Here is a 54,367-nt window from a genome sequence, read left to right as displayed (position 1 = left end):
TCTTTATCAGTCTGGAGCAGGGCGAGTTCGTTCTGACCCTGGTCGAGCGCGGCCCGGTGCAGGAGATGCCGTTCTTCATCGACCTGCTCGACGTGCTGCACGAGGCCGATCTGCCGGTGCCTTACGCACTGCGCACCACCGACGGCGTGGCGCTGCGTGAGCTGAAGGGCAAACCGGCGCTGCTGCAGCCGCGTCTGTCGGGCAAACACATTAAGGTCGCCAACGCCCAGCATTGCGCGCAGGTTGGCGAGTTGCAGGCGCATCTGCACCTGGCGACTCAGGGCGAGCGCATGATCAAGCGCAAGACCGATCGCGGCCTGGACTGGATGCAGGAGGAGGGCACCGAGTTTCTCTCGCACCTGAGCGACGAGCCGCGTGCCTTGTTGCAAAAGGCCCTCGATGAAATCACCGAGCGCAAAGAGAAGATTCTCGCGCTGCCTCGGGCGAACATTCATGCCGACCTGTTTCGCGATAACGCGATGTTCGAAGGCACTCACCTGACCGGGCTGATCGACTTCTACAACGCCTGTTCGGGGCCGATGCTGTACGACGTGGCGATTGCCTTGAATGACTGGTGTTCGGACGATGATGGCCTGATCGACGGCCCACGAGCGCGGGCGTTCCTTGGCGCTTATGCGGCGCTGCGACCATTCACGGCGGCGGAAGCTGAGTTGTGGCCGACGATGCTGCGCGTGGCGTGTGTGCGGTTCTGGCTGTCGCGGTTGATCGCGGCGGAGCAGTTTGCCGGGCAGGACGTGTTGATTCACGATCCGAAGGAATTCGAGCAGCGGCTGGCGCAGCGGCAGCAGGTGCATACACCTCTACCGTTCGCCCTCTAAATTTGTGGCGAGGGGGCTTGCCACCGTTGGAGTGCGGAGCGCTCCCCCAAGGATTCAGGATTGAAAATCTTTGGGGGCTGCTGCGCAGCCCAACGGGGGCAAGCCCCCTCGCCACAGGATTTTGCGGGTTACAGAGATTCCAGGCATCCCGCCAGATCATTGCCGAGCTTTTCCAGCACCTGCTCATAGCCCTGAGCCGTCGCCGGGGTGTACCCGCCCAACGCATCCAGTTCCGCCAGCTTCACCGGTAGCCCAGCCACCAGCGTCTCCGCCAGGCGCGGGCGCAACGGCGGTTCGCTGAACACACAGGTCTTGCCCACTTCCTGCAGGCGTTTGCGCATTGCCGCGACATGCTGCGCGCCCGGCTGCACTTCGGCGGCCACGCTGAACACACCAGCGTGCTTCAGGCCGTAAGCCTCCTCGAAGTAATCGAAGGCCTCGTGGAACACGAAGTACGGCTTGCCTTCAATACCGGCCAGACGCTTCTTCAAACGTGCATCCAGTGCATCGAGGCGTCCATCGAACGCCTTGGCGTTGCTCTGATAGCGCTCGGCGTTGGCCGGATCAGCAGCGCTGAGGTCCGCGGCCATTTTGTCGGCAATTACCCGCGCGTTGACCGGCGATAGCCACAAATGCGCATCCAGGGTACCCGGGCGGTGATCGTGATCATGCTCGTCGGCCTCTTCGGCGTGGGAGTGGCTGTCTTCGGCAAAGCGGCGCAGCTTCATGCCTGGTAGATCCTGCACGGCGACGCTCGGCAGGGTCCGACCGTTCAGCACGCGAGGCAGGAAACCTTCCATGTCCGGGCCGATCCAGTACAGCAGGTCCACCGATTGCACTTTGCGCACGTCGGACGGGCGCAACGCGTAGTTATGCGGCGAAGCGCCCGGCGGCAATAGCACTTCGGGAATGGCCACGCCGTCCTGCACTGCGGTGGCGATCAACTGCAACGGTTTGATGCTGGTGAGGACCTTGACCTCGGCCTGAGCCGAACCGATCAGCAGAAAACTGGCGACAAACGCCACAAAAACAGAAAAAAGTCGGGACACGATGACCACTCAAGGAGGCGAGAACGGGTAACATAATAACGTCTCTATCAAAACTCGTCGCCGCCCATGCCTATTACACCGATTGCCAGCCGTCCCCACGACCACTCTCATTGCGTGCACAGCGCACTGACCGAGGCCGATGCCTTGTGCTCCCAGAAAGGCCTGCGCCTGACTGCGTTGCGCCGGCGGGTGCTGGAACTGGTGTGGCAGAGCCACAAGCCGCTGGGCGCCTACGACATTCTCGCGGTACTCAGCGAGCAGGACGGCCGCCGCGCTGCGCCGCCGACCGTGTACCGCGCACTGGATTTTCTCCTGGAAAACGGCCTGGTACACCGCATCTCTTCGCTCAACGCCTTTGTCGGATGCGTGCATCCCGAGCATGCGCATCAGGGCCAGTTCCTGATCTGCCGCGACTGCCACGCCGCCATCGAGCTGGAACAGAAAGCCATCAGCGACGCGATTATCCAAAGCGCCAAAGACGTTGGTTTCATCGTCGAAGCGCAGACCGTCGAAGTGGTCGGCCTGTGCGCCGGTTGCCAGGGGGCTTGATGAGCAACCCGTTGATCCGTCTCCAGCACGTCGCTGTCACCTTTGCCGGGCAGGCCGTGCTGGACAACATCGAGCTGAGTGTCGAGCCGGGGCAGATCGTCACCCTGATCGGCCCCAACGGCGCCGGCAAGACCACTCTGGTGCGCGCCGTGCTCGGGCTGTTGAAGCCGGACAGCGGCAGCGTCTGGCGCAAGCCGAAGCTGCGCGTCGGCTACATGCCGCAAAAACTGCATGTCGATCCGACCTTGCCGCTGTCGGTGCTGCGCTTCCTGCGTCTGGTGCCCGGTGTAGACCGCCCGCGTGCATTGGCGGCGCTCAAGGAAGTCGGTGCCGAACACGTCATCGACAGCCCGGTGCAAAGCGTTTCCGGGGGTGAGATGCAGCGTGTGCTGCTGGCCCGGGCGCTGCTGCGCGAGCCGGAGCTGTTGGTGCTGGATGAGCCGGTGCAAGGCGTCGATGTCGCCGGGCAAGCCGAGCTGTACAGCCTGATCACCCGCCTGCGCGACCGTCACGGCTGCGGCGTGTTGATGGTGTCCCACGATTTGCACTTGGTGATGAGCACCACCGATCAGGTGGTGTGCCTGAACCGTCACGTCTGTTGCTCCGGGCATCCCGAGCAGGTCAGCGGCGACCCGGCGTTCGTCGAGCTGTTCGGCAAGAACGCGCCGAGCCTGGCGATCTATCACCACCATCACGACCACGCCCACGATCTGCACGGTTCGGTGGTCAAGGCGCCCGGTGCGGGCCACACCCACGTTCACGGAGACCACTGCAAGCATGGCTGATTTTCTGTTGTATGCCCTGCTTGCAGGTCTGGCCCTGGCGGTGGTCGCCGGGCCTTTGGGCTCATTTGTGGTCTGGCGGCGCATGGCCTATTTCGGTGACACCCTGTCCCACGCCGCGCTGCTTGGCGTGGCGCTGGGCTTTCTGCTGGATGTCAGCCCGACCGTTGCGGTGACGGTCGGCTGCTTGCTGCTGGCAGTACTGCTGGTGACGTTGCAACAGCGTCAACCGCTGGCGTCCGATACGTTGTTGGGAATTCTCGCACCGAGCACGCTCTCTCTCGGGCTGGTGGTACTAAGCTTCATGCATGAAGTGCGGATTGACCTGATGGCCTATCTGTTCGGCGACCTGCTGGCGATCAGCCCGACCGATCTGGCGTGGATCCTCGGCGGCAGCGCGGCGGTGCTGGTGTTGCTGGTGACGCTGTGGCGACCGCTGCTGGCGATCACCGTGCATGAAGAGCTGGCCAGGGTCGAAGGCCTGCCAGTGGCGGGTCTGCGCATGGCGCTGATGCTGTTGATCGCGGTGGTGATCGCGGTGGCGATGAAAATCGTCGGTGTGTTGCTGATTACCTCGCTGTTGATCATCCCGGCGGCTGCGGCACAGCGTCACGCCCGCTCGCCGGAGCAGATGGCCCTGGGCGCGAGCCTGCTGGGCATGCTCGCCGTGTGTGGCGGGTTGGCGCTGTCATGGTTCAAGGACACCCCGGCGGGGCCGTCTATCGTTGTGACGGCGGCCGCACTGTTTCTGCTGAGTTTTGTTCTGCCCCGTCGAGGGGTGTAGACTTGCTCGCTTTTTGCGCAATTAGAGAGTCGCAGGAATGAAGCCGTTCGCCTCCCGTTATCTGCTCCTTGTCGCATTTTCCGTGCTGCTGGGCGCCTGCCAAAGCACGCCGCCGGTGGCCGAAGTCCCCGACGCGCGGGCCACGGCCATCGCACAGCTGGAGCAAAGCCTGGCCAGTAGCGAACTGGCCACCGCTGAAGACCAATTGGCCGCCTTGCAGGCACAGAACCCCAACGATCATTCCCTTGAGCAATACCAGCGCCAGTTGGCCGAAGCCTATCTGCGCCGCAGTCAGATCGTGTTGCAAAAAGGTGATGTGAACGCCGCAGCCACCGCGCTGAGCCGTGCCCGCGCCCTGATGCCCAAAGCCCCGGCGCTGACCGGTGGGGTCAACGGCGCCATCACTGAAGCCCGTAAAGCCGAGCTGGAAAAAGCCGAAGCGGCGCTGCTGGCGGCCGAAGCCAGACCGAAAGCCAAGGTGATCGATCCGACCGCCGAGAGCACCACTATTGCGCTGAACATCAACGATAGCCGCAAACTTCGCCGGCAACTGGATGCGATCGCCGCCGATGTAGTGAATTACGAGTGTGCCGTCAGCATTCAGGCACCGCGCACCCACGATTATCCTTGGCTGGCGACGTTGCTGACCAAGCGGGTGAAGAAACTCAATCCGGATTTCGACCTGCAGATCGAAAAGCAGATCCTGCGCACGGTGCCGGCGCAGATGGTCTTGAGCCCTCGTAAACCGTAAAAAAGATCGCAGCCTGCGGCAGCTTTTACATGGGATTGAGGTACACCCTGCAGGAGCTGCCGAAGGCTGCGATCTTTTGCTTTTAGGCCGGAATGGCTTTCGCCTTAGGCTCCCGCGCCCAGACCCGATGCTGTCCGATCGCCGCAAAGAACGGTTTGCTCAACGCCGGCACCTCCTTGCCCTGCAGCAACCCCGCATCCGCCTCCAGCTTCAGCAGATCCTGCAACTGCTTGGCCTCGCCGTGCAGCGCAATCGCCTTCAGGTGCTTGTACGCCTCCAGCAAGTAATGCAACGCGACGCCATCGCCGCTCAACGCCTTGATCGACGCAGCGCCACCCGGCACGAACACCGCATCGAAGATCACCGAAGGCATGCCTTCCATCGACGCATCCACCGCCAGGCTTTTGCCGTCGGACGTCTTTACGGGCGCTGATGTCGGGCCCAGCAATTTGGCGTGCGCACCTTCAGCGGCGAGAGCCTTCTTCATCGCATCAATCGCCGCACCATCAACGCCGTTGGCGGCAAGAATCGCCACTTTGCGGGTTTTGATGCTTTCCGGCAGCAGATTGGCCTGACTCAGCGCCGGCGAATGATCGAACGAGGTTTTGCGCACTTGGACCGTGCCTTTGCTCGGCGCCGGCAGGCCCAGATTGGCCGCGACACGCTTGGCCAGTTCCAGGTCGATGTTGGCGAGAATCTCGTTCACTTCCCGCGCGCGAATGAACTCACGTTCAACCTTGCCCAGCTCGAAGCTGTAGGCAGCGATGATGTGCTCCTTCTCGTGCGGGCTCATGCTGTTGAAGAACAGTCGCGCCTGGGAGAAGTGGTCGCTGAACGATTCGCTGCGCTGGCGGATCTTGTTCGCATCGATGCGTTCCGGGTAACTCTCGAAGCCGCCGTCCTGCGCCGCTGGCGGGGTTTCCTTCGGCCAGCCGCCATCGATCGAATTCGGCTCGTAGGACGCGCGACCCTTGTCGATCACCGTGCGGTGCTGCGCGTCGCGCTGACCGTTGTGGAACGGCGCCACCGGGCGGTTGATCGGCAGTTCATGAAAATTCGGCCCGCCGAGTCGGCTGATTTGCGTGTCGGTGTAGGAAAACAGCCGACCTTGCAGCAGCGGATCGTTGGAGAAGTCGATGCCGGGCACGATATGGCCGGGGCAAAACGCGACCTGCTCGGTCTCGGCGAAGAAGTTGTCCGGGTTACGGTTGAGGGTCATCTTGCCCAGCGGGGTGATCGGCACGATTTCTTCGGGGATCAGTTTGGTCGGGTCGAGGATGTCGAAATCGAAGTCGTGTTCGTTTTCTTCCTCGATGATCTGCACACCCAGCTCCCATTCCGGATAGTCGCCCATCTCGATGGCTTCCCAGAGGTCGCGACGGTGATAGTCGGTGTCTTTACCGGCGAGCTTCTGCGCCTCGTCCCACACCAGCGAGCAGGTGCCGGCGGTCGGGCGCCAGTGGAATTTGACGAAGCGTGATTTGCCCTCGGCGTTGATCAGGCGGAAGGTGTGCACACCAAAGCCCTGCATGCTGCGCAGGCTTTTCGGGATCGCCCGGTCGGACATTGCCCAGATCACCATGTGCGCCGATTCCGGCACCAGCGAAACAAAATCCCAGAACGTGTCGTGGGCCGAGCCGCCGGTCGGGATTTCGTTGTGCGGCTCGGGCTTCACCGCGTGGACGAAGTCGGGAAACTTGATCGCGTCCTGAATGAAGAACACCGGCATGTTGTTGCCGACCAGATCGAAGTTGCCTTCGTCGGTGAAGAACTTCACGGCAAAACCCCGCACGTCACGCACGGTATCGCCGGATCCGCGTGGCCCCTGCACCGTGGAAAAACGCACGAACACCGGGGTCTTTTTTCCCGGATCCTGCAGGAAACCGGCCTTGGTCAGCGTCGAATGGTTCTCGTAGGCCTGGAAGAAACCATGGGCGCCGGTGCCGCGTGCGTGGACGATGCGCTCGGGAATGCGCTCGTGGTCAAAGTGCGTGATCTTTTCACGCATGATGAAGTCTTCCAGCAGCGATGGTCCACGCGGGCCAGCCTTGAGGGTGTTCTGGTTGTCGGCGACCTTCACCCCCTGATTGGTGCGCAGGGCCTGGCCGGTGGCGTCGGAGCGAAATTTCTCCAGGCTGTCGAGTTTGGCGTTGGTGTTGGCGCGATCCTGGGTATCGGTGCCGGCCAGTTGGCTTTTATCGGACGTAGGCTTCTTGCTCATCAGTCGTAAACTCCTCGGTTGACCCCGATACGGGCGGGGACTCTTGAGTGGTTCCCGGGCACGGCACCCGGGGTTTCAAGTCGCTTACTTAATGACTGACGAGGGTTTTGGGCGTTCCTTTTTTATGACCTTTGATCTTGTTATTGCCAAATCGAAGGTTAATTGCGAAATAAATGCTAAGAACCTCTATACGGACAGGCTAAAATGCGCGCCCGGCTAACCGCTGATCCTTTTCTAACGCGCCCCACAAGGTTCGCTACGTGATCGAGTTTCAAAACGTCCACAAAACTTACCGCGTCGCCGGTAAGGACATTCCCGCCCTGCACCCGACCAGTCTTTCGATTGAAAACGGTCAGGTATTCGGCCTGATCGGCCATTCCGGTGCGGGAAAAAGTACCCTGCTGCGTCTGATCAATCGCCTGGAAGATTCCAGCGGCGGCAAGATCATCGTCGACGGCGAAGAAGTCACCGCGCTGGACGCCAACGGCCTGCGCCGTTTCCGCCAGCAAGTCGGGATGATCTTCCAGCACTTCAACCTGCTCGCTTCCAAGACCGTGGCCGACAACGTCGCGCTGCCGCTGACCCTGGCCGGCGAGCTGTCGACCAACGAGATCAATCAGCGCGTCGCCGAGTTGCTGGCGCGGGTCGGTCTGTCCGATCACGCCAAAAAGTACCCGGCACAATTGTCCGGTGGCCAGAAGCAGCGCGTCGGTATTGCCCGCGCCCTGGCGACCAAGCCGAAGATTCTGCTGTGCGACGAGGCCACCAGCGCCCTCGACCCGCAGACCACCGCATCGGTTCTGCAACTGCTGGCCGAGATCAACCGCGAACTGAAACTGACCATTGTCCTGATCACTCACGAGATGGATGTGATCCGTCGCGTCTGCGATCAGGTGGCGGTAATGGACGCTGGCGTGATCGTCGAGCAAGGTTCGGTGGCCGATGTGTTCCTGCATCCGAAGCACCCGACCACCAAGCGTTTCGTCCAGGAAAGCGAGCAGATCGACGAAAGCGAACAGCGTGATGACTTCGCTCACGTGCCGGGCCGCATCGTGCGCCTGACCTTCCAGGGTGAAGCGACCTACGCGCCGTTGCTCGGTACCGTCGCCCGGGAAACCGGGGTCGACTACAGCATCCTCGCCGGTCGCATTGACCGCATCAAAGACATTCCTTACGGGCAACTGACCCTCGCCGTCACCGGTGGCGACATGGAAGCGGCCTTCGCCCGCTTCACCGCCGCTGACGTTCACATGGAGGTGCTGCGTTAATGGAAGCCCTGATGAATTTCTTCACCAATATCGACTGGTACGAAATCTGGCTGGCCACCGGCGACACGATGCTGATGCTCGGCGGTTCGCTGTTGTTCACCGTGCTGCTCGGCCTGCCGCTGGGTGTGCTGCTGTTTCTCTGCAGCCCGCGTCAGCTCCTGGAAAACCGTGGCCTCTACGCATTCATGTCGCTGGCGGTGAACATCCTGCGTTCGCTGCCGTTCATTATTCTGTTGATCGTGATGATCCCGTTCACCGTGCTGATCACCGGCACCTCGCTGGGCGTGGCCGGGGCGATTCCGCCGTTGGTAGTGGGGGCGACCCCGTTCTTCGCGCGTCTGGTGGAAACCGCACTGCGTGAAGTCGATCGCGGCATCATCGAAGCGACCCAGTCGATGGGCGCGACCACCCGGCAGATCATCATGAACGCCTTGCTGCCGGAAGCCCGTCCGGGCATTTTCGCGGCGATTACGGTGACGGCGATTACACTGGTGTCCTACACGGCGATGGCCGGTGTGGTCGGCGCGGGTGGTCTGGGTGACCTGGCGATCCGTTTCGGCTACCAGCGCTTCCAGACTGACGTGATGATCGTCACCGTGGTGTTGTTGCTGATTCTGGTGCAAGTGCTGCAAATGGTGGGCGACCGACTGGTCGTGCATTTCTCGCGCAAATAACCGGTTTTGTATTCAAGAATGAGCCGGCCATTCGCTGGCAGGCGCCAGACGGGCGCCTCAAAAGGAGTTAGCTGAATGAAAAAACTGATCGCTGCTTTCGCTGCCGTAGCCGCTTTTTCGGCCCAGGCTGAAACCCTGACCGTTGCCGCCTCCCCGGTGCCGCACGCGGAAATCCTCGAATTCGTGAAGCCGGCACTGGCCAAGGAAGGCGTGGATCTGAAGGTCAAGGTGTTCACCGACTACGTTCAGCCAAACGTACAGGTTGCCGAAAAGCGTCTGGACGCCAACTTCTTCCAGCACCAGCCGTACCTTGATGAGTTCAACAAGGCCAAAAGCACCAATCTGGTGGCCGTGACCGGTGTGCACCTGGAGCCGCTGGGCGCCTACTCGAGCAAGCTCAAGGATCTGAAGGACCTGCCAAGCGGCGCCAACGTGGTGATTCCGAACGACGCCACCAACGGCGGCCGTGCGCTGTTGCTGCTGGACAAGGCGGGCGTGATCAAGCTGAAGGATTCGAAGAACATTCTGTCGACCGTCAAAGACATCGCCGAGAACCCGAAAGACCTGAAGATCCGTGAACTGGAAGCCGCGACCATCCCGCGCGTGCTGACCCAGGTCGATCTGGCGCTGATCAACACCAACTACGCGCTGGAAGCCAAGCTCGATCCGTCCAAGGATGCGCTGGTGATCGAAGGCAACGACTCGCCGTACGTGAACATCCTGGTGTCCCGTGCGGACAACAAGGACAGCGACGCGATGAAGAAACTGGCTGCTGCCCTGCACAGCCCGGAAGTGAAGCAGTTCATCACTGACAAGTACAAAGGCGCGGTACTGCCGGCGTTCTGATACCGGACGGGACAGGCGCAATAAAAAAGGCGATCCCTCGGGATCGCCTTTTTTTGTGCGGCAAATTCCCCTGTAGGAGCTGTCGAGTGAAACGAGGCTGCGATCTTTTGATCTTGCTTTTGAAGATCACGAGCAAAAGATCGCAGCCTTCGGCAGCTCCTACAGAGGAATGCATACCCCCCTGTAGGAGCTGACTTATTTGCGGTTAAGCATCACCGGCAGTTGTGCGACCAGTTTGGCATTGTTCAACGGCGCACGGATAAAGCCACGCTGCGTCCCGTCCGGCCCGATCACCGCCAGATTGCCGCTATGGTCGACGGTGTAATTCGGTTTGCTGGTGTCGGCCGGAATGAACGGGATGCTCACCGCATTAGCGACCTTCTGCAGCTCTTCGATCGACTTCGGCGTCAGGCCGATGAACTGCGGATCGAAGTAGCCCAGGTACTGCTTCAACTGCTGCGGGTTATCGCGGTTGGGGTCGACGCTGACCAGTACGATCTGCAACTTGTCCACAGCGTCTTTGGGCAACTCGCTCTTGATCTGGCGCAGTTGGGCGAGGGTGGTCGGGCAGATGTCCGGGCAGAAGGTGTAGCCGAAGAACAGCAGGCTCCACTTGCCTTTCAACTCGTCGATGGCCACCGGTTGACCATCCTGATTGGTCATCGTCACGCCCGGCAGGGTGCGGCTCTGCGGCAGCAGGATGATGCCGGCGTCGATCAGCGCGGTGGGGTCGCCCTGGCCCTTGCCACTCAGCACTTTATTGACGGTAAGTCCCAGGATCAGCGCGATCACGGCGACGAGGATGAAGACGGTTTTCTGGGTTCGAGTCATAGGTTCAACAGTAAGTAGTGGTCTACGAGCAGGGCGATGAACAACAGGAACAAGTAATAAATAGAGTACTTGAAGGTGTTGATCGCCGCGTGCGGCCGAGTGCCACGGTACAGCACCACGGCCCATTGCAGAAACCTTGCGCCCAGCGCGAGGGCGCAGAGCAGATACAGCACGCCGCTCATGTGGATCACGTACGGCAGCAGACTGACCGCCAGCAGGGCGAAGGTGTACAGCAGAATGTGCACCTTGGTGTAGTGCTCACCGTGGGTGACCGGCAGCATCGGGATGTCGGCCTTGGCGTATTCCTCCTTGCGATGGATCGCCAGCGCCCAGAAGTGCGGCGGGGTCCAGGCGAAGATGATCAGCACCAGCAGCAATGGCTCGGCGCTGACATGGCCGGTGGCGGCGGTCCAGCCGAGCAGTGGGGGTGCCGCGCCGGCGAGACCGCCGATGACGATGTTCTGTGGCGTCGCACGCTTGAGGAAACCGGTATAGATCACCGCGTAGCCGAGCAGGGAGGCGAGGGTCAGCCAGGCGGTCAGCGGATTGGTAAAAGTCAGCAGCAAGGCCTGGCCGAGCAGCGCCAATACCAGCGCAAAGGTCAGAGCCGCGGCAGGCGACACCCGACCTTCAGCCAATGGCCGTTTGTGAGTGCGCGCCATCACCGCATCGATGCGGCGGTCGACCACATGGTTGACCGCCGCCGCACCGCCGGCACACAGCGCAATACCCAAATTACCGAACACCAGCACTGTCCACGGCACCCCGGCGCGGGTCGCGAGGAACATGCCGACCAGCGAGGTGATGAGCATCAGCACCACCACTTTCGGCTTGGTCAGCTCCAGATAGTCACGCCACAGCGCTTGCGCGGGACGTTCGCCGATCAGAAGCGCCATGGCGTTTCTCCTTTTATTGTTATGGGCGCGGCCACGGGTTTACGCGGACTCAGGCGCCAGCGTGCGAGCACCGGCTGTTTGACCCGAACCAGACTGGTCCGCGCGTGGTAATTGACCAGCACCATGGTCAGCAGCAGCGCGGCGCCGCCGGCGTTGTGCGCTACCGCCACCGGCAACGGCAGATGCAACAGCACGTTGCTGATGCCGAGGGTGATTTGTGCGCCGAGGGCGACCAGCACCAGCCCGGCGAGCCGGGTCATGCCGACAGCCCTGAGTTGCCAGGCCAGCCCCAGCAGCACCAACGTCACCAGCAGCGCGCCGATGCGGTGAGTCAGGTGAATCGCTGTGCGCGCATCGCTGTCGAGCTGGCCGCCGAGGTAATTCGGGCCGATGTGCTGGGTCAGGTGAAAGCCGTTGGCAAAATCAGCGGGCGGCAGCCATTGGCCGTGGCAGGTCGGGAAGTCGATGCAGGCCACCGCCGCGTAGTTGGAACTGACCCAGCCACCCAGGGCGATCTGGCCGATCACCAGCAACAGTCCGGCAGTCGCCCAATACTGCAAGCGCTTGGGCACCATGAGCGCCGGTAGCACGCCGGACAATCTCAAGGTCAGCAGGAACAGCAGGCTCAATGTCGCAAAGCCGCCGAGCAAATGCCCGGTGACCACTTGCGGCCAGAGCTTGAGCGTCACCGTCCACATGCCGAACGCCGCTTGCGCAAACACCACCGCCAGGAGAAACAGTGGCAGCTTCAACGGTTGCCCCGGATGACGCCGGTTGACCCACGCACGCCCGGCCAGAATCGAAATCAGCAGGCCGAGGGTCCCGGCGAAGTAGCGGTGAATCATCTCGTTCCAGCCCTTGTGCGCCACCACCGGCGAGTCGGGGTAATGCAGTTCGGCATGGGCCAGTTGGGCTTCGCTGTTCGGCACGCTGATAAAGCCGTAGCAGCCCGGCCAGTCCGGACAGCCGAGGCCGGCGTGAGTCAGGCGGGTGTAGGCGCCGAGCAGCACGACGATCAGTGCCAGCAGGGTGGCAAACAGCGCGAGGCGAAATCCAGGTTTGGCCATGACGATGCCCTTATCCGATGTTCGACAGTTTCAGCAGATGGCGCAGGTCGTTGAGCAAGTCCTTGCCCTTCACGCTCGGGTCGTAGCGCAGCACGAGGTTGCCGTGCGGGTCGATGATCCACAGCTGCGGCGTGGCCTTGTCGCCCGTGGCCTTGCTGAAGGTTGCGGCGTCCAGCGGGTAGCGTTGCAGCTGCGGGTATTCGCGGTTCAGCTTGGCTTCGTAGTCGGCGCTCAGCGGTTGCGCGGCGGCGAGGGCGTGGCTGGCGCGTCCGGCATCGCGGCCCAGGCCGATCTGGATCTGCCGGGCGAGGTACACCAGTTGCTGGCAATCGACGGCGCAGTCCTTGGGCGCGGTCACCAGCATCTGCCAGCGCTGTTCGTCGGCCTGTACACCAAGGTCGACGCGGGACTGGCCGTTGCCGATCAGTTCGCCGTGGTAGCTGCGGCCTTCCGGCACCCAGAACTGCAATTTGTACATGCCGGTGGCGAGGATCATCGGGCCGACCACGCCGAGCAGAATCAGCAGCAGCTGGATCCGTCCGCGACGACGGCTGGCCGGGGTTTTTGCCTCAGACATGCTGGGTGGATTCATGGCCGTTCCCATGGTGGTTCTCCTTTGCGTTGTGCAATCCAAGGTAGAGGTAGAGGCCGAGCAGGGCGGTAGCCATGGCGAACCACTGCACGGCGTAACCAAGGTGTTTTTCCGGGCCCATGGCAACGACCGGCCAGTCGGCCTCATAGCTGGCGGGGCCGGGTTCGGCGCGCAGTTCGTAAGCGAAACCGTCGCGGTCGAGGGTTTTCCACAGCCTGGCCGGCTCAACGGCGGTGATGGTTTGCGGCCACATGCTGCTGGCCGGGTCGGCGTGCAGCTGGAAGGTGGCGCCGGGGGCGACGTAGACCCAGGCGTCGATACTCAGCGCATCGGTCGGGGTGGTGAATTGCGGTGTAACGCGGCGGTCCGGCCACGGCAGCCAGCCGCGATTGACCAGCAGCCACAGGCCGGTGGCTCGATCCTGAAACGGTTGTAGCAGCTCGATGCCGACCTTGCCGTTGCGCTGACGGTTATCGAGCAGCAGGCTGTGGGCGCCATCGAACCGGCCGTAGAGATGCACCCGGCGATAGGCCGGGTCGGTACTGTGCAGCAATTCGCTGCTGGCCATCGGTTCGGCGGCGCGACGTTCGGCGTAACTGGCGAGCAGGGCGGTTTTTTCCGCGCCCCGGCCCAGTTGCCAGAAGCCCAGCGACACCAGCAGCGGCAATAACAGCGCCACCACCACGGTCGGTATCACGCCCGGGCGAAAGCGCTTCATGGCCGCACCACAAAGTCAGTCGTCGCGATCGCTATACTCAACTGCATCGCCTGTCCCCCGGAGTCTTCCCATGCTCAAAGCAGCCATTGTCGTGCTGCTGATTGCCACGGTGATCAGCCTGTTCAGCGGCCTGTTTTTCCTGGTCAAGGACGACAGCAGCTCCAATCGCCTGGTCATCGCCTTGAGTGTTCGGGTGGCGCTGGCCGCTGCCACCGTCGGCTTGATCGCCTGGGGCTTCTACAGCGGCCAACTGGTGTCCCACGTGACGTGGTAGCTGCAAGCTTCTAGCTTTGAGCTGCAAGCTTGGAGCTCGCGGCTTGCCGCGGTTGTTAAAGCACATAAACGAAGATGAACAAGCCGATCCACACCACATCGACGAAGTGCCAATACCAGCTCGCCGCCTCGAAACCGAACTGATGCTCGGCATCGAAGTGGCCCTTCATGATCCGCATCAGCATCACGAACAGAATGATCGTGCCGATGGTCACGTGGGCGCCGTGGAAACCGGTGAGCATGAAGAACGTCGCGCCGTAGATACCCGAACCGAGGGTCAGGCCCAGTTCGTGGTAGGCGTGCATGTATTCCTCAGCCTGGAAGCCGAGGAACGCGCAGCCCAGCAGCACGGTGATCGCCAGCCAGATTTTCAGCGCGCCGCGATGGCCCTTCTTCAAGGCATGGTGGGCGATGGTGATGGTCACACTGGAGCTGACCAGCAGGATCGTGTTGATCAGCGGCAGGCCCCACGGGCTGATGACTTCCTTGGGCGGCGGGAACAGTGTCGGGTCAGGCGTTTGCAGCAGCGGCCAGGTGAACTGGAAGTTCGGCCAGAGCATGTGCGCGATGCCTTTCGGGCCTTCGCCACCCAGCGCCGGGCCGGAGATGTGCCGCACGTAGAACAGCGCGCCGAAGAAGGCGATGAAGAACATCACCTCGGAGAAGATGAACCAACTCATGCCCCAGCGAAACGAGCGATCCAGCTGCGGGCTGTACAGCCCCGCGCGACTTTCCTTGATCACTGCGCCGAACCAGCCGAACAGCATGTACGCCAGCAACAATCCACCGACGAAAAAGATGTACGGGCCGTGGGATTCCGGGCGCGCGGCCTTCAGATCGTTGAACCAGGTCGCCAGGCCGTACACGGTGATGACCATGCCGAACGTGGCGATGATCGGCCATTTGCTCTGGGCCGGGACGTAATAGTGCTCATGAGTTGCCATTTATTGTTCTCCTTATCGGGCACGCTTAACCGCCAGTGTTTGCAGCCACCGGAGGATGTCGGGCGGTGATATCGAACAGCGTGTAGGACAGCGTCAGGTGCTTCACGTCCTTGGGCATGTCGCGGTCAACGATGAAACGCACCGGCATCTCGATCTGCTGACCGGGCTGCAGCACCTGCTGGGTAAAGCAAAAGCATTCGGTCTTGTGGAAATACGCCGCCGCGTTGCTGGGCGCGATACTCGGCACGGCTTGGGCGCTCATCGGTTTGTCGGTGGGGTTGCGCGCGATGAAAATCATCTCGTTGACCGCGCCGGGGTTGGCGGTCAACTCGTCGTGCTTGGGATAGAACTCCCACGGCATGTCGATGTTGTTGGTCGACAGAAACTGCACGCGCACCTGGCGCGAGCTGTCCACCACCTGCTCGCCCTCGTATTGCCCGGCGGTCTTGCCGTTGATGCCGAAGGCCTTGCACATCACGTCGTAGATCGGCACCAGGGCAAAGCCGAAGACAAACATTGCCACGACGACTCCGAGCAGGCGGGTGACCAGTTTCTTCAGCGAGATCGAGTCAGCCATGGTGCATGCCCTCTACACGACGAGCCCCTGTAGGAATGAGTACCTGTGGCGAGGGAGCTTGCTCCCGCTCGGCTGCGTAGCAGACGCGAAGCTCTTGGGGCCGCTTCGCGCCCCAGCGGGAGCAAGCTCCCTCGCCACAATGGCTCGCACCCACAGGGAGATCGGTGTTCATTTCACTTCCGGCGGCGTAGTAAAGGTGTGATACGGCGCCGGTGACGGCACGCTCCACTCCAGGCCTTCGGCGCCATCCCACGGTTTGGCCGGGGCCGGGGCGCCACCGCGAATGGTCTTGATCACGATGAACAGGAAGAAGATCTGCGTGGCACCGAACATGAATGCGCCGATTGACGAGACCATGTTGAAGTCGGCGAACTGCAGGTTGTAGTCCGGGATCCGCCGTGGCATCCCCGCCAGCCCCACGAAGTGCATCGGGAAGAAGGTCAGGTTCATGCCGACGAACGACAGCCAGAAGTGCAGCTTGCCGAGGGTTTCGTCGTACATGTGCCCGGTCCACTTCGGCAGCCAGTAATAGGCTGAGGCGAAGATCCCGAAGATCGCCCCCGGCACCAGCACGTAGTGGAAGTGCGCGACCACGAAGTAGGTGTCCTGGTACTGGAAGTCCGCCGGCGCGATGGCCAGCATCAGCCCGGAGAAACCGCCGATCGAGAACAGGATCACGAAGGCCACGGCAAACAGCATCGGTGTCTCGAAGGTGATCGAGCCTTGCCACATGGTGCTGGCCCAGTTGAACACCTTCACCCCGGTCGGCACGGCGATGAGCATCGTTGCGTACATGAAGAACAGCTCGCCCACCAGCGGGATGCCGACCACGAACATGTGGTGCGCCCAGACGATGAACGACAGGAACGCGATGCTCGCCGTCGCGTAAACCATCGAGGTGTAGCCGAACAGCGGCTTGCGCGAGAAGGTCGGGATGATCTGGCTGACGGCACCGAAGGCCGGCAGGATCATGATGTACACCTCGGGGTGGCCGAAGAACCAGAACACATGCTGGAACAGCACCGGATCACCACCACCGGCGGCACTGAAGAAACTGGTGCCGAAGTGGATGTCCATCAGCATCATCGTCACGCACCCGGCCAGCACCGGCATCACCGCGATGAGCAGAAACGCGGTGATCAGCCAGGTCCAGACGAACAGCGGCATTTTCATCAATGTCATGCCGGGGGCGCGCAGGTTGAGGATGGTCGCGATCACGTTGATCGCGCCCATGATCGAACTGATCCCCATCAAGTGGATGGCGAAGATGAAGAACGTCACGCTCTCCGGTGCATAGGTGGTGGACAGTGGCGCGTAGAACGTCCAGCCGAAGTTCGGTCCGCCACCGGCGGTGAACAGGGTCGAGACCAGCAGCAGGAACGCCGCCGGCAGCAGCCAGAAGCTGAAGTTGTTCATTCGTGGCAGGGCCATGTCCGGCGCGCCGATCATCAACGGGATCATCCAGTTGGCGAGGCCGACAAACGCCGGCATCACTGCACCGAACACCATCACCAGACCATGCATGGTGGTCATCTGGTTGAAGAACGCCGGCTCGACGATCTGCAGGCCGGGCTGGAACAGCTCGGCGCGGATCACCATGGCGAACGAGCCGCCGAGCAGGAACATGCAGAACGCAAACCACAGGTACAGCGTGCCGATGTCCTTGTGGTTGGTGGTCAGCACCCAGCGCATCAGGCCTTTGGCGGGGCCGTGAGCGTGGTCGGCATGACCGTGGTCATCGATTACAGCGCTCATGGCCGCTCTCCTTTACGTGAGTGGACGGGGCTGACCGGGGCGTGCTGCCCCGGCCGGTTCACGAGGTACGCGATGGACCGGCTCATTTGCTTTCCGCCTGTTTGAGCTCAAGCACTTCTTTTGGCGTGACCATGTCGCCCTTGTTGTTGCCCCAGGCGTTACGTTCGTAGGTCACGACCGCTGCGATATCGACTTCCGACAACTGCTTGCCGAACGCCGCCATGGCGGTGCCGGGCTTGCCGAAGTACACGCGGTGCAGGTGGTCGGCTTTGGGCCCGGTGGCAATCGGCGAGCCTTTGAGCGCCGGGAACATCGGTGGCAGGCCCTGACCTTCGGCCTGGTGACAGGCTACGCAGGTGGTGTGATACACCTTGTCGCCCCGTTCCTTGAGTTCGTCGAGGGTCCATTCCTTGCTGGTCAGCTCTTTAAGCTGCGCCGCTTCGGCTTTGCGGTCGGCCAGCCACTTGTCGTAGTCGGCCTTCTCTTTGACGTCGACCACAATCGGCATGAAGCCGTGATCCTTGCCGCACAGCTCGGCGCACTGACCACGGTAGATGCCCGGCTTGTCGATCCGCGTCCAGGCTTCGTTGACGAACCCCGGGATCGCATCGCGCTTGACCGCGAAGGCCGGCACCCACCACGAGTGAATCACGTCGGCGGAGGTCACGAGAAAGCGCACCTTGGCGCCGATCGGCAGCACCAGCGGCTTGTCGACTTCGAGCAGGTAGTGCTCGCCCTTGGCTTCCTTGTTGTGGATCTGTTCGGCGGGGGTGGCCAGGTTGCTGAAGAACTCGACGTCCTGGCCCAGGTATTTGTAGTGCCATTTCCACTGGTAACCGGTGATCTGGATATCGATATCCGGCTCACTGGTGTCGTACATGCGGATCAGGGTGGCAGTCGCCGGAACGGCCATCGCCACCAGAATCAGCAGCGGCACGACGGTCCAGAGAATTTCGACGGTGGTGCTTTCGTGGAATTTTGCGGCGACCTGCCCGGTCGAGCGGCGATGCACGATCATCGACCAGAACATGGCGCCGAAGACGATGATCCCGATCACCACACAGATCCAGAAAATGGTCATGTGCAGGTCGAATACTGCGTGACTGATTTCAGTCGCTCCAGGCGCCATATTCACAGTCCAGGCCGCATTGGCCGGGCTGAAAATCGACCACAACAGGAGGCCCATCCAGACGTGTGGATGTCGCATCATTGCGGGTTCCCCTTATCGTTCTTGTTATCCCGCCGGCTTTCGCCTGCGGCAAGGGAGCGGCTGCATCAGACTACGAACTTGAATCGCCGGGCCTTGCTGCGGGTGCAGTCGGGCGTCATCAGCTAACTCCATTCAATGGCGAGTATAGACAGCGAGGGAGAATTGCAACGCGATCGCGTAAATCATCTGAAACAGCTTGTACTTGCGTTCCAGACCACGAATGGAGAAGGATGCAGACGAGTGGTGGCAAACCGATATAACGCCGCTGCATCAAGGATGAAATAATTATGACAAATGCGTCTTAGCATTTTTCGTAAGCCAGCTAAGTTATGTCTTCCCTATTTCATTGCCTTGTTCCCTGGAGTTTTCATGAACACCGCCGCATTGCGCGAGCAGATCCAAAAAGCCCAACAGCACGAGAAAGAAACCGGCCTGCTGACCCGTCAGCTGGAAAGCAAGCTGCCTCATTTACATCCGGCGATCCAGTTGCCGGAAGCCGACGCCAATGGCGTGCTGACGCGTTTTGTCGCCGCCTACATCGATGAAGTGCCAGACCTGCTGGATGCAGCCAATGAAGTTGCCAGGGAAGCGGGAATCGAATCGCAGATCAAACCGGTGCTGACAATCGCCGAGCAGTATTTCCTCCAGCCGCCGGCCATCATGGCCGGGCACGTTGGTCTGGACAGCCTGCTGGACGAAGCCTATCTGGCGCACCGCTTTGTCGAAGAGGTCAACGACCTGTACATCAAGCATTTCGGCCAGCCACTGATCCCCTTGGACATGACGGTCGCCAATCTGATTGCTCATCAATTGATCGGTGAGGAATTTGCCAACCAACTGGACGAAGCCGTGCATCACGCCATCGACGAGATGCTCAACGACGAGAGTTTTGCGCTGGAGTCGGTAGAGGCCTACCGCGACAAACTGAGCAGCCCGGACACCGGTGCGGCCTGGAAGCGCTGGCCGTGCATGGGCCGCCGCCTCGGCGTGGGCCTGGAGCTGGATCAGCCTGCTGCCTGAGTTACACACAATAGAATGTAGGAGTGAGCCTGCTCGCGATGGCGGTGGGTCAGTCAACAGAGATGTTGATTGATCGCCATCGCGAGCAGGCTCACTCCTACAGGGTTAAGTTCAACCCGGAGATTTAACCGGCCGCACCGATCCCGGTATTGGTCCGAACCCTGCCCTCAAGCCGTCGTTTCAACCCGCGCGACTCGATCACCAGCTTCGACCCCTTCGCCGCATTCGCCCGGCCCCACTCTTCCAGCAACTCCAGACACGAATGGTCGATGTAGCTCAGGTTGTTGAGCGGCACGTGCACCGTCGTACCCGCTGGAATGCTGCCCAGCACCTGGGTCAGCGCCGGCACTTTGAGGAAGGTCGCCGCACCCACCAGACGCAACTCCATCTCACCGTCTTGCGGCAGATCGATCAGGCTGATTTTCAGTCGCGAAGCCTTGAGCGCCAGTTTCACCAGGGTCAGACCGAAGCCAATCAGCACACCGGTCAGCAGGTCGGTGAAGATGATCGCCAGCGCTGTCGCCGCATAGGTGAACATCGGCATCCGCCCATAACGGCTCAGACCGCGAAACGCTTTGAGATCGACCAGTTTGAACCCGGTGTACACCAGCACCCCCGCCAGACTCGCCACTGGAATGCTTTGCAGCACGCTCGACAGCAACAGCACGAACGCCAGCAGCCACAGACCATGGAAGATTGTCGAATAACGGGTGGTTGCACCGGCCTGGACGTTGGCCGAACTGCGCACAATCACCCCGGTCATCGGCAGCGCGCCGACCAGACCGCAGAGCATATTGCCGACGCCTTGTGCCGACAGCTCACGGTCGAAGTCCGAACGCACACCGCTGTGCATGCGATCCACCGCCGCTGCAGACAGCAGGGTTTCGGCGCTGGCAATGAATGCCACGGCGAAGGCGGCGATCAGCAGGGTTGGGTCGGCCAGGCTCAACAAGTCCGCCGGTTTCAGCCAGTCGATGGCTTCGGCCAGATTCTCCGGTACCTCGACCCGTTTCACCTGCAACGCCAGCAGCAGGCTGGCGCCGGTGGCCAGACCAACGCCGAGCAGCGCACCGGGAATAAACCGCAGCGAGTGCGGACGAAATTTTTCCCACAGCCACATCACCGCAATGGTCGCCAGCCCGAGCAACCCGGCCTGCCAGCCGAACGACGGCAACGCTTGCGCCACCGCGCCGGGGAAAGCCGTGAGGTTATCCAGCCCGGAGGGCTGTGGTTTGGCATCGAGCATCACATGCACTTGCGAGAGTACGATCAGCACACCGATCCCCGCGAGCATGCCGTACACCACCGCGGGCGCCGTGACCCGAAACCAGCAACCGAGCTTCAAGCGCCCGGCCACCAGTTGCAGGAATCCGGCGAGCAACAGAATCGGCCCGAGCATCTCGATACCGTGCTGGCGCACCAGCTCGAATACCAACACCGCCAACCCTGCCGCCGGCCCGCTGACCTGCAACGGCGAACCCGCCAGCCACCCCACTACCAGACCGCCGATGATCCCGGTGATCAGGCCTTTGGCCGGCGGCAACCCTGAAGCAATCGCAATACCCATGCACAACGGCAGGGCGACCAGGAACACAACCACCGAAGCCAGCAGCTCCCGTGGCAGAACCGCTTTCAATTGAGCAGCACGCATGGTGACTCTCCCGAAGTTTTCTTCAGGCATGGCTTCGCCGAACCGCTGAAACAGCGGCCGGCGTCAAACCACACAGATGTTTAGGAAGATTTAGAAGCGCGCTTTGGGCGTCGCCACCGGAATCGGATGGCTGCCGTCGAGCGGCAGGAAGCGTCCCTGATCGGCGTCGTAAGCTTTGATTTCACTGGTTTCGATGTTGTAGACCCAGCCATGGATGAACAGATGACCGTTCGCCATGCGTGAGGCTACCGAAGGATGGGTACGCAAGTGCTGCAGTTGGGCGATGACGTTCTCCTCGGTGAGGATCGGCATGCGTTCTTTTTCGTCGGTGCAGTTGCAGTTGTCATGCACCATGGTCTTCGCCACTTCCGCATGACGCAGCCAGGCTTTGACTGTCGGCATTTTTTCCAGGCTGTCCGGATTGAGCACTGCGCGCATGGCGCCGCAATCGGAGTGGCCGCAGATGATGATGTGCTGCACGCCCAGCGCCAGTACCGCGTATTCGATGGCAGTGGAAACGCCACCGTTCATCTGGCCGTAAGGCGGCACGACGTTGCCGACGTTACGGGTCACGAACAGATCGCCCGGCGAACTCTGGGTGATCAGCTCGGGCACGATGCGCGAGTCGGCACAGGTAATGAACATCGCCCGTGGCGATTGCGCCGTGGCGAGTTTCTTGAAGAGCTCTTCCTGCTGGGGGAAGACCTCATGATGAAAATGCAAAAAGCCGTCAATGATCGTTCTCAGCGCTGCATCGGCGGATTCCGCCCCAGGGGCGGCTTGCGCCGACGCAGCCAACGGCTGTTTATCCTTGTCACTCATGATTCATCCTCTTTGGCGGATTCGGGGAGTCGTTCCCGTGTATTCCGGTATGAAGCCAGTGGCTGTTTAAAACATCCGGGTCATCCCGACCCGTCAGTCACTCGATGAACAAGGTAGCCGTCGAAACTTAACTCAAACTGAATCAAGCGCTCTAGAACGTGTGTTCCAGGTCACAAAAAACGTGACTGGTACATTTCGACGGTAGGATTCCAACCCATCAACCATAGCTAATTGTCGCTAAATCAACGACATCTGGCGACCCGGCGGACAGAAGGCGGTGCAGTCGAGGTTATAGCCCTCGCGGTGATTGAGTCCGAGCCGTTTGATCGCTTTGGCGAAACGTTGCGCCAGCAGGTCGGCGAACGGTCCCTCGCCGCGCATCCGGGCGCCGAAACGGCTGTCGTAGAGTTCGCCGCCGCGGCTCTGACGCACCAGGCTCAGCACATGGGCGGCCCGCTGCGGGTAATGCGCCTGCAGCCATTCTTCGAACAGCGGCGCCACCTCCAGCGGCAGACGCAGCATCATGTACGCGGCGCTTTGCGCACCGGCAGCATGCGCTTCGGTCAGCAGGCTTTCGATTTCGCTGTCGTTGATCATCGGAATCATCGGCGAACACAGCACCCCCACTGGAATGCCCGCTTCGCGCATCACCCGAATCGCCCGCAACCGGGCCTTGGGCGCCGCTGCGCGGGGTTCGAGGATGCGTTTGAGTTCGTCGTCCAGCGTGGTCAGGCTGATCATCACCGCCACCAGCCGTTGTTGCGCCAATTCGGTGAGCAGGTCGAGGTCACGCAAAATCAGCGAACCCTTGGTAACGATGGTCACCGGGTGCCGGTAACGCAGCAGCACTTCGAGGGTCTGGCGGGTGATTTTGTGTTCACGTTCGATGGGCTGATAGGGATCGGTATTGGAGCCGAGGTTGATCGGCGCGCACTGGTAGCCGCGTTTGCTCAACTGTTCTTCCAGCACCTGGGCGGCGTTGGTCTTGGCGATCAGCCGGGTTTCGAAATCCAGCCCCGGCGACATGTCCCAATAGGCGTGGCTGGGTCGCGCGTAGCAATAGATGCAGCCGTGCTCGCAGCCGCGATAGGGATTGATCGAGCGATCGAAGGGCAAGTCCGGCGAAGTGTTGCGGGTAATGATGGTTTTCGCGGTCTCGATCATCACCTCGGTGTTCTGCGTCTCGGGTACTTCCTGATACCAGCCGTCATCCTCGGCCACCGAACGATTCGGCGCGAAACGGTTGTGCGGGTTGGTCGCGGTGCCGCGGCCGCGTGGTGGCAATGGAGTAGACATGAAAACGCCCCGATACTGTATATGCACACAGTATCGGGGCGCGGTTCATCTGGCTAGTGCCGTCGGGCGACTGGTCAGTTGTGTTGCGTGACCTGACCGAGGTCGTCGCCGGAGGTGTGTTTCATATCCTCCTTGCGCAACTCGGCGACGTCGGCGGCTTTCACTGGCGCACCTTGGTTACCCCAACTGCCACGGATAAAGCTCACCACGTTCGCCACTTCCTGATCCGACAGGCGCCAGGCGAAGCCCGGCATGGTGAAGGTCGATGGCGCCGTGTGCGTGGCCGGCAGGGTGCCGCCCTTGAGCACGATGTGAATCAGCGACGTCGGGTCTTCCGATTGCAGCACCGGATTGCCTGCCAGGGCCGGGAACACTCGGGTATAGCCGTGGCCGTCGGTACGGTGGCAGGCCGCGCAGTTGTCGATGTACACCGCCGCGCCGCGTTGGCTGTCGTCGCCGTTCCACAAGGCCTTGGCGGCTTTTTCGTCGTACTGGTGCGGCTGATCGTTCGGATCAGTTGCGGGCAGGGACTTGAGGTAACGAGCAATCGCGGTCAGGTCGGCGTCGGTCATGTATTGCATGCTGTGGGTGACCACATCGCTCATGCCGCCGAACACCGCGCTACGGTCGCTGCGCCCGGTTTTGAGGAACTGCACCAGTTGCGCTTCGCTCCAGCCGCCGAGACCGTCCTTGTGATCACCGCGCAGGCTCTTGGCGATCCAGCCTTCCAGCGGCGCACTGCCGGCGAGGAAGTTTTTGCCATCAGTGGCGCTCAGGGATTTTTCCTGCATGGTCAGGGCACGCGGCGTATGGCAGGCGCCGCAATGGCCGAGGCCTTCGACCAGATAGGCGCCGCGATCGATCACTGGATCGTCCGAGGTTGCCTGGTAGTCCTCGACCTTCGGCGCAAACATCCAGCGCCAGCCCATCAGCGGCCAGCGCATGCTCAGCGGCCATGGAATGTCGCTGGCCTTGTTCTCTTGCGCGACCGGTTCGACGCCGTGCATGAAGTAGGCGTAAAGCGCCTGCATGTCGCCTGAGCTGACCCGGGCGTAGGACGGATACGGCATTGCCGGGTACAACGTACTGCCGTTTTTCGCGACGCCGTGGCGCACCGCTTTGTCGAAGTCCTCGAAGCTGTATTCACCGACGCCGGTTTTGTCCGGGGTGATGTTGGTCGAGTAGATCGTGCCGATCGGGGTTTCCATCGGCAGGCCGCCGGCGAACGGCTTGCCGCCCTTGGCGGTGTGGCAGGCCACACAGTCGCCAGCGCGGGCGAGGTATTCGCCTTGTTTGATCAACGCTTGGTCGACGTCAGCGGCGTGCACAGCAGCGCTGCCGAGCAGGGCCAGGGTGGCGATAACGAGATTGTTCATGGTCATCGCTCCTTATGCCTGAACCAGTGGGCCGGGGTTTTTCAGGTATTGCTCGCGGATCGCCTTGGCCGACCAGTAGGTCAGCGCCGCGACCAGCCCGGTCGGGTTGTAACCCAGGCCTTGCGGGAATGCCGACGCGCCCGGAACAAATACGTTGTGCACATCCCAGCTTTGCAAGTAGCGGTTCAGGGCGCTCTTCTTCGGATCGGTGCCCATGATTGCGCCGCCGTTGAGGTGGGTGGTCTGGTAGGCCGCCGTATTGAAGTGATCGCCGACCTGCTTGCCGATCACCGCAATGGCTTTCGGGCCCATGGCTTGGGCGACCTTGCCCATTTTCTCGACCATGAAGCGGTTCATCTTGATGTCGTTTTCCTGCCAGTCGAAGGTCATCCGCAGCAGCGGCAAACCGTAGGCATCGCGGTACACCGGGTCCAGATCGAGGTAGTTGCCTCGGTAGGACTGATGCGCGCCGTGGGCGTCCATCGACACCTGGTGGGTGTAGTAATCGGCGGTCGCGCGTTTCCATGCGCTGCCCCAGGCTGGAGTGCCCGGCGGGTTCGATGTCCCGGCAATCGGCCGACTGCCGGCCTGGTTGACCCACATCGGTGAGCCGCCGACGAAGCCGTGCGGGCCGTGGTCGAAGTTGTCGGCGTTGAAGTCATCCAGCGCGACGCCGTTGCCGCCGGCACCGATGAAGTTGTTGGTGTGGGTGTCCTTGTCGAAGAACGCCTTGATGGTCGCCATGTTTTGGTAGGCGAAGTTACGCCCGACCACGCCTTCACCGCTGATCGGGTCGTACGGCTTGCCGATGCCCGAGAGAAGCATCAGGCGCACGTTGTGCAGCTGGAAGGCGCCGAGGATCACCAGATCCGCCGGTTGCTCGATCTCGCGACCCTGGCCGTCGATGTAAGTCACGCCGGTGGCTTTGGATTTGCTGCTGTCGAGGTTGACCCGCAGCACATGCGAATTGGGCCGCAGCTCGAAATTCGGCAGCGGCTTGAGCGCCGGCAGAATGTTCACGTTCGGCGATGCCTTGGAATACATGTAGCAAACGTAGCCGCTGCAGAATCCGCAGAAGTTGCACGGGCCCATCTGCGCGCCGTAGGGATTGGTGTACGGCCCTGAAGTATTCGCCGATGGCAGGTTGTAGGGTTTGTAACCGACTTCTGTCGCCGCTTTGCCAAACAGCTGTGCGGAAACGGTGTTCTTCTGCGCCTCCAGCGGGAACGGATTCGAGCGATCCGGCGCGTAAGGGTTGCCGCCCTTGCCCTGACCGACCAGTTGGCCCTTCACGGTCCAGGCCTGGCCGGAGGTGCCGAAGACTTTTTCGGCGAAATCGAAGAACGGCTCCAGCTCTTCGTAGCTGACGCCGAAGTCCTGGATGGTCATGTCCTTGGGGATAAAGCTTTTGCCGTAGCGCTCTTCGTAGTGGCTGCGCATGCGCAACTCGATCGGATCGACGCGAAAGTGCACACCCGACCAGTGCAAACCGGCGCCGCCCACGCCATTACCCGGCAGGAACGCACCCAACTGGCGGTTCGGCAGGGCGATGTCGTTGACGCTGTGGCGGATGGTGACGGTTTCTTTCGAAATGTCCTGAAAGAGTTTTTTCCGCACGCTGTAGGTGAGTTCGTCGATCACCTGCGGATAGTTGCCGTCGGGGTAGGTGTCCTGCATCGGCCCGCGCTCCAGCGCCAGCACGTTGAGCCCGGCTTCGGTCAGCTCTTTGGCCATGATCGCGCCGGTCCAGCCAAAACCGACGATCACTGCGTCGACCTTCTTCATTACGGTTGCCATGCTCAAGCCCTCTCGCCGCGAATCGAAACTGCCGGGAAGGGGTATTGCTCGTTGCGTTCCACCCAATCCATGAAATCGGCGCGGGCGCCGGGGAAGCCGATCATGGTCCAGCCGACCATGCCTTTATTGCCGCCGTGGATCGGGTCGCAGAAGAACCCTTCCTTGGTGTTTTGCAGCAGCAGGTTGAAGAAAATCTTCGCCGGAACGGCATCGAACTGCGGTTTTCCAGCCTCGAGTTGCTTGAGCAAATCGTCTCGGGTAGCGCTGTCTTGCTCGGCAAATGTTTTACCGTTGAGTGATTTTGCCCACTGATCCGCGGCGGCGATGCCCAGGCGATAGATCTCTTTGGGCACCAGTTTGCTCTGCCAGCCCATCTCCGGCGCTGCATCGGCGTTGAACGGACCCTGCATGTACCACAGGGCACCGGCGGCATACGGAGTGTTCATCTGGCGGTCGATGTATTCCGGCACGCCGGCTTCCAGAGCGCCCGGACCCTGGTCGTCGTTGGGGATCAACTGCGCCACGGCGGCATTGATGAAGGCCCATTCCTCGGCGGTGAAATAGCTCGGCTGGTAAGCGCCGGCCTCGGTCTTCGACGCAGTTGCGGCGGGCGCCGCCGGGGTGGCTTCAGGCGCCGCTTGCAAGACGCTGCTGCCCAGACCGGTACCGGCGAGGGTGACCACGGGAATCAGGGTCAGGGATTTGCGCAAGAACTCACGCCGCGGGTTGTCTCGATCTGCATCAGACATGGGGTGCACCTCATCAGGCATTGATGGTTGTCCGTTTCTGCGAACGGCTTGAGCATTTTTTCGTCGCGGCGCGTGGCCCGTTTGACCGGGAAAAGGGGGACGCCTGCAACATCGTGTGACAAATGGTAGCAGGCTAATCATCTAGTTGAACCGATTCAGCGGAAAAAGCCGCGGTTTTTTTACGCGGCGCTCAATGAAATCGCGCGGATTCACGATTCTTTGACAAGTGCCTCACAGGGCTTTGACCGCCAGACGTAGAAGCTGCGGGACCTTTCATTGATGAATCCCGATACGGTCAACCCAGCATGTCCCGAGTGCGCCTTTTCCCTGCTTTGTGTTTGTCGCTTGTCGCCCTGCTGCACTTGATACCGGCCCAGGCTGACGCCGCTGCAACATCGCGTCCCCCGGAATGGGCGCAACCGGTTGAAGTGCAGTACAACCTGTTTCAGATGTCGCCAACGTTGTACCGCAGTGCCTTGCCGGACGGCGGCGCGGTGCCGTTGCTGAAGAACCTCAAAGTGGCGACGGTGATCAACTTCCTGCCGGAAGCCGACAGCAGCTGGCTGTCCGAGCCGAGCATCAATCAAGTGCAACTGCCTTATCGCACCAACCATGTCGATGACGCTGATGTGCTCAAGACCCTGCGCGCGATTCAGGCCGCCGAAGCCAATGGCCCGGTGTTGATGCATTGCAAGCATGGTTCCGACCGCACCGGCCTGATGGCGGCGATGTACCGGATCGTGGTGCAGGGCTGGAGCAAGGAAGACGCGCTGAATGAAATGACTCAGGGCGGTTTTGGTGAAAGCGGCCATTTCAAGGATGGCGTGCGCTATGTGATGCAGGCCGATGTCGACAAACTGCGCACTGCTCTGGCCAATGGCGATTGCAGCACCAGCGCATTTGCCACCTGCTCGATGAAGAGCTGGTTCCAGTCGGTCAACCTCAAATAAGCGGAACCCTCCACGGTGTTGCACCGTGGAGGGTTATTCGCCGGCTCAGTCTTCGGACTTTTTCTTCAGTTTCGGATTCGGGAAAAACTGCACGGCCTGGACGTTCTTGTCCGGCGCCGGCTTGAGCGCGCTGGTATTGACCCGCGTGCCCAGCTCCTTGGGAACCGACAACCCCTGCTCGTTCAGCGTATCCGAGTAACCGCAAGCCACGCATTCGCGGTGCGGCACGCTGTCCTCGTTCCACATCATCAGCTTGTCCGGCTCGCTGCATGCCGGGCAGACCGCCCCAGCGATAAAGCGTTTCTTGGTAATCACAGGTGCCTCACTCATGCTGCTGCGTCCTCACTCAGGCCGCTGTGGCGCAAGAGTGCGTCAATCGATGGCTCGCGGCCACGGAAGTCGACGAACAGCACCATCGGCGCCTGCGAACCGCCACGCGCCAGAATCGCTTCGCGGAAGGCGCGACCGGTGTCGGCATTGAGCACGCCGTCTTCTTCGAACTTGGAGAAGGCATCCGCCGACAGTACTTCCGCCCACTTGTAGCTGTAGTAACCCGCCGCGTAACCGCCGGCGAAGATGTGCGCGAAGCTGTTGGGGAAGCGGTTGTACGCCGGTGGACGCATCACCGAAACCTCGTCACGCACGCCTTCCAGCACCTGGGCAACGCTGCGACCGTCACCGTGGGTGGCGTGCAGTTCGAAGTCAAACAGCGAGAACTCCAGCTGACGGACCATCATCAGGCCGGACTGGAAGTTCTTCGCCGCAAGCATTTTTTCCAGCAGGTCCTGCGGCAGCGGCTCGCCGGTTTCGTAGTGACCGGAAATCAGCGCCAGGCCTTCCGGCTCCCAGCACCAGTTTTCCATGAACTGGCTCGGCAGCTCGACCGCATCCCACGCCACGCCGTTGATCCCGGAAACACCGGCGTGATCAACACGGGTCAGCAGGTGATGCAGGCCATGACCGAATTCATGGAACAGGGTGGTCACTTCATCGTGGGTCAGCAGCGCGGGCTTGCCGCTGTCGGCCGGGGTGAAGTTACAAACCAGGTTGGCCACCGGGCTTTGCAGCACGCCGTTGACGGTGCGTCGACGGTCGCGGGCGCCGTCCATCCAGGCGCCGCCACGCTTGTTGGCGCGGGCGTAGAGGTCGAAGAAGAAGCGGCCGACGTGCTGGCCGTTTTCCTTGATCTCGAACAGGCGCACGTCCGGGTGCCAGGTGTCGAAGCCTTTCAGCTCGGCGATTTCGATGCCGTACAGACGCTGGACGATAGCGAACAGACCGCCGAGGACTTTATCGATCGGGAAGTAGGCACGCAGGGTTTCCTGAGCGACGCTGTAGCGTTGCTCGCGGAGTTTTTCCCCGTAGAAACCGCTGTCCCAGCTTTGCAGATCGGCGCAGCCCTGTTCGGTGGCGTAAGCGCGCAGCTGCTGCAGGTCCTGCGCAGCGAACGGCTTGCTGCGCTTGGCCAGGTCGCGCAGGAAGCTCAGCACCTGGTCGCTGGACTCGGCCATTTTGGTCGCCAGGCTCAGCTCGGAGAAGCTGGCGAAGCCCAACAATTTGGCCAGTTCCTGACGCAGATCGAGGATCTCTTCCATCACCGGGCCGTTGTCGTTCTGCCCGGCATTCGGGCCTTGGTCCGACGCACGGGTGCAGTAGGCGGCGTAAACTTCTTCGCGCAAGGCACGGTCCTGGGCGTAGGTCATCACCGCGTAGTAGCTCGGGAATTCCAGGGTGATCAGCCAGCCATCGAGGTCTTTGGCTTGCGCAGCGGCAGCCATTTGCGCCTTGGCCGAGTCGGTCAGGCCGGCGAGGGCGGCTTCGTCGGTGATGTGCTTGGTCCACGCCTGAGTGGCGTCGAGCAGTTGATTGGAGAAGCGGCTGCCCAGCTCGGACAATTTGCTCTGCACTTCGGCGTAGCGCTTTTGTTCGGCTTCCGGCAGGTCGATACCCGACAGACGGAAATCGCGCAAGGCGTGTTCCAGGATGGTTTTTTGCGCCACATCGAAACCGGCGGCTTCCGGGCTGTTGGCCAGCGCTTCATAAGCCTGGAACAGTTCGCGGTTCTGGCCCATCTCGGTGGAATAGGCGCTCAGGGCCGGCAGGCACGACTCGTAGGCTTCGCGCAGCTCGGCGCTGTTGCACACGGCGTTGAGGTGGCTGACCGGGCTCCACGCGGCACCGAGGCGATCGTTGAGCTCGTCCATCGCCAATACCAGGCCGGCCCAGGTCGGGTTCTCGACTTGAGTCTTGAGGATCTCGGCGATGGCGGCGCGGTTGTCGGCCAGGATGGTTTCAATGGCGGGCAGCACGTGTTCGGCACGGATCGTGGAGAACGGCGGCAGGTCGTAGGACTGCAGAAGAGGGTTGTTCACGCTCACGGTTGGCACCTTGGCTGGAAGAAACATGCATTTAGGAACATAGCCACATCTTAATTACAATCGGCACCCACCGCAGCTATCGGCGACAGAGAGAGAAATTATCGTGTCCGTTCGCAAGTACCAGAATCACACCCCGCAGCTCCGCAAAGGCGCGTTTGTCGACGCCTCGGCGGTGGTGATCGGCGACGTCGAAATCGGTGAAGACAGCTCGGTCTGGCCGCTGACCGTGATCCGTGGCGACATGCATCGCATCCGTATCGGCGCACGCACCAGCGTACAGGACGGCTGCGTGCTGCACATCACCCACGCCGGGCCGTTCAACCCGGAGGGCTTCCCGCTGCTGATCGGTGATGACGTGACCATCGCCCACAAGGTCATGCTGCATGGCTGCAGCGTCGGCAGCCGCGTGTTGATCGGCATGGGCAGCATCGTCATGGACGGCGCGGTGGTCGAGGATGACGTGATCATCGGCGCCGGCAGCCTGGTGCCACCGGGCAAGCGCCTGGAAAGCGGCTTTCTGTATGTTGGCAGTCCGGTGAAACAGGTGCGTGCACTGACTGACAAGGAGCGCGCCTTCTTCACCTACAGCGCAGCGAACTACGTGAAGCTCAAGGACCTGCACCTGGCCGAAGGCTACGATCAGCTCTGAATCGCCTTACACCTGCTCAGGATTTCTCATGCGTTACCAGACCGTACTGTTCGACCTCGATGGCACCCTGACCGACCCGCGTGAGGGCATCACCCGTTCCATCCAGTTCGCCCTCGCCAAGCTCGGCATCGATGAGCCGGACCTGACCAAACTGGAACACTTCATCGGCCCGCCGTTGTTGCAGGCGTTCATGCAGTTCTATGACTTCGACGAGGCCAAAGCCTGGGAAGCGGTGAATTTCTATCGCGAGCGCTTCAAGGTCACTGGCCTCTACGAAAACCGCGTGTTCGACGGCGTCACGTCATTGCTCGAAACCCTGAGCGGCCAAGGCCGACAGCTGTATATCGCGACGTCCAAGCCATGGGTGTTCGCCCGCGAGATTGCCCGGCACTTTGACTTCGCCAAACACTTCAAGGTGATCTACGGCAGTGAACTGGATGGCACGCGGACCAACAAGGTCGAGCTGATTGCGCATCTGCTGGCCGAAGAAGGGCTGGATCCGGCCAACACGCTGATGATCGGCGACCGCAAACATGACCTGATCGGCGCGCGCAGCAACGGGCTGGACGCGGCAGCGGTGGGCTATGGGTTTGGCAGCTTTGAAGAGTTGAGTGCCGAGGCGCCGGCGTATCATTTTGAAACGCTGGCCGAGTTGCATCAGGCGTTTTTACAGCGCTGATCAGATGGCTATCGCGAGCAGGCTCACTCCTGCATTTGGAGCGCCTTACCCTGTAGGAGTGAGCCTGCTCGCGATGACGTCCTCCCAATCAACTCAACTGTTTGTATCTGCCAATATTCTCAAAGCCACCTTACGCTCAGCCAGCGGCAGCTCACCCAACCTCTCGACCTCGGCATAAAACCTCACCCAATCCCCCCCAACCTGCCTGAACAGCGCCGCAAATGCCGGCACCCACTGGTCATACAGGCCGAACGGTAAAAGCCGCGCATTGTTCAGCGGCATATTCACCCACGCGTCATAGCGTTTGTCCCCGGCCCACTGGCTGTCGCGCATCAATCGATATGCGCGACGGAACTGCTCGAACGCCGCCGCTTTACGCTCGCGCATCTGCTCGGCCGGCAGCGACTGGGCGTAGAGTTTTTCCAGCCGTGACCGCGTTTCCAGCACCAACTCGATGAACTGATCGCGCTGCTTGAGCCGCACATCGGTGTCCGGCGGCAGACCACGAAACGCCCGCCACTGTCGGGTGCCTTGCTGTTCGACAAACGTGGCGAAGGACTCGTTGAACTCGGTGTCGTCCTTCACGTAGAAGCGCTGATGTGCCAGCTCATGAAAGATCAGCGTGGCCAGACGTTCGTCGCCCCAGCCCATCATCGAATTGAGAATCGGGTCATTGAACCAGCCGAGGGTCGAATAGGCTTCGACGCCGCCAATCGCCACGTCCATGCCTTGCAGGCGCTGGATCGCCGCTGCGCCACGGGCAGCGCTCTGGCTGTAGTAGCCGCGATAGGCCACGCAACCGGCGATCGGGAAGCAATGGTTCTGCGGGGTCAGGGAAAACTCCGGGGTGGCGAACACGTTCCACACCACGTACGGCCGGCCAATGTCGGCGTACAGGCGATAGCTCTGGTTGTCCGGCAGGTGTAGCTGTTCGCTGGCAAAGGCCCGGGCTTTTTGCGACTGAGTCAGATGAGCGCGCAGCGAAGCGTCGTGGCTGGGGTCGGCGATCACCTTGGCCACTGGCTCGCGCGCCCGCAGCAACTGGAACTGGCCGCTGGCCAACTGGCTGTAATAGCTGACGCTGGAACAACCGTTGAGCAACAAAAACATCACACCCGGAAACAAAATCCGAAAAACGCGATCAAGTAACCCATGGCTTGGAAGCGGCCTGCTCAAAATAAAAATCCTTTGGAAAGTCTGCCCGCAAGACTATCCCGCCATTTGGAGCTTCGCTATGCGCATGTTGTTGCTGACAGGAGGCCTGCTGACGCTGGCCGGTTGTGCCGGATTCGGAATGCCCGACCCTGACCCCTCGCAAGCCTGGATCGATCTCGATGCCCGGCAACAGGACACGGCGCTGCAAGCGCTGCAAGTGGATAGCCGAACCACGGTCGACAAACGTTATTTCGAGGTGCAGCCCGGCAGCCATGAGCTGAAGGTGCGTTATCAGTTTCCGGTCGAAGCCACCAACATTGGCCCCGACGCCGAGCCACTGTGGTGCGACTGCCAGTTGAATGTGAAATTCAAGGACTTCAACGCCGGTCAGCGCTATCAGTTGCAGGCCGGCAGCATCGGTTTCCGGCCATGGGCGAAGCTCTACGACGAGCAGCGCAGGGTCGTCGGCCAGGGCACACCGGCTGGCTGCCAGCGCACTTGATCGGCGCTATGCTGGAGGTCTGAATCCTTGGACGTCCATCATGCGCAAGTTGATGCTGTTGCTCGCGGTCGGCGTAATCGCCGGCTGCCAGACCCCGCTGCCCCCGGTCGATCCAAACATGGCCTGGGTCGATTTCTCGACCCCGACCCCGGGCGGCAAACTGCTCATGGCGGAGCGCCTGGACAACGTGCGCCTGACTGATGGCAGGTTTTTCCAGGTCACGCCCGGCAGCCATGAGCTGCGGGTGCGTTTCGACTTTGAAGTATTTGGCGGCGGCAGCAGCCTGATGACCGGCCCGGTCGAACGTCTGTGCTATCTGTACATCCGCTACGACCATTTCGAAGCCGGCCAGCGTTACCTGCTGGAAGGGCGTTCGCTGGGCTTCACGCCGAGTGCCCGGTTGTACAACGCCAAGCGCGAGATCGTCGCCGAGGATCGTGACATGGTCTGCCTTACCTGAGGTGAATCAGTTGCTGTTCTTCTGATAAATGATCGCTTTGGTGCCGTTGTCGCAAGTGCCGACGACCATGGCCACGTCGTGTTTCTCGGCCTCTTCCTTGCTGACGATTTCCAGCGTGTAGGAGGGCACGGCGTTAGCCTGGATCTTGACCTCGATCTCGTTTTTCAATTCTTCACAGTCTTTCGGTGCGGCAAGAACCGTTGTGGCCAGTGCACTGCAGAGAATCGCCAAGCCAATACGTTTCATATTTGAAGCTCCCTGGTGCAGCGCGCACGGGTGTGCGCTGAAGCTGCTGTCACTTATTCGACCATATTTTTGCAGAGTGGGTTCTGACTTCGCTCACATCTTCAGGCACTGCGGTGATTTCAGGATCGCTTTCGCCAGCAGGCTCGCTCTCACATTGGACGTGTTCACAACACAATCCCCTGAGGGAGCGAGCCTGCTCGCGAATGGGTCAGTCAGCGCCGACTTAGCTGACCAGCGAAGCCTCAAGGGTAATCTTCGCATTCAATACCTTGGATACCGGGCACCCTTCCTTGGCCTTGGTGCTCAGTTCTTCAAACTGCGCCTGCGTCGCCCCCGGGATATTCGCCTTGAGAATCAGTTTGACCGCAGTGATGGCAAAACCGCCGTCCACCTGGTCCAGCGTGACCTCTGCCTGAGTGTCGATGCTGTCAGCCTTAAGGCCTGCATCGCCGAGAATCATCGAAAACGCCATGGAAAAACAGCCGGCATGGGCGGCGCCGATCAGTTCTTCCGGGTTGGTGCCCTTGCCGCCTTCGAAGCGGGCCTTGAAGCCGTAAGGCGCTTCTCTGAGGACGCCGGTTTCGGTAGAGATCGAGCCGATGCCGGTTTTCAGATCGCCTGCCCAATGCGCGGATGCTTTCTTCACGATAGCCATGTTTGCCTCCTCAAGATCTGGCGCGGAACGCCGCGCCGTCGTGGTTTTGCTTGCAAGGCTTCTGAGGATAGACGCCGGAACAAAGTTCAGCCCAGGTGAATCGTTGACTTTTTTAGTAGGATTTTTCCCTCAGCTATTGAAACTCGGGTATATGCCCTCATTGCACAGAACACGCTTATGAATTCGGCAGGTTTTCGTTCGCAAGAAAAACCTGCCTCCTCACTCGGAGACGCAGGTTTATGAAGCAACTGTCCGACGTAAAGTTTTCCACCCTCGATCTGGTGCCCGTGCGCGAGAACGGCAGCCCGGCGCAATCGCTGCGCAACTCGCTGGACCTGGCGCAGCATGTCGAGAAGTTCGGCTACACCCGATTCTGGGTCGCCGAGCACCACAACATGGACGGCATCGCCAGTTCCGCCACCTCGGTGTTGCTGGGGTATCTGGCCGGCGGCACCTCGACGATTCGTGTCGGCTCCGGCGGGGTGATGCTGCCCAACCATGCACCGCTGGTGATCGCCGAGCAGTTCGGCACCCTTGAGAGCCTGTATCCGGGGCGCATCGACCTCGGGCTGGGCCGTGCGCCGGGTTCCGACCAGATGACCGCCCGCGCCCTGCGCCGCGAGCGCTCCGGCAGTGCCGATGATTTCCCGGAAGATGTTGCCGAACTGGCGCGTTTCCTCGGCCCGCGCACCCCGGATCAACGGGTGATCGCCATGCCCGGCACCGGCACCAATGTGCCGATCTGGTTGCTCGGCTCCAGCCTGTTCAGTGCGCAACTGGCCGGTGAGCGCGGTTTGCCCTACGCCTTCGCCTCGCACTTCGCCCCGCGCTTCATGCACGAGGCGATCCGCGTCTATCGCAACCACTTCAAGCCCTCGGCGGTGCTCGACAAGCCGTACGTGATGCTCGGTGTGCCACTGGTGGCGGCGGATACCGATGAGCAGGCCGACTACCTGGCGACCTCGGTGTATCAGCGCATTCTCGCGTTGATGCGTGGGCAGAGTCTGGTGCAGCGTCCGCCGGTGAAAAGCATGGACGGCCTTTGGCTGCCTCATGAACGTGAGGCGGTGGGGGATTTCCTCGGTCTGGCGATGGTCGGCAGCCCGCAGAAGATCCGCGCGAAGCTGGAGGTGCTGGTCGAGCAGACCCAGGCCGATGAGCTGATCTTCACCTGCGACCTGTATGAGCATGCTGATCGCCTGCATTCCTATGAGTTGCTGGCGCAGGTCATGAAGGGCTGACTACAACCCCTGTACGAGTGAGCCCGCTCGCGATGACGGCGTGTCAGCCACCCCATCCGTTGACTTAAACACCGCTATCGCGAGCAGGCTCACTCCTGCAATGGAAAATCGTTGCCCACAAAAAAGCCGACGCATTGGCGTCGGCTTTTGCATTTCAGAGGCGATCAACCGCGTTTGTAGACGATTTCCTTGGCGCCACCTTCGCAGGTGCCAACGACTGTGCCGTCACTGGCTGCACCCTTGTCGACAATCTCCAGCGAATACCCGGAAACGCCCTTGGCGTCCAGTTTCGCGGCAATCTCGCTTTTCAACTCTTCACAAGGCTTGCCAGCAGCAAACGCGCCACCCGCAAGGCTCAACAAACCTACTGCCAATATGAACTTCTTCATCGGTCGCACTCCCTGGTCGGATTAAAAGAGGCGGGCATCGGGCATCCCGATGCGCTCACCTTGTAGCGCTTTGCCATTCCTATGGCACTCGGCCAGCGCGCAAGTTCAGAAGCGTAGCCCAAACTCAGCTGCTGGCAATCCGGAAGCCGACCTTGAGCGTGACCTGGAAATGCGCAGCCTTGCCGTCCTTGATGTGGCCACGGGTGTCGACCACTTCAAACCACTCCAGATGCTTGATGCTCTTGTTCGCTTCGGCCAGTGCGTTGTTGATGGCGTCTTCGATGCTGCTGGTGGACGAGCCGACCAGCTCGACTTTCTTGTACGTGTGATGGTCACTCATGGCGATCTCCTTGGCGTGTGGAATTGACGTGTGGAATTGAGACTAGCAGTGAATCTGCACTGTTGATTTCGGTGGCCCTGCGCAAGCGAAGTTCAGATTTTCTGCACTTTCTCAAACCGCTGAAGTCCCAACCAACACACGCCACTCATCACCAATGCAGGAGAGCCACCATGGCCAACACCTCTTTACGTAAAGCCTCGTTGCAAAGCATGGAAGCCGAGATCGAGAGTCTGCTCAAATCGTTGGAAAGCCTGAAGGATGACGCTTCGGACGAGTCGCGCAAGACACTCAAGGCGCTCAAGGGCAACGCCGAAAGCGCGCTGAAACATTCGCGCAGCCTGCTCAGCGATGCCTACGAAGAAGTCAAAGTGAAAACCCGTGAGACCGGGATCGCCACCCGCGATTACGCTCAGGAACACCCTTGGACCACCGCCGGTGTAGCCGTGGGTGCGCTGGGTCTGCTGGCTGCTTACTTGTTGTTCAAGCGCGGCGAGTGATCCGTCTGGCGCAGCTCGTTCTTGAGCCATTGCGCCAGTTGCCGGGCGCGTTCGTCTGCGGCGCGCTTGGGTAGCCACAACGCCAGTTGCGCCGGGGTTTCGCAGAAGCCCCACGGCGCAACCAGGCGACCGGCTTTCAAATCTTCGGCCACCAGCGGCTCTGGCGCAATCGCCACGCCAAGTCCGGCCACCGCTGCTTCCAGCAAATAATACAAATGCTCAAAACCTTGCCCGAGCTTCAACGCTTTGGCGTCGAGGTGGTTTTGCTGTGCCCAGCTCGGCCAGGCTTGCGGGCGGGAGGTGGTGTGCAGCAGTGGTTCGCTGAGCAAGGCTGACGCGGGGGCTGCTTGCAGGCGCTGATAACCGCTGAACAGCGGGCTCATCACCGGCCCGATGCGTTCTGCCGCCAGCTCATACACCTGCATGTCTGCCGGCCATGGCGGCTCGGCGAACAGCAGCAAGGCGTCGAGTCCGGGGCGCCGTGGATCGAGATCGCCTTCACCGGCCGACAGGTGCAGACGCAAGTCGGGCAGGTCGGCATTGAGCCGGCCCAGGCGTGGAATGAACCAGCGCGCCAACAGGCTACCGGAGCAACCGAGCACGAACGGCGCGTCGGCGGTGCTTTGCGTCAGCTCGGCACACACACTGCGCAACCGATCGAACGCCTCGCCGCTGGCGTCTCGCAGACGAACCCCGGCATCTGTGAGTTTCAAGCCGCGCCCATCCTTGACGAACAGGCTGACGCCAAGATGCTCTTCGAGCACTTTGAGCTGGCGGCTGACCGCGCCGTGGGTGACGTGCAGCTGTTCGGCTGCCTGACTGACGCTGTTCAGCCGGGCCGTGGCTTCAAAGGCGCGCAAGGCGTTCAGCGGCGGAAGATCATGGCTCATGGTATCTGTGAGATTTCCTGACAGGTTGTGGCGATCTTATCGGTTTTCAGTCTGGAAGGTCAGGGGTAGAGTGGCGTCATTGTCTTTCGACCCGAATTCACCTGGAGCACACCATGACCCAGACTTCGAACACTTCCAATCTGCGCAGCGGCCCTGACGATAACGGCCTGTTCGGCGCGTTCGGTGGCCGCTATGTGGCCGAAACCCTGATGCCGTTGATCCTTGATCTGGCCCGTGAATACGAAGCGGCCAAGGAAGATCCGGCATTCAAGGAAGAACTGGCCTACTTCCAGCGTGACTACGTTGGACGTCCAAGTCCGCTGTATTTCGCCGAGCGTCTGACTGAGTTCTGCGGTGGCGCCAAGATCTACCTCAAGCGCGAAGAGCTCAACCACACCGGCGCGCACAAGATCAACAATTGCATCGGCCAGATCCTGTTGGCGCGGCGCATGGGCAAAAAACGCATCATCGCCGAGACCGGCGCCGGCATGCACGGTGTGGCGACCGCCACAGTGGCCGCCCGCTTCGGTCTGGACTGCGTGATCTACATGGGCACCACTGACATCGAGCGTCAGCAGGCCAACGTGTTCCGCATGAAGCTGCTGGGCGCTGAAGTGATCCCGGTGGTGGCCGGCACCGGCACCCTGAAGGACGCGATGAACGAAGCGCTGCGTGACTGGGTGACCAACGTCGACAGCACCTTCTACCTGATCGGCACTGTGGCCGGCCCGCACCCTTATCCAGGGATGGTTCGTGACTTCCAGGCCGTGATCGGCAAGGAAACCCGCGAGCAGCTGCAAACTCAGGAAGGCCGTCTGCCGGACAGCCTGGTGGCGTGCATCGGCGGCGGTTCCAACGCCATGGGCCTGTTCCACCCGTTCCTCGACGACAAGAGCGTGGAGATCATCGGTGTCGAAGCGGCCGGTTACGGCATCGAAACCGGCAAGCACGCGGCGAGCCTCAATGGCGGCGTACCGGGCGTGTTGCACGGCAACCGCACCTTCCTGCTGCAGGACGACGATGGTCAGATCATCGACGCCCACTCGATTTCCGCTGGCCTGGACTATCCGGGCATCGGCCCGGAACACGCCTGGTTGCATGACATCGGCCGCGTCCAGTACACCTCGGTAACCGACGACGAAGCCCTTGAAGCGTTCCACAAATGCTGCCGTCTGGAAGGGATCATCCCGGCACTGGAAAGCGCTCATGCGTTGGCTGAAGTGTTCAAACGCGCACCGAAACTGCCGAAGGATCACCTGATGGTGGTCAACCTGTCGGGCCGTGGCGACAAAGACATGCAGACCGTCATGCATCACATGGAACAGTCTAAGCAGGAGAAACACTGATGAGCCGCCTGCAAACCCGCTTTGCCGAACTCAAGCAACAGAACCGCGCTGCACTGGTGACCTTCGTCACCGCCGGTGACCCGGACTACGCCACTTCGCTGGCGATCCTCAAAGGCTTGCCGGGTGCTGGCGCCGACGTGATCGAACTGGGCATGCCGTTCACTGACCCGATGGCCGACGGCCCGGCGATTCAACTGGCGAACATCCGTGCGTTGGGCGCCAAACAGAATCTGGCGAAAACCCTGCAGATGGTCCGCGAGTTCCGCGAAGGCAACAGCGATACGCCGCTGGTGCTGATGGGCTACTTCAACCCGATCCACATGTATGGCGTGCCGCGCTTCATTGCCGATGCCAAGGAAGCGGGCGTCGACGGCCTGATCGTGGTCGACATGCCGCCGGAGCACAACACCGAGCTGTGCGACCCGGCCCAGGCTGCCGGTCTGGACTTCATCCGCCTGACCACGCCGACCACTGACGATGCGCGTCTGCCGAAGGTGCTCAACGGCAGCTCCGGCTTCGTTTACTACGTGTCGGTGGCCGGTGTGACCGGTGCCGGCGCTGCGACTCTGGAGCACGTCGAAGAAGCGGTGACGCGTCTGCGTCGGCATACCGACCTGCCGATCAGCATCGGTTTCGGTATCCGCACACCGGAGCAGGCTGCGTCCATCGCACGCTTGGCGGACGGTGTGGTGGTGGGCTCGGCCCTGATCGACCACATCGCCAACGCGACCACGCCGGACCAGGCCATCGACGGTGTGCTGAGCCTGTGCTCGGCACTGTCCGAAGGCGTGCGTCAGGCCCGCGTCAGCTGAAGGTAAAGTTCCTGATACAGAGGAATTAGCGCCTCACGACGCAGCCTAATTGAGCAAGACCGAGGGATTCAGAACCGCGTTCTGAATCCCTTTTTGCTGTGGTGCAGTGAGGAAAGACCCGATGAAAATGCCGAAACGTCTGATTGCCGGACTGGGTGTGCTGATGTTCAGCGCGACACCGCTGCTGGCCAGCGCCGATCCACGCGATGATCATGACCACGGCGGCCCGCAACCGGGCCATTACGAGAACCACGGTGACGATCACCGTGGCCCGCAAAACGACCACCGTGGCGGCCCGCCGCGGGACTTCGGTCCGGTGCGGCAGACCATTCGCGATAATCACGGCTACTTCGTACGCGGTGCGCCGCCACCGCCGGGTATTCGTCTGGAGCGCGGTCGGCCGTTGCCGCGCGGTTATTACGGCGAGCGGCTGGACGGTCGGGCGCTGAGTCGTCTGCCGGTGTATCCGGGCTATGAGTGGCGCCGGGCCGGGGGCGATATCGTGCTGATCGCGGTGGGCACCGGGATCGTCTACGAAATTCTGGACGGTGTTTTGAATTAATCGCCAGGCAATAAAAAGATCGCAGCCTGCGGCAGCTCCTACATGGATTGTGTAGGAGCTGCCGCAGGCTGCGATCTTTCGTTTTTTTAAGGCAATTCCAGCCCGCCGGCTGCCTTGTGCAGTTTGCGCAGGTGTTCGCCGATCTGCTTCACGTTGGCTTCGCTGGCAGCAATCTCGGCCGCTCGCTTGGGTTCCAGCAACTTGCGCACTTCCTTGTCCAGATCGCCGCTCAGCGCCAGCAGTTGTTTCTGGCGTTGGCTGCTTTCGTCTTGCAGACGCTTGAACTCACTCGGTTGCGGCAGACCGTAGCCGCGGCTGTCGAGCAGTTCCGCCGGACGACTGAGGAAGCCGCTGTTGGCGAGAATTTCCTGCAGGGTGGCGTTGGCTTTGTCCATGCCACCGTTTTCCAGTTCACGGGCGCCGAGGTAGCGCTGCTTGACCTCATCCTGGGCCAGCAGCAACTGCCGGCGATAGCTCGCCTGTTCCAGCAGTAGTAACGCGGCACTGGTGCGCAGGTCCGCCCGTTCGAACCATTGCCGGCGTTCTTCGGCCGACAACGATAGCCAGTCCTCAACCGTGGTCTGCTGGATCGGCAACTGCTTCTTCAATACATCGAACATCGCCTGATAGCGATCGCGGAACGAGTCGAAGCGATAGCCCAGGCGCAGTGCTTCCTTGGGGTTGTCCAGCACACTGGTGTCGGCCAGCCCGCGACCCTTCATCACTTCCAGCAAACCGTTGGGCATGATGCTGTCGAGGCCGACGAGTTGCTTGTTATTGCTGCCGCTGCGCAACAGCTTGAGGCTTTCCACGGCGCAGTTGTTGGACAGGAAGAAGTAGTTGCCGTCGTAGCTCCAGTGCATCTCGGCGGCGTGTTCGACCACCTCTTCAATCTCGGTACGCGAGAGGTTCAGTGGCACCGAAGCGAGGCTGCGCAGTTCGGTCTTGGTGTACTCGTCGATCACCTGCGCCAGCGGCAGCACGAACAGCCGCGACGGGTACTTGCCGACCAGCCCGTCCCAGCTCGACAGCTGCACGTCACCGACGAAGGCGCGGTAGGACAGCACCAGATGCTGATCCAGGTCGAGTCGGCAATCCGGGCCACGTGGTCGGCCCGGCGCACAGATCACCAGGCGCAACATGCTGTGGCCCCAGCGGCTGACCCAGTTCTGGTTGGCTTCGGCCAGCAGGTAGTCGACGGCATACACCCGTTCCGGATCGACCTGCCCCAAGGGCTGTTTGGCGAAGTCGTTGCCGGCGTTGAGAAAGGCGAAGGTGTTGCTGCAGGTGTCCTTGGCCGGCGGTGCCCAGCCGAAGCGTTCCTTGTAGTAGCGATAGAGTGCCGGACGCCGACAGGCATAGCTCGGGTCGAGGAGGAAATACTCCATGTTGACCGCGACAAACTCTTTCGGACTGGAGATCTCGTACAGATCCGGGCTGCGGGCCACCTGACGGTTGTGCTGTTCACGCTCGCCGCGGCGCCCGACGTATTGTTGCCAACCGGCGAGGTCGAGCAGGCGCGGGTCATCGCTGAGGGTGAAGCGCCGCTCAGTCTGGCCACGGCAATCATCGGGAATGCCGATCAGCCCGGCACTGTTGCTGCGGCGGGTGCAGCGCTGGATCAGCGTGCGCTCGGCGGCGGGCCACAGGCGCGCGCGGTCATAAATGTGGGTGAGTTCGTGCAGCACTGTCGCCAGCAGTTCCTGACGCACCGTGCCGTGGGGGCGGTTGGTTTTCTCGTTGGCCGCGCTGCCGTCGGTGAGGCCGGCAAGCAGTTTGCGGTTCAGGTCGAGTTCGGCAACCAGGGTCGCCTGGCCGTAGGCGTTGCCCGGCATGTCGTCGGTCCAGCCGACGTCGATGCGGCGGTCCAGCTGTTCGACGAAGCTGGGCGGCAGTTTTTGCATCGCTTCATCGAGCAGCGCCTGGCTGGCCTGCTGCTGAGCGGGGTTCAGGCCGTCGGTCTTGAGCCGCAATTGCAGGCTGGCGTGGGCGCTGTTGCCAAGCAGCAACAACGCCCCGGCCAGCAGCCAGGCACCGAATGACTTCACAGTGCGAGGATGGCTTCGGCGAGCACCTGATCACTGGCGTCGCGGGCTTCCGGCACGCGCGTGCGCAAGGTATTGAGGGCGGCTTCCAGGTGCGCACCGCGGATATCGCCGTTGGTGGCAACGAAGCTGGCCGCATCGTCGTGAGCTTCGCGGATGATTTTCGAATCGCGAATCGACGTAGTGGTATCGGAGGTGAAATCGATAGTGCGCTGGGAGGCACGAACGATGATGTTACTGGTGGCTACCAGGGTGTGCGCCTGGGCCACGTCGGCCAACAAAAACAGGCCAAGGGCGGCAGCAATCAGCGGGCTACGCATGGAACGACTCCGGAGGGGCAATGATAACGAAGGACTGGGATAACTATTGGACGAGAATTGCCTGTGCCAGTTCAAGGTCGCTGACATGAAGTTTTGCTCGGGATTTGCGCAGGTAATGCAGCGCGGATTCGAGCTGCGCGCCTCGCAATTCACCATCACTGGCAACAAACGCTGCCGCGTCATCATGAGCGGCGATCAACAGTTTACGGTCGAATGGCGCGGAAGACACCATTCCGGTGGCCCACACCGTCACCACGGTGTTCTGCGTGGAGACATCAAACGCATCGACCGATGTCGCCCAGCAGGCGCTGATCAAGGCAGAAGGGATAAGCAGGTTGGTCAGAAAACGCATGGGACTCGATAACGGTTAGCGAGTCTCAAGGCTAGCGTAATGCCCGGGCCAGAGCCAGCGGTGAAACATCGGGACACGACTGGCGTGTCCCTTGCTGCAATGACGGATCAGATCGCCAGAATGGCTTGCGCCAGCTGTGCGTCGGTCGCGTTCAATTGCGGTGCCTGATGGCGGATAAGGTCCAGGGCACTTTCCAGTTTCACACCGCGGATCTGGCCTTGGCTGGCAACGAAGCTGGCAGCGTCTTCACGGGCAGCGATTACGACTTTGTTGTCACGCAGCGAGGAGCTGACGTCGGAAGTGGCATCCGAAGAAGACTTCAGCGCGCCAACCACGGCGTCGGTGGTCACGATGAAGCTGGAGGCGCTGGCGTTGGCTGCCACGGCCAGCAAGGCGGCAGCGCTGAGCAGGCGAAGTCGGGACATGGTGTATCTCCTGAAAGTAAACCGTATTGAGAGGTGGCTTGTGTCTGATGAGTCAGACGCGGGTTACAGAAGATTCGCCACGTTCTGTCATGGATATTAGGCCTGCGCGCGAGGTTCGGACAGTGGGCAGAGTGCTAGCGCCAGAAAGGTTTCTCCAATTCGTTGAGCCGATCGGCGTGACTGAGCCCCATGTCCGCGAGGTCGCGCTGATCAAGCTGAGCCAGCAGGCGCCGCGTTCTGGCGCGCTCAAGCCCTTGCCACAAGCCACGCAGCAGGCGTCGCAGCGGGTGCACGCGAACGGGCGGTTGAATCGAAATTGTTGAAACATTCTGTAAGTCTTTCATGGCGTATTCCTTAAGCCGAGAGGGGCTAAGGACATGCTGCGCCGGATGCAGGGTGGGGGAGCAGATACACCGATGTAAAATTGTACTGGTTCAGATTTTTGTTTTTATAAACTGTACCTGTTCCTTCTGTGGGTGGCTGTGTGGGCGTTTTTCAAACCCTGAAACGACAAAACCCGTCGCGGTTTCCCGCGACGGGTTTTGTTTGTTCAATTCGGGTTGCTGGCGGTGGGTCTAACGACCAGAGCCAGCGACGCTACTTAGCGCCAGAACGGCTTGCTCAGCTCTTCGTAGCGTTGTGCTTCGCTGATACCGGCGTCAGCCAGCAGACGCGAATCCAGGCGAGCCAGTTGGTGGCGGCTGGAGATGCGGCGCTGCCACAACATCAGGTTGGCGATAACGCGCAGAGGCAGGGAAGCCTGGTTTTTTGCAGCTTTGTCTTCGAAGAACAGTTCGGAACTGAGTGTACGTTCCATGGTTGACATCCTTCCGCTTGTGGCGGGATCAGGTAGTGGTTTAACTGGTGCCCATGATCCTCTCGTTTGCCTAGTCTCTCTAGATACAGTTCAACTGTATTGTGAGTGACCAGTTAACTGTTTATAGGGGGTGTACGGGTCAAAATTGAGCAAACTGTACCTGTCCGCACTTATGTGGTGCATTTTTGCTCATTTCGAGGGGAGGGGTGGGTAAAAGCTGCAGGAAAACACCGGTACAGTAGTACAGTTTTTTGTCGTATGAGATGGAGAGACAAATCCGCTGACACAAACTGTGTTTGCATCAGCGGTTTGCTTGTGTGGTTACACCGCGAGCATGCGTCCGGTTTCTTCCAGGTTGATGTGCCAGCTCAGGGCTTCACGCAGGATATGCGGGGTATGACCACCGATGGCGCAGGCGGCGGTGAAGTAATCATTCAGCGCTTGGCGGTAATCGGGGTGCACGCAGTTGTCGATGATCACCCGGGCGCGCTCGCGCGGGGCCAGGCCGCGCAGGTCGGCCAGACCGACTTCGGTCACCAGGATGTCGACGTCATGCTCGGTGTGGTCGACGTGGCTGACCATCGGCACCACGCTGGAAATAGCCCCGCCCTTGGCGATCGACTTGGTCACGAACACCGCCAGGTGCGCGTTGCGCGCGAAGTCACCCGAACCACCAATACCATTCATCATCCGCGTGCCACAGACGTGGGTGGAGTTGACGTTGCCGTAGATGTCGAACTCCAGCGCCGTGTTGATGCCGATGATGCCGAGACGGCGCACTACTTCCGGATGGTTGGAGATCTCCTGCGGACGCAGTACCAGTTTGTCCTTGTACTTCTCCAGATTGCCGAACACGTCGCTATTGCGCCGCTCCGACAGGGTGATCGAGCTGCCCGAGGCAAAGCTCAGCTTGCCCGCATCGATCAGGTCGAAGGTCGAGTCCTGCAGCACTTCGGAGTACATGGTCAGGTCTTCGAACGGTGAGTCGATCAGACCGCACATCACCGCGTTGGCGATGTTGCCGATCCCGGCCTGCAACGGGCCGAGCTTATTGGTCATGCGGCCGGCGTCGACTTCCTGCTTGAAGAAAGTGATCAGGTGCTCGGCGATGGCGTTGGTGTCGACATCCGGTGTCGATACCGTGGACGGTGAATCCGCCTGCTGCGTGATGACGATGGCGACAATCTTCTCCGGTGGAATCGGGATCGCAGTGCTGCCGATGCGGTCGTCGACCTTTACCAGCGGGATCGGCGTGCGGGTCGGGCGGTAGGTCGGGATATAGATGTCATGCAGGCCTTCGAGGTTGGCGTTGTGCGCCAGGTTGATCTCGACGATCACCTGCTTGGCGAAAATCGCGAAGCTCGCCGAGTTGCCCACCGAGGTGGTCGGCACGATGTGGCCTTGTTCGGTGATGGCCACGGCTTCGATCACCGCGATGTCCGGCAGCTTCAATTGTTGGTTGCGCAGTTGTTCGACGGTTTCCGACAGGTGCTGGTCGATGAACATGACTTGGCCGGCGTTGATCGCCTTGCGCAAGGTGCTGTCGACCTGAAACGGCATGCGCCGCGACAGCACGCCGGCCTCGGTCAATTGCTTGTCGAGGTCGTTGCCCAGGCTGGCGCCGGTCATCAGGCTGATCTTCAGCGGCGTGACCTTGGCTCGCTCGGCCAGTGCGTGAGGGACGGCCTTGGCTTCGCCGGCGCGGGTGAAACCGCTCATGCCGACGGTCATACCGTCTTCAATCAGAGCGGCTGCGTCGGCGGCGCTCATCACTTTATCCAACAACGAAGGCAGGCGAATACGGTCACGGTACATGGATTATTTTCTCGGGAAGCGAGTAGCAGGATGCGCAGTCTATTGAATTTCGCGGGCGCCTGTCCCGCTACCAAGGTCGCAAACGAGGCGTCTATTTAGCGGATTTCAAGTAAAACACCGTTACCGGATCTGCAACAACGCGGCAAATTGTCCGACGCTTTGCGCAAACGAAAACGCCCCGACAAGTCGGGGCGTTCGCTGCAGCAGGGGTGGATTATTCGACCGCTTTGACCATGTCTTCGATGACTTTTTTCGCGTCGCCGAACACCATCATGGTCTTGTCCAGGTAGAACAGTTCGTTATCCAGGCCGGCATAGCCGCTGGCCATCGAGCGCTTGTTGACGATGATGGTCTTGGCCTTGAACGCTTCGAGAATCGGCATGCCGGCAATCGGCGATTTCGGATCGTTCTTGGCAGCCGGGTTGACTACGTCGTTGGCGCCGAGCACCAGCACCACGTCGGCCTGGCCGAACTCGGAGTTGATGTCTTCCATCTCGAACACCTGGTCGTAAGGCACTTCGGCCTCGGCGAGCAGTACGTTCATGTGCCCGGGCATGCGACCGGCCACCGGGTGAATCGCGTACTTCACGGTCACACCGCGATGGGTCAGCTTCTCGGTCAGTTCTTTCAGCGCGTGCTGCGCACGGGCCACCGCCAGGCCGTAACCCGGAACGATGATCACGGTGTCGGCGTTGGTCAGCAGGAAGGTCGCGTCGTCGGCCGAACCGGATTTCACCGGACGGGCTTCTTTCGCACCGGCCGGGCCAGCGTCGGCCGTGTTGCCGAAACCGCCGAGCAGCACATTAAAGAAGGAACGGTTCATCGCCTTGCACATGATGTACGAGAGGATCGCGCCGCTCGAACCCACCAAAGAACCGGCAATGATCAGCATCGAGTTGTTCAGCGAGAAGCCGATACCTGCCGCTGCCCAGCCCGAATAGCTGTTGAGCATCGACACCACGACCGGCATGTCGGCGCCACCAATCGGGATGATGATCAGCACGCCCATCACGAACGCCAGAGCCAGCATCAGCGCGAACGCTGCGAGGTTGCCGGTGAGCATGAAGGTCACACCGAGCACCAATGTCGCCAGGCCTAGTACGGCGTTCAGCTTGTGCTGACCGGCGAACTGTACCGGCGCACCCTGGAACAGGCGGAACTTGTACTTGCCCGACAGCTTGCCGAAGGCAATCACCGAACCGGAGAAGGTGATTGCACCAATCGCCGCGCCGAGGAACAGCTCCAGACGGTTACCCGCCGGGATTGAGTCGCCCAGTTGCTTGACGATGCCCAGCGATTGCGGCTCGACCACCGCGGCAATCGCGATGAATACCGCTGCCAGACCGATCATGCTGTGCATGAAGGCGACCAGTTCCGGCATCTTGGTCATCTCAACGCGCTTGGCCATGATCGAACCGGCGGTGCCGCCGATCAGCAGGCCGACGATCACGTAACCGATGCCGGCCGTGGCGAGCTCAGCACCCAGCTTATAGATGAGGCCAATGGTGGTGAGGATGGCCAGCGCCATGCCGAGCATGCCGAACAGGTTGCCGCGCCGCGATGTGGTCGGGTGCGATAGGCCTTTGAGGGCCTGGATGAAGCAGATCGACGCGATCAGGTAGAGCGTCGTGACGAGATTCATGCTCATTACTTCGGCGCCTCTTCTTTTGCTTTCGGGGCTTTCTTTTTGAACATCTCAAGCATGCGGCGGGTGACCAGGAAGCCACCGAACACGTTGACCGCCGCCAGTGCCACGGCGAGGGTGCCCATGGTCTTGCCCAGCGGGGTGACGGTGAGGGCAGCAGCCAGCATGGCACCGACGATCACGATTGCCGAGATGGCGTTGGTCACTGCCATCAGCGGCGTGTGCAGCGCAGGCGTAACGTTCCAGACCACGTGATAACCGACATAAATCGCCAGCACGAAGATGATCAGGTTGTAGATACCGGGGGAGATAAGCTCTTCCATCGTCTGAATCCCTGCTTAGGCGTTTTTGCGGATGACTTGGCCGTCGCGGCACATAAGGCACGCGGCGACGATGTCGTCTTCGAGGTTGACGTCGAACTGGCCTTCTTTGGTGAACACCAGCTTGAGGAAGTCCAGCAGGTTGCGCGCGTACAGTGCCGAGGCGTCTGCGGCGACTTCACCGGCCAGGTTGGTCGGGCCGACGATGGTCACGCCGTTCTCGACGACGACCTGATCGGCCACGGTCAGCGGGCAGTTGCCACCTTGGGCTGCTGCGAGGTCGATGACCACCGAGCCTGGCTTCATCTGCGCCACGGTGTCCGCGCTCAATAACGTTGGAGCCTTGCGGCCGGGGATCAGCGCGGTGGTGATCACGATGTCGGCCTGCTTCGCGCGTTCGTGCACGGCCTGGGCCTGACGCTGCATCCAGCTCGCCGGCATTGGCCGCGCGTAACCGCCGACACCGACCGCGCATTCGCGCTCTTCATCGGTCTCGTACGGCACATCGACGAACTTGGCGCCGAGGGATTCGATTTGTTCCTTAACGGCCGGACGCACGTCAGACGCTTCGATCACCGCTCCCAGACGTTTCGCCGTGGCAATCGCCTGCAACCCGGCCACGCCTGCGCCAAGAATCAGCACGCGCGCCGCTTTCACGGTGCCCGCAGCGGTCATCAACATTGGCATGAAGCGCGGATAGTAGTGAGCGGCGAGCAACACTGCCTTGTAGCCAGCAATGTTCGCCTGCGACGACAGCACGTCCAGGCTCTGTGCGCGGGAGGTGCGCGGCGCCGCTTCGAGGGCGAACGCGGTAATCCCGCACTCGGCCATTTTGGCGATGGTTTCGTTATTGAACGGATTGAGCATCCCCACCAGCACCGTGCCGCGCTTGATCAGCGCCAGTTCGGCGTCGCTGGGAGCGACCACTTTGAGAATCAGCTCGGCACCGAACGCATCGTTGGCACTGCCAATGGTTGCGCCCGCTGCTTCATAGGCACTGTCGACAACACTGGCTTTAACGCCGGCGCCGGTTTGCACAGTGACCTTATGACCTTGGCTGATCAGCTTTTTAATGGTTTCCGGGGTTGCAGCAACCCGTGTTTCACCGGTCTGGGTTTCGAGAGGAACACCAATGTGCACGTCAAATCTCCTGCGTGATCTTATTGAGTAAACCCAGGCACTGCGGATGGTGCGACTGGGGCGGCCGATCAGCACGATCCCGCCAAATCAGGGCGGGGCGCGGCATTTTGCAGGCGAACTTTATGCCCTTCAAGGGATTATGACGGGTGACGGAAAATTAACTACAAGTCATCCCGTGACCGAATGTCGCAGATGGCCAGTTGAATCCCTTGCGGGCCGTGCCTTGTAAGGATTCTGGCTGAATTTGAAAAAATTTCTCATCGGCGACGTGAATAGGCCGTAATGAGTCGCGGATGGAGGCTCAAAGCCACGTCCGCAGGCGCTTGTGGGACGTCTGTACGACTTTCGGATACAGTCTGCGATTTTGCGACAAATACTTATATCTGTAGGGCTTTGATTTTCCTGACTACGGGGTTAGTAATTGCTGGAGGCCTTTATCCTTCTAGGTTGTAGCTGTTTGCCTGATGGACCAGCCAATCGCGAAATGCCTTAAGCGATGCCGATTCGACCTTGCGCTCAGGAATCATCAGGTAATACGCCTTGATGCTGGAGAGCGCATTCGGGTTGGCGATCACCAGACGTTTCTCGGCCAGTTCGCGCTGAATCAGGAACGGCGGAATCAGCGCAATCCCCATGTCGTGCATGGCCGCCTGGGCCAGCATGGAGAATAGCTCGTAGCGTGGACCTGTCATGTCGCGGGGGATGTTCAGGTGCTGTGAGTTGAACCATTGGCGCCAGGCGTAGGGGCGAGTGGTCTGTTGCAGTAGCGGTAGCTCGGCGATTTCTTCGGGTGTCAGATGTGTTCTATTGCCGAGTAGGGCGGGACTGCACACCGGCATCGGATTTTCGCCCATCAACCTGTGGGATTCGGTACCCGACCAATCGGCGTCGCCAAAGTAGATCGCCGCGTCGAAATCGGTGTCGGCAAACAGGAACGGGCGGGTGCGGTTGGTCAGATTGACCGTGACCTCGGGGTGCTTGAGCTGAAAATCCTTGAGCCTTGGCAGCAGCCATTGCGTGCCGAAGGTTGGCACCACTGCCAGCTCGATCACATTGGCGCCCTGCTGGCCCATGACCGAAAGTGTGTCGCGCTCGACGGCGTCCAGTTGCGTGGCAACCCGACGGCTGTAGGAAAGGCCGGCTTCCGTCAGCTTCACCCCGCGTCGCGAGCGTCGGAACAGTTCCACACTGAGGAAGTCCTCAAGGCTGGCGATCTGTCGGCAAATCGCGCCCTGCGTGAGGGAAAGCTCTTCGGCGGCCTTGGTAAAGCTCTCGTGGCGAGCGGCGGCCTCGAAGCTGATCAGGGCGGTGGTGCTGGGGATCTTTCTGCGCATGTACGTCAATCTCACTAATGCGCCGCATAAAAGGCATTCAGCGACGTTTCGGAGTGAGAAATTAGCACAACAGGATGCGAAATCCTCGTTTGCCGCGATGACGAACCGGGCCTAGGATCAATGCCACGTTAATTCACCGATTTGCGAGGACACACTCATGGGCGGTAAAGCTAGCTTCAACTGGATCGATCCCCTGCTGCTGGATCAACAGCTCACCGAAGAGGAGCGCATGATCCGCGACACCGCCGCCCAGTTCGCTCAACAGAGCCTGGCGCCCCGTGTCCTCGAAGCTTTCCGCCATGAGAAAACCGATCCGGCGATCTTCCGCGAAATGGGCGAAGTCGGCCTGCTGGGCGCGACCATCCCTGAGCAATACGGTGGCAGCGGCCTGAACTACGTCAGCTACGGTCTGATCGCCCGCGAAGTGGAGCGTGTCGATTCCGGCTACCGTTCGATGATGAGCGTGCAGTCCTCGTTGGTGATGGTGCCGATCAATGAATTTGGCACTGAAGCGCAGAAACAGAAATACCTGCCAAAACTGGCGTCCGGCGAGTGGATCGGCTGCTTCGGTCTGACCGAGCCGAACCACGGTTCCGATCCGGGCGCGATGATCACTCGTGCGCGCAAAGTCGACGGCGGCTACAGCTTGACCGGTGCCAAGATGTGGATCACCAATAGCCCGATCGCCGATGTGTTCGTGGTCTGGGCCAAGGACGACGCCGGCGACATCCGTGGCTTCGTACTGGAGAAGGGCTGGAAGGGCCTGAGCGCTCCGGCGATTCACGGCAAGGTCGGCCTGCGGGCGTCGATCACGGGTGAAATCGTCATGGACAACGTATTCGTGCCGGAAGAGAACATCTTCCCCGACGTGCGTGGCCTGAAAGGCCCGTTCACCTGTCTCAACTCCGCTCGCTACGGCATCTCCTGGGGCGCATTGGGCGCCGCCGAGTTCTGCTGGCACACCGCTCGCCAGTACACCCTCGATCGTCACCAGTTCGGTCGCCCATTGGCTGCCACTCAGCTGATCCAGAAGAAGCTGGCCGACATGCAGACCGAGATCACGCTGGCCCTGCAAGGCTGCCTGCGCCTGGGTCGCATGAAGGACGAAGGCACTGCGGCGGTCGAGATCACTTCGATCATGAAGCGCAACTCCTGTGGCAAGTCGCTGGACATCGCCCGTATGGCCCGTGACATGTTGGGCGGCAACGGTATCTCTGATGAGTTCGGCGTGGCCCGTCACCTGGTCAACCTGGAAGTGGTGAATACCTATGAAGGTACACATGACGTCCACGCACTGATCCTGGGGCGCGCACAAACCGGTCTGCAGGCGTTCTATTAACAGGAGAGCGACCATGGGCGCGCTGTCGCATCTGCGGGTACTGGATTTATCGCGAGTTCTGGCCGGGCCGTGGGCCGGCCAGATTCTCGCCGACCTTGGCGCCGAGGTGATCAAGGTCGAGCGCCCGGGCAATGGCGACGATACTCGCGCCTGGGGTCCTCCTTTCCTTAAAGACGCTTATGGGGAGAACACCAGCGAGGCGGCTTACTATTTGTCGGCCAACCGCAACAAGCAGTCAGTGACCATCGACTTCACGCGTCCCGAAGGGCAGCAGCTTGTGCGGGAGCTGGCGGCGAAGTCGGACATCCTCATCGAGAACTTCAAGGTCGGTGGCTTGGCGGCTTATGGGCTGGACTACGAGTCGCTGAAGGCGATCAATCCGGACCTGATCTACTGCTCGATCACCGGATTCGGCCAGACCGGGCCGTATGCCAAGCGCGCCGGCTATGACTTCATGATCCAGGGGTTGGGTGGGCTGATGAGCCTGACTGGACGTCCCGAGGGTGATGAGGGGGCCGGGCCGGTGAAGGTGGGGGTGGCGCTGACGGATATCCTGACCGGCCTGTATGCGACAGTGGCGATCCTCGCGGCTCTGGCACATCGTGATCACGACGGTGGCGGCCAGCACATCGACATGGCGTTGCTGGATGTGCAGGTCGCGTGCCTGGCCAACCAGGCGATGAACTACCTGACTACGGGCAACGCCCCCAAGCGTCTGGGTAATGCTCATCCGAACATCGTGCCTTATCAGGATTTTCCTACGGCCGACGGCGATTTCATCCTCACCGTGGGTAATGACGGGCAGTTCCGCAAGTTTGCCGAGGTGGCCGGCCAGCCGCAGTGGGCAGATGATCCGCGGTTTGCCACGAACAAGCTGCGGGTGGCAAACCGCGCGGTGCTGATTCCGCTGATTCGCCAGGCGACGGTGTTCAAGACCACCGCCGAATGGGTCGCGCAGTTGGAGCAGGCGGGCGTGCCGTGCGGGCCGATCAATGATCTGTCGCAGGTGTTTGAGGATCCGCAGGTAAAAGCTCGCGGGTTGGCGATCGAACTGCCCCACGCGTTGGCGGGTATGGTGCCGCAGGTCGCCAGTCCGATTCGCCTCTCACAAACCCCGGTCGAATATCGTCGTGCACCGCCATTGCTGGGCGAGCACACGCTGGAAGTTTTGCAGCGGGTGCTGGGTCTGGGCGCTGGGGTGGTGGCTGCGCTGAAAGCCGATGGCGTGCTCTGAGCTCCCTTCTATATAGAAGGGAGCTGATTCCCTCTTCTATATAGAAGGAATCGAGTGCTTTTTAGCCTGTCTGCAAGTTATTGAAAGAAAAGTGAAATTAACGGTTGACGGCAGATTCTGGAGGTCTATAATTCGCCCCACTTCCGGCGCAGTCGAAACGGAAAACTCCTTGAGATTCAATGAGTTATACGATTTTCGACAGTGACTTGCTTCAGTTCATCGAGGCCTGGAAGGCGTTGAAAATGCCGGTTTTTCTGGCGCTTTTAACGGTTCGATCTTCTCGGTCGAAAGCGGTGAAAAAGAGGTGTTGACAGCAGCGTGTAACGCTGTAGAATTCGCCTCCCGCTGACGAGAGATCGGAAGCGCAAGTGGTTGAAGTTGTTGAAGAAATCTTCGAAAACTTCTGAAAATAATCACTTGACAGCAAATGAGGCTGCTGTAGAATGCGCGCCTCGGTTGAGACGAAAGATCTTAACCAACCGCTCTTTAACAA

Annotated in this window: 59 protein-coding genes (1 of these 59 cut by a window edge); 22 read left to right on the top strand and 37 right to left on the bottom strand. The window is 60.9% G+C overall.

The window, feature by feature from the left end; translation table 11 throughout:
• Positions 1-839, top strand: partial view of a homoserine kinase gene (locus KKQ10_RS04925; RefSeq protein ID WP_127649404.1) — the 3' portion only. The gene continues 115 nt to the left of window position 1, outside the view; the window shows 839 of its 954 coding nt (coding positions 116-954); its start codon lies off the left edge, out of view; it ends in the stop codon at positions 837-839.
• Between the two features lie 128 nt (positions 840-967).
• Here the strand turns inward: KKQ10_RS04925 and KKQ10_RS04920 are convergent, their stop codons facing one another.
• Positions 968-1,888, bottom strand: a complete 921-nt coding sequence (locus KKQ10_RS04920) for a zinc ABC transporter substrate-binding protein (RefSeq protein ID WP_127649402.1) — start codon at positions 1,886-1,888, stop codon at positions 968-970.
• 66 nt (positions 1,889-1,954) lie between these two features.
• On the opposite strand from KKQ10_RS04920, the gene KKQ10_RS04915 reads away from it, so the two are divergent.
• From KKQ10_RS04915 to KKQ10_RS04900, 4 genes are read left to right on the top strand one after another with little or no spacing between them, the layout of a single operon-like run.
• On the top strand, positions 1,955-2,437 hold the full coding sequence (locus KKQ10_RS04915; RefSeq protein WP_215500425.1) for a Fur family transcriptional regulator: 483 nt from the start codon (positions 1,955-1,957) through the stop codon (positions 2,435-2,437).
• A complete protein-coding gene (znuC, locus tag KKQ10_RS04910; protein WP_127649398.1) occupies positions 2,437-3,222 on the top strand; it encodes a zinc ABC transporter ATP-binding protein ZnuC in 786 nt (261 codons plus the stop codon). Before KKQ10_RS04915 ends, znuC begins: the two co-directional genes overlap by 1 nt.
• Positions 3,215-4,003 carry a zinc ABC transporter permease subunit ZnuB gene (znuB, locus tag KKQ10_RS04905; protein WP_042556960.1) on the top strand — a complete coding sequence of 263 codons (789 nt, stop codon included), beginning with the start codon at positions 3,215-3,217 and terminating at the stop codon, positions 4,001-4,003. Before znuC ends, znuB begins: the two co-directional genes overlap by 8 nt.
• A 37-nt stretch (positions 4,004-4,040) precedes the next feature.
• Positions 4,041-4,754 carry a PA5502 family lipoprotein gene (locus KKQ10_RS04900; RefSeq protein WP_127649396.1) on the top strand — a complete coding sequence of 238 codons (714 nt, stop codon included), beginning with the start codon at positions 4,041-4,043 and terminating at the stop codon, positions 4,752-4,754.
• Between the two features lie 82 nt (positions 4,755-4,836).
• Here the strand turns inward: KKQ10_RS04900 and katE are convergent, their stop codons facing one another.
• The gene (gene katE, locus KKQ10_RS04895; RefSeq protein ID WP_215500759.1) at positions 4,837-6,978 is read right to left on the bottom strand and encodes a catalase HPII; all 2,142 of its coding nucleotides are present in this window, start codon (positions 6,976-6,978) and stop codon (positions 4,837-4,839) included.
• Between the two features lie 257 nt (positions 6,979-7,235).
• Between katE and KKQ10_RS04890 the strand changes: the two genes are divergently transcribed.
• From KKQ10_RS04890 to KKQ10_RS04880, 3 genes are all read left to right on the top strand, one after another.
• Positions 7,236-8,243, top strand: a complete 1,008-nt coding sequence (locus KKQ10_RS04890) for a methionine ABC transporter ATP-binding protein (RefSeq protein ID WP_127649392.1) — start codon at positions 7,236-7,238, stop codon at positions 8,241-8,243.
• Positions 8,243-8,917: a methionine ABC transporter permease gene (locus KKQ10_RS04885; protein ID WP_425518800.1), complete on the top strand. Its 675-nt coding sequence runs from the start codon at positions 8,243-8,245 to the stop codon at positions 8,915-8,917. Before KKQ10_RS04890 ends, KKQ10_RS04885 begins: the two co-directional genes overlap by 1 nt.
• Before the next feature lie 75 nt (positions 8,918-8,992).
• The gene (locus KKQ10_RS04880) at positions 8,993-9,763 is read left to right on the top strand and encodes a MetQ/NlpA family ABC transporter substrate-binding protein (RefSeq protein ID WP_215500423.1); all 771 of its coding nucleotides are present in this window, start codon (positions 8,993-8,995) and stop codon (positions 9,761-9,763) included.
• A 195-nt stretch (positions 9,764-9,958) separates the two neighbouring features.
• Here the strand turns inward: KKQ10_RS04880 and KKQ10_RS04875 are convergent, their stop codons facing one another.
• From KKQ10_RS04875 to KKQ10_RS04855, 5 genes are read right to left on the bottom strand one after another with little or no spacing between them, the layout of a single operon-like run.
• Entirely contained in the window at positions 9,959-10,594 is a 636-nt protein-coding gene (locus KKQ10_RS04875; RefSeq protein WP_102355457.1) for an SCO family protein, read from the bottom strand.
• Positions 10,591-11,490, bottom strand: a complete 900-nt coding sequence (gene cyoE, locus KKQ10_RS04870; RefSeq protein ID WP_123470215.1) for a heme o synthase — start codon at positions 11,488-11,490, stop codon at positions 10,591-10,593. The genes KKQ10_RS04875 and cyoE overlap by 4 nt, the downstream gene beginning before the upstream one ends.
• A complete protein-coding gene (locus tag KKQ10_RS04865) occupies positions 11,478-12,557 on the bottom strand; it encodes a COX15/CtaA family protein (RefSeq protein ID WP_215500422.1) in 1,080 nt (359 codons plus the stop codon). The genes cyoE and KKQ10_RS04865 overlap by 13 nt, the downstream gene beginning before the upstream one ends.
• A gap of 10 nt (positions 12,558-12,567) precedes the next feature.
• Complete coding sequence (locus tag KKQ10_RS04860; RefSeq protein WP_215500421.1) at positions 12,568-13,161, bottom strand: PA_0111/PP_0108 family redox-active disulfide protein; 594 nt, start codon at positions 13,159-13,161, stop codon at positions 12,568-12,570.
• Positions 13,127-13,867 (bottom strand): SURF1 family protein, encoded by a 741-nt coding sequence (locus KKQ10_RS04855; RefSeq protein WP_215500420.1) that lies wholly within the window; start codon positions 13,865-13,867, stop codon positions 13,127-13,129. Before KKQ10_RS04855 ends, KKQ10_RS04860 begins: the two co-directional genes overlap by 35 nt.
• Before the next feature lie 70 nt (positions 13,868-13,937).
• Here KKQ10_RS04855 and KKQ10_RS04850 point away from each other — a divergent pair, with 70 nt between their 5' ends.
• Positions 13,938-14,141, top strand: coding sequence for a twin transmembrane helix small protein (locus KKQ10_RS04850; RefSeq protein WP_127649383.1), 204 nt, complete (start codon positions 13,938-13,940; stop codon positions 14,139-14,141).
• 55 nt (positions 14,142-14,196) lie between these two features.
• On the opposite strand, the gene KKQ10_RS04845 is transcribed toward KKQ10_RS04850, so the two are convergent.
• From KKQ10_RS04845 to coxB, 4 genes are all read right to left on the bottom strand, one after another.
• Positions 14,197-15,084, bottom strand: a complete 888-nt coding sequence (locus tag KKQ10_RS04845; protein ID WP_215500419.1) for a cytochrome c oxidase subunit 3 — start codon at positions 15,082-15,084, stop codon at positions 14,197-14,199.
• A 25-nt stretch (positions 15,085-15,109) separates the two neighbouring features.
• Complete coding sequence (locus tag KKQ10_RS04840; protein WP_096797313.1) at positions 15,110-15,661, bottom strand: cytochrome c oxidase assembly protein; 552 nt, start codon at positions 15,659-15,661, stop codon at positions 15,110-15,112.
• 168 nt (positions 15,662-15,829) lie between these two features.
• A complete protein-coding gene (gene ctaD, locus KKQ10_RS04835) occupies positions 15,830-17,416 on the bottom strand; it encodes a cytochrome c oxidase subunit I (RefSeq protein ID WP_127649380.1) in 1,587 nt (528 codons plus the stop codon).
• 82 nt (positions 17,417-17,498) lie between these two features.
• Positions 17,499-18,626 (bottom strand): cytochrome c oxidase subunit II, encoded by a 1,128-nt coding sequence (gene coxB, locus KKQ10_RS04830; protein ID WP_215500418.1) that lies wholly within the window; start codon positions 18,624-18,626, stop codon positions 17,499-17,501.
• Between the two features lie 369 nt (positions 18,627-18,995).
• Between coxB and KKQ10_RS04825 the strand changes: the two genes are divergently transcribed.
• Positions 18,996-19,646, top strand: coding sequence for a hypothetical protein (locus tag KKQ10_RS04825; protein WP_127649376.1), 651 nt, complete (start codon positions 18,996-18,998; stop codon positions 19,644-19,646).
• A gap of 124 nt (positions 19,647-19,770) precedes the next feature.
• Here the strand turns inward: KKQ10_RS04825 and KKQ10_RS04820 are convergent, their stop codons facing one another.
• The 6 genes from KKQ10_RS04820 to KKQ10_RS04795 all read right to left on the bottom strand — a co-directional run bounded on the left by KKQ10_RS04820 (position 19,771) and on the right by KKQ10_RS04795 (position 27,337).
• On the bottom strand, positions 19,771-21,297 hold the full coding sequence (locus KKQ10_RS04820) for a SulP family inorganic anion transporter (RefSeq protein ID WP_215500417.1): 1,527 nt from the start codon (positions 21,295-21,297) through the stop codon (positions 19,771-19,773).
• Between the two features lie 90 nt (positions 21,298-21,387).
• Positions 21,388-22,119, bottom strand: coding sequence for a carbonic anhydrase (locus KKQ10_RS04815; RefSeq protein ID WP_127649372.1), 732 nt, complete (start codon positions 22,117-22,119; stop codon positions 21,388-21,390).
• Positions 22,120-22,356: 237 nt separating this feature from the next.
• On the bottom strand, positions 22,357-23,415 hold the full coding sequence (locus tag KKQ10_RS04810) for a PA0069 family radical SAM protein (protein WP_215500416.1): 1,059 nt from the start codon (positions 23,413-23,415) through the stop codon (positions 22,357-22,359).
• A 74-nt stretch (positions 23,416-23,489) separates the two neighbouring features.
• Entirely contained in the window at positions 23,490-24,791 is a 1,302-nt protein-coding gene (locus tag KKQ10_RS04805) for a c-type cytochrome (RefSeq protein ID WP_215500415.1), read from the bottom strand.
• A 12-nt stretch (positions 24,792-24,803) separates the two neighbouring features.
• Positions 24,804-26,588: a GMC family oxidoreductase gene (locus KKQ10_RS04800; protein WP_127649366.1), complete on the bottom strand. Its 1,785-nt coding sequence runs from the start codon at positions 26,586-26,588 to the stop codon at positions 24,804-24,806.
• 2 nt (positions 26,589-26,590) lie between these two features.
• Entirely contained in the window at positions 26,591-27,337 is a 747-nt protein-coding gene (locus KKQ10_RS04795) for a gluconate 2-dehydrogenase subunit 3 family protein (protein ID WP_215500414.1), read from the bottom strand.
• 305 nt (positions 27,338-27,642) lie between these two features.
• Between KKQ10_RS04795 and KKQ10_RS04790 the strand changes: the two genes are divergently transcribed.
• Positions 27,643-28,287: a dual specificity protein phosphatase family protein gene (locus tag KKQ10_RS04790; protein ID WP_127649363.1), complete on the top strand. Its 645-nt coding sequence runs from the start codon at positions 27,643-27,645 to the stop codon at positions 28,285-28,287.
• Between the two features lie 45 nt (positions 28,288-28,332).
• Here KKQ10_RS04790 and KKQ10_RS04785 read toward each other — a convergent pair whose 3' ends face one another.
• On the bottom strand, positions 28,333-28,617 hold the full coding sequence (locus tag KKQ10_RS04785) for a YheV family putative zinc ribbon protein (protein WP_127649361.1): 285 nt from the start codon (positions 28,615-28,617) through the stop codon (positions 28,333-28,335).
• Positions 28,614-30,692, bottom strand: a complete 2,079-nt coding sequence (gene prlC, locus KKQ10_RS04780; protein WP_215500413.1) for an oligopeptidase A — start codon at positions 30,690-30,692, stop codon at positions 28,614-28,616. Before prlC ends, KKQ10_RS04785 begins: the two co-directional genes overlap by 4 nt.
• A 76-nt stretch (positions 30,693-30,768) precedes the next feature.
• Between prlC and KKQ10_RS04775 the strand changes: the two genes are divergently transcribed.
• Together KKQ10_RS04775 and KKQ10_RS04770 are read left to right on the top strand one after the other, a co-directional pair.
• Positions 30,769-31,314 carry a gamma carbonic anhydrase family protein gene (locus KKQ10_RS04775; RefSeq protein WP_215500412.1) on the top strand — a complete coding sequence of 182 codons (546 nt, stop codon included), beginning with the start codon at positions 30,769-30,771 and terminating at the stop codon, positions 31,312-31,314.
• Between the two features lie 28 nt (positions 31,315-31,342).
• Positions 31,343-31,993, top strand: a complete 651-nt coding sequence (locus KKQ10_RS04770) for an HAD family hydrolase (protein ID WP_215500411.1) — start codon at positions 31,343-31,345, stop codon at positions 31,991-31,993.
• A 93-nt stretch (positions 31,994-32,086) separates the two neighbouring features.
• On the opposite strand, the gene KKQ10_RS04765 is transcribed toward KKQ10_RS04770, so the two are convergent.
• Positions 32,087-33,169: an aminopeptidase gene (locus KKQ10_RS04765; protein ID WP_215500410.1), complete on the bottom strand. Its 1,083-nt coding sequence runs from the start codon at positions 33,167-33,169 to the stop codon at positions 32,087-32,089.
• A 58-nt stretch (positions 33,170-33,227) separates the two neighbouring features.
• Between KKQ10_RS04765 and KKQ10_RS04760 the strand changes: the two genes are divergently transcribed.
• The gene (locus tag KKQ10_RS04760) at positions 33,228-33,650 is read left to right on the top strand and encodes a PA0061/PA0062 family lipoprotein (protein ID WP_215500409.1); all 423 of its coding nucleotides are present in this window, start codon (positions 33,228-33,230) and stop codon (positions 33,648-33,650) included.
• Positions 33,651-33,690: 40 nt separating this feature from the next.
• Positions 33,691-34,110, top strand: coding sequence for a PA0061/PA0062 family lipoprotein (locus KKQ10_RS04755; protein ID WP_215500408.1), 420 nt, complete (start codon positions 33,691-33,693; stop codon positions 34,108-34,110).
• A gap of 6 nt (positions 34,111-34,116) precedes the next feature.
• Here the strand turns inward: KKQ10_RS04755 and KKQ10_RS04750 are convergent, their stop codons facing one another.
• Together KKQ10_RS04750 and KKQ10_RS04745 are read right to left on the bottom strand one after the other, a co-directional pair.
• The gene (locus tag KKQ10_RS04750; RefSeq protein ID WP_215500407.1) at positions 34,117-34,356 is read right to left on the bottom strand and encodes a DUF1161 domain-containing protein; all 240 of its coding nucleotides are present in this window, start codon (positions 34,354-34,356) and stop codon (positions 34,117-34,119) included.
• Between the two features lie 223 nt (positions 34,357-34,579).
• The gene (locus KKQ10_RS04745; protein ID WP_215500406.1) at positions 34,580-35,011 is read right to left on the bottom strand and encodes an OsmC family protein; all 432 of its coding nucleotides are present in this window, start codon (positions 35,009-35,011) and stop codon (positions 34,580-34,582) included.
• A 239-nt stretch (positions 35,012-35,250) separates the two neighbouring features.
• Here KKQ10_RS04745 and KKQ10_RS04740 point away from each other — a divergent pair, with 239 nt between their 5' ends.
• On the top strand, positions 35,251-36,252 hold the full coding sequence (locus KKQ10_RS04740; RefSeq protein WP_103483943.1) for an LLM class flavin-dependent oxidoreductase: 1,002 nt from the start codon (positions 35,251-35,253) through the stop codon (positions 36,250-36,252).
• 164 nt (positions 36,253-36,416) lie between these two features.
• On the opposite strand, the gene KKQ10_RS04735 is transcribed toward KKQ10_RS04740, so the two are convergent.
• Both KKQ10_RS04735 and KKQ10_RS04730 read right to left on the bottom strand, forming a co-directional pair.
• The gene (locus KKQ10_RS04735) at positions 36,417-36,641 is read right to left on the bottom strand and encodes a DUF1161 domain-containing protein (protein WP_215500405.1); all 225 of its coding nucleotides are present in this window, start codon (positions 36,639-36,641) and stop codon (positions 36,417-36,419) included.
• A 124-nt stretch (positions 36,642-36,765) separates the two neighbouring features.
• Positions 36,766-36,981: a dodecin gene (locus tag KKQ10_RS04730; protein ID WP_003220389.1), complete on the bottom strand. Its 216-nt coding sequence runs from the start codon at positions 36,979-36,981 to the stop codon at positions 36,766-36,768.
• 170 nt (positions 36,982-37,151) lie between these two features.
• On the opposite strand from KKQ10_RS04730, the gene KKQ10_RS04725 reads away from it, so the two are divergent.
• Positions 37,152-37,478, top strand: coding sequence for an ElaB/YgaM/YqjD family protein (locus tag KKQ10_RS04725; protein ID WP_007953918.1), 327 nt, complete (start codon positions 37,152-37,154; stop codon positions 37,476-37,478).
• Here the strand turns inward: KKQ10_RS04725 and KKQ10_RS04720 are convergent.
• Positions 37,451-38,368 carry a LysR family transcriptional regulator gene (locus KKQ10_RS04720; protein ID WP_215500404.1) on the bottom strand — a complete coding sequence of 306 codons (918 nt, stop codon included), beginning with the start codon at positions 38,366-38,368 and terminating at the stop codon, positions 37,451-37,453. The genes KKQ10_RS04725 and KKQ10_RS04720 overlap by 28 nt on opposite strands.
• Before the next feature lie 113 nt (positions 38,369-38,481).
• Here KKQ10_RS04720 and trpB point away from each other — a divergent pair, with 113 nt between their 5' ends.
• The 3 genes from trpB to KKQ10_RS04705 all read left to right on the top strand — a co-directional run bounded on the left by trpB (position 38,482) and on the right by KKQ10_RS04705 (position 41,088).
• Entirely contained in the window at positions 38,482-39,714 is a 1,233-nt protein-coding gene (gene trpB / locus KKQ10_RS04715) for a tryptophan synthase subunit beta (protein ID WP_215500403.1), read from the top strand.
• Positions 39,714-40,526, top strand: coding sequence for a tryptophan synthase subunit alpha (gene trpA, locus KKQ10_RS04710; RefSeq protein ID WP_127649339.1), 813 nt, complete (start codon positions 39,714-39,716; stop codon positions 40,524-40,526). The genes trpB and trpA overlap by 1 nt, the downstream gene beginning before the upstream one ends.
• A gap of 121 nt (positions 40,527-40,647) precedes the next feature.
• Complete coding sequence (locus tag KKQ10_RS04705; protein ID WP_127649337.1) at positions 40,648-41,088, top strand: anti-virulence regulator CigR family protein; 441 nt, start codon at positions 40,648-40,650, stop codon at positions 41,086-41,088.
• Positions 41,089-41,174: 86 nt separating this feature from the next.
• On the opposite strand, the gene KKQ10_RS04700 is transcribed toward KKQ10_RS04705, so the two are convergent.
• From KKQ10_RS04700 to KKQ10_RS04650, 11 genes are all read right to left on the bottom strand, one after another.
• Entirely contained in the window at positions 41,175-43,136 is a 1,962-nt protein-coding gene (locus KKQ10_RS04700; RefSeq protein ID WP_215500402.1) for a DUF7844 domain-containing protein, read from the bottom strand.
• Positions 43,133-43,453 (bottom strand): DUF2388 domain-containing protein, encoded by a 321-nt coding sequence (locus tag KKQ10_RS04695; protein ID WP_007911662.1) that lies wholly within the window; start codon positions 43,451-43,453, stop codon positions 43,133-43,135. Before KKQ10_RS04695 ends, KKQ10_RS04700 begins: the two co-directional genes overlap by 4 nt.
• Positions 43,454-43,496: 43 nt before the next feature.
• Positions 43,497-43,805 carry a DUF2388 domain-containing protein gene (locus KKQ10_RS04690; protein ID WP_127649333.1) on the bottom strand — a complete coding sequence of 103 codons (309 nt, stop codon included), beginning with the start codon at positions 43,803-43,805 and terminating at the stop codon, positions 43,497-43,499.
• 107 nt (positions 43,806-43,912) lie between these two features.
• Positions 43,913-44,230 (bottom strand): DUF2388 domain-containing protein, encoded by a 318-nt coding sequence (locus tag KKQ10_RS04685; protein WP_215500401.1) that lies wholly within the window; start codon positions 44,228-44,230, stop codon positions 43,913-43,915.
• A 134-nt stretch (positions 44,231-44,364) separates the two neighbouring features.
• Positions 44,365-44,574, bottom strand: a complete 210-nt coding sequence (locus KKQ10_RS04680; protein WP_215500400.1) for a DUF1127 domain-containing protein — start codon at positions 44,572-44,574, stop codon at positions 44,365-44,367.
• A 257-nt stretch (positions 44,575-44,831) separates the two neighbouring features.
• Positions 44,832-45,047 carry a DUF1127 domain-containing protein gene (locus tag KKQ10_RS04675; RefSeq protein ID WP_007962833.1) on the bottom strand — a complete coding sequence of 72 codons (216 nt, stop codon included), beginning with the start codon at positions 45,045-45,047 and terminating at the stop codon, positions 44,832-44,834.
• A 321-nt stretch (positions 45,048-45,368) separates the two neighbouring features.
• Positions 45,369-46,862 carry a succinyl-CoA:acetate CoA-transferase ScpC gene (scpC, locus tag KKQ10_RS04670; protein ID WP_215500399.1) on the bottom strand — a complete coding sequence of 498 codons (1,494 nt, stop codon included), beginning with the start codon at positions 46,860-46,862 and terminating at the stop codon, positions 45,369-45,371.
• 214 nt (positions 46,863-47,076) lie between these two features.
• Positions 47,077-48,510, bottom strand: a complete 1,434-nt coding sequence (locus KKQ10_RS04665) for an NAD(P)(+) transhydrogenase (Re/Si-specific) subunit beta (RefSeq protein WP_007962843.1) — start codon at positions 48,508-48,510, stop codon at positions 47,077-47,079.
• Positions 48,510-48,830 carry an NAD(P) transhydrogenase subunit alpha part 2 gene (locus KKQ10_RS04660; protein ID WP_003220416.1) on the bottom strand — a complete coding sequence of 107 codons (321 nt, stop codon included), beginning with the start codon at positions 48,828-48,830 and terminating at the stop codon, positions 48,510-48,512. Before KKQ10_RS04660 ends, KKQ10_RS04665 begins: the two co-directional genes overlap by 1 nt.
• A 15-nt stretch (positions 48,831-48,845) precedes the next feature.
• Positions 48,846-49,967, bottom strand: a complete 1,122-nt coding sequence (locus tag KKQ10_RS04655) for a Re/Si-specific NAD(P)(+) transhydrogenase subunit alpha (protein WP_025112356.1) — start codon at positions 49,965-49,967, stop codon at positions 48,846-48,848.
• A gap of 434 nt (positions 49,968-50,401) precedes the next feature.
• Positions 50,402-51,301, bottom strand: a complete 900-nt coding sequence (locus KKQ10_RS04650; protein WP_215500398.1) for a LysR family transcriptional regulator — start codon at positions 51,299-51,301, stop codon at positions 50,402-50,404.
• A gap of 157 nt (positions 51,302-51,458) precedes the next feature.
• On the opposite strand from KKQ10_RS04650, the gene KKQ10_RS04645 reads away from it, so the two are divergent.
• Together KKQ10_RS04645 and KKQ10_RS04640 are read left to right on the top strand one after the other, a co-directional pair.
• Positions 51,459-52,640: an acyl-CoA dehydrogenase gene (locus tag KKQ10_RS04645; protein WP_123470295.1), complete on the top strand. Its 1,182-nt coding sequence runs from the start codon at positions 51,459-51,461 to the stop codon at positions 52,638-52,640.
• A gap of 13 nt (positions 52,641-52,653) precedes the next feature.
• Positions 52,654-53,874, top strand: coding sequence for a CaiB/BaiF CoA transferase family protein (locus tag KKQ10_RS04640; RefSeq protein WP_215500397.1), 1,221 nt, complete (start codon positions 52,654-52,656; stop codon positions 53,872-53,874).
• Between the two features lie 211 nt (positions 53,875-54,085).
• Here KKQ10_RS04640 and KKQ10_RS04635 read toward each other — a convergent pair.
• On the bottom strand, positions 54,086-54,367 hold a 282-nt coding region (locus tag KKQ10_RS04635; RefSeq protein ID WP_215500396.1), incomplete at its 5' end, for a hypothetical protein.

Origin of the sequence: Pseudomonas sp. MG-9 (assembly GCF_018729515.1) — a bacterium.
Taxonomy (GTDB): domain Bacteria; phylum Pseudomonadota; class Gammaproteobacteria; order Pseudomonadales; family Pseudomonadaceae; genus Aquipseudomonas; species Aquipseudomonas serboccidentalis.
Note: the sequence above shows the minus strand (reverse complement) of the source record. Positions and strands in the feature narration are given on the sequence as shown.

What these genes read in the sequence shown, in the direction of transcription:
- KKQ10_RS04885 (WP_425518800.1), top strand. Translation starts at nt 8,243, where the DNA reads ATGGAAGCCCTGATGAATTTCTTCACCAATATCGACTGGTACGAAATC.
- KKQ10_RS04665 (WP_007962843.1), bottom strand. Translation starts at nt 48,510, where the DNA reads ATGAGCATGAATCTCGTCACGACGCTCTACCTGATCGCGTCGATCTGC.
- KKQ10_RS04745 (WP_215500406.1), bottom strand. Translation starts at nt 35,011, where the DNA reads ATGGCTATCGTGAAGAAAGCATCCGCGCATTGGGCAGGCGATCTGAAA.
- KKQ10_RS04695 (WP_007911662.1), bottom strand. Translation starts at nt 43,453, where the DNA reads ATGCGTAGCCCGCTGATTGCTGCCGCCCTTGGCCTGTTTTTGTTGGCC.
- KKQ10_RS04820 (WP_215500417.1), bottom strand. Translation starts at nt 21,297, where the DNA reads ATGCGTGCTGCTCAATTGAAAGCGGTTCTGCCACGGGAGCTGCTGGCT.
- KKQ10_RS04650 (WP_215500398.1), bottom strand. Translation starts at nt 51,301, where the DNA reads ATGCGCAGAAAGATCCCCAGCACCACCGCCCTGATCAGCTTCGAGGCC.
- KKQ10_RS04760 (WP_215500409.1), top strand. Translation starts at nt 33,228, where the DNA reads ATGCGCATGTTGTTGCTGACAGGAGGCCTGCTGACGCTGGCCGGTTGT.
- ctaD (WP_127649380.1), bottom strand. Translation starts at nt 17,416, where the DNA reads ATGAGCGCTGTAATCGATGACCACGGTCATGCCGACCACGCTCACGGC.
- cyoE (WP_123470215.1), bottom strand. Translation starts at nt 11,490, where the DNA reads ATGGCGCTTCTGATCGGCGAACGTCCCGCGCAAGCGCTGTGGCGTGAC.
- KKQ10_RS04845 (WP_215500419.1), bottom strand. Translation starts at nt 15,084, where the DNA reads ATGGCAACTCATGAGCACTATTACGTCCCGGCCCAGAGCAAATGGCCG.
- KKQ10_RS04730 (WP_003220389.1), bottom strand. Translation starts at nt 36,981, where the DNA reads ATGAGTGACCATCACACGTACAAGAAAGTCGAGCTGGTCGGCTCGTCC.
- znuC (WP_127649398.1), top strand. Translation starts at nt 2,437, where the DNA reads ATGAGCAACCCGTTGATCCGTCTCCAGCACGTCGCTGTCACCTTTGCC.
- KKQ10_RS04915 (WP_215500425.1), top strand. Translation starts at nt 1,955, where the DNA reads ATGCCTATTACACCGATTGCCAGCCGTCCCCACGACCACTCTCATTGC.
- KKQ10_RS04705 (WP_127649337.1), top strand. Translation starts at nt 40,648, where the DNA reads ATGAAAATGCCGAAACGTCTGATTGCCGGACTGGGTGTGCTGATGTTC.
- KKQ10_RS04800 (WP_127649366.1), bottom strand. Translation starts at nt 26,588, where the DNA reads ATGGCAACCGTAATGAAGAAGGTCGACGCAGTGATCGTCGGTTTTGGC.
- KKQ10_RS04875 (WP_102355457.1), bottom strand. Translation starts at nt 10,594, where the DNA reads ATGACTCGAACCCAGAAAACCGTCTTCATCCTCGTCGCCGTGATCGCG.
- KKQ10_RS04790 (WP_127649363.1), top strand. Translation starts at nt 27,643, where the DNA reads ATGTCCCGAGTGCGCCTTTTCCCTGCTTTGTGTTTGTCGCTTGTCGCC.
- KKQ10_RS04860 (WP_215500421.1), bottom strand. Translation starts at nt 13,161, where the DNA reads ATGGGAACGGCCATGAATCCACCCAGCATGTCTGAGGCAAAAACCCCG.
- KKQ10_RS04740 (WP_103483943.1), top strand. Translation starts at nt 35,251, where the DNA reads ATGAAGCAACTGTCCGACGTAAAGTTTTCCACCCTCGATCTGGTGCCC.
- trpB (WP_215500403.1), top strand. Translation starts at nt 38,482, where the DNA reads ATGACCCAGACTTCGAACACTTCCAATCTGCGCAGCGGCCCTGACGAT.
- prlC (WP_215500413.1), bottom strand. Translation starts at nt 30,692, where the DNA reads ATGTTTCTTCCAGCCAAGGTGCCAACCGTGAGCGTGAACAACCCTCTT.
- KKQ10_RS04770 (WP_215500411.1), top strand. Translation starts at nt 31,343, where the DNA reads ATGCGTTACCAGACCGTACTGTTCGACCTCGATGGCACCCTGACCGAC.
- KKQ10_RS04850 (WP_127649383.1), top strand. Translation starts at nt 13,938, where the DNA reads ATGCTCAAAGCAGCCATTGTCGTGCTGCTGATTGCCACGGTGATCAGC.
- coxB (WP_215500418.1), bottom strand. Translation starts at nt 18,626, where the DNA reads ATGATGCGACATCCACACGTCTGGATGGGCCTCCTGTTGTGGTCGATT.
- KKQ10_RS04840 (WP_096797313.1), bottom strand. Translation starts at nt 15,661, where the DNA reads ATGGCTGACTCGATCTCGCTGAAGAAACTGGTCACCCGCCTGCTCGGA.
- znuB (WP_042556960.1), top strand. Translation starts at nt 3,215, where the DNA reads ATGGCTGATTTTCTGTTGTATGCCCTGCTTGCAGGTCTGGCCCTGGCG.
- KKQ10_RS04680 (WP_215500400.1), bottom strand. Translation starts at nt 44,574, where the DNA reads ATGAAAGACTTACAGAATGTTTCAACAATTTCGATTCAACCGCCCGTT.
- KKQ10_RS04900 (WP_127649396.1), top strand. Translation starts at nt 4,041, where the DNA reads ATGAAGCCGTTCGCCTCCCGTTATCTGCTCCTTGTCGCATTTTCCGTG.
- KKQ10_RS04690 (WP_127649333.1), bottom strand. Translation starts at nt 43,805, where the DNA reads ATGCGTTTTCTGACCAACCTGCTTATCCCTTCTGCCTTGATCAGCGCC.
- KKQ10_RS04725 (WP_007953918.1), top strand. Translation starts at nt 37,152, where the DNA reads ATGGCCAACACCTCTTTACGTAAAGCCTCGTTGCAAAGCATGGAAGCC.
- KKQ10_RS04720 (WP_215500404.1), bottom strand. Translation starts at nt 38,368, where the DNA reads ATGAGCCATGATCTTCCGCCGCTGAACGCCTTGCGCGCCTTTGAAGCC.
- KKQ10_RS04810 (WP_215500416.1), bottom strand. Translation starts at nt 23,415, where the DNA reads ATGTCTACTCCATTGCCACCACGCGGCCGCGGCACCGCGACCAACCCG.
- KKQ10_RS04825 (WP_127649376.1), top strand. Translation starts at nt 18,996, where the DNA reads ATGAACACCGCCGCATTGCGCGAGCAGATCCAAAAAGCCCAACAGCAC.
- KKQ10_RS04750 (WP_215500407.1), bottom strand. Translation starts at nt 34,356, where the DNA reads ATGAAACGTATTGGCTTGGCGATTCTCTGCAGTGCACTGGCCACAACG.
- KKQ10_RS04645 (WP_123470295.1), top strand. Translation starts at nt 51,459, where the DNA reads ATGGGCGGTAAAGCTAGCTTCAACTGGATCGATCCCCTGCTGCTGGAT.
- scpC (WP_215500399.1), bottom strand. Translation starts at nt 46,862, where the DNA reads ATGTACCGTGACCGTATTCGCCTGCCTTCGTTGTTGGATAAAGTGATG.
- trpA (WP_127649339.1), top strand. Translation starts at nt 39,714, where the DNA reads ATGAGCCGCCTGCAAACCCGCTTTGCCGAACTCAAGCAACAGAACCGC.
- KKQ10_RS04685 (WP_215500401.1), bottom strand. Translation starts at nt 44,230, where the DNA reads ATGTCCCGACTTCGCCTGCTCAGCGCTGCCGCCTTGCTGGCCGTGGCA.
- KKQ10_RS04755 (WP_215500408.1), top strand. Translation starts at nt 33,691, where the DNA reads ATGCGCAAGTTGATGCTGTTGCTCGCGGTCGGCGTAATCGCCGGCTGC.
- KKQ10_RS04855 (WP_215500420.1), bottom strand. Translation starts at nt 13,867, where the DNA reads ATGAAGCGCTTTCGCCCGGGCGTGATACCGACCGTGGTGGTGGCGCTG.
- KKQ10_RS04865 (WP_215500422.1), bottom strand. Translation starts at nt 12,557, where the DNA reads ATGGCCAAACCTGGATTTCGCCTCGCGCTGTTTGCCACCCTGCTGGCA.
- KKQ10_RS04880 (WP_215500423.1), top strand. Translation starts at nt 8,993, where the DNA reads ATGAAAAAACTGATCGCTGCTTTCGCTGCCGTAGCCGCTTTTTCGGCC.
- KKQ10_RS04795 (WP_215500414.1), bottom strand. Translation starts at nt 27,337, where the DNA reads ATGTCTGATGCAGATCGAGACAACCCGCGGCGTGAGTTCTTGCGCAAA.
- KKQ10_RS04785 (WP_127649361.1), bottom strand. Translation starts at nt 28,617, where the DNA reads ATGAGTGAGGCACCTGTGATTACCAAGAAACGCTTTATCGCTGGGGCG.
- KKQ10_RS04640 (WP_215500397.1), top strand. Translation starts at nt 52,654, where the DNA reads ATGGGCGCGCTGTCGCATCTGCGGGTACTGGATTTATCGCGAGTTCTG.
- KKQ10_RS04805 (WP_215500415.1), bottom strand. Translation starts at nt 24,791, where the DNA reads ATGAACAATCTCGTTATCGCCACCCTGGCCCTGCTCGGCAGCGCTGCT.
- KKQ10_RS04675 (WP_007962833.1), bottom strand. Translation starts at nt 45,047, where the DNA reads ATGGAACGTACACTCAGTTCCGAACTGTTCTTCGAAGACAAAGCTGCA.
- KKQ10_RS04735 (WP_215500405.1), bottom strand. Translation starts at nt 36,641, where the DNA reads ATGAAGAAGTTCATATTGGCAGTAGGTTTGTTGAGCCTTGCGGGTGGC.
- KKQ10_RS04815 (WP_127649372.1), bottom strand. Translation starts at nt 22,119, where the DNA reads ATGAGTGACAAGGATAAACAGCCGTTGGCTGCGTCGGCGCAAGCCGCC.
- KKQ10_RS04660 (WP_003220416.1), bottom strand. Translation starts at nt 48,830, where the DNA reads ATGGAAGAGCTTATCTCCCCCGGTATCTACAACCTGATCATCTTCGTG.